The following is a 57048-nucleotide window of genomic DNA, read 5'->3' as shown; positions in this document are numbered from 1 at the left end:
CCTGGGAGCCGTCGACCACGGTGACGATGCCGTGGCGGCGCGCCTGGCGGCAGATCTCGCGCACCGGGTTGATCGTGCCCAGCACGTTGGAGACATGCGTCACCGCCAGCAGCTTCACCTGCGGGGTCATCGCCCGGTACAGGGCCTCCAGGTCGAGGCGGCCGTCGGGCAGGATCTCGGCCACGCGCACGGTCGCGCCGGTGCGCTGGGCCACCAGTTGCCAGGGAACGATGTTGGCGTGGTGCTCCATCCGCGAGACCAGGACGACGTCGCCGGGCTTCAGCCGCGGCAGCGCCCAGGAATAGGCCACCAGGTTGATGGCGAAGGTGGTGCCGCTGCACAGCACTAGCTCGTCGGCGCGCACGTTGAGGAAGCGGGCCAGCTTGTTGCGCGCGCCCTCGTAGGCCTCGGTGGCCTCGGTGCCCAGCGCGTGCACGGCGCGGCTGACGTTGGCGTTCTGGCGGCGGTAGAACGCGTCCTGCGAGGCGATCACCGGCAACGGCTTCTGCCCGGTGTTGGCATTGTCGAAGTAGACCAGCGGCTTGCCGTGGACCTCGCGCATCAGCAGCGGGAAATCGGCGCGCACCCGCGCCCAGTCGACCTCGCCGCCGTCGTGCACGGGCAGGGCGGCGTCGTGCACGGCGGTCTGCGGCATGTCGTTCACGCCGGCTCCCCGGTTCCCAGCGCCGCGGCCAGGGCCGCGTCCAGGCGCGCCAGCAGCAGCTTGCGCAGACCGTCGTCCTCCAGTACCAGCAACGGTTCGCGGCAGAAGGCCAGGGTCATCAGGCGCTGCGCCTGGGCCTCGGGGATGCCGCGCGAGCGCATGTAGAACAGGGCGTTGGCGTCGAGCTGGCCGACGGTGGCGCCGTGCGCGGCCTTGACCTCGTCGGCGTCGATCACCAGCACCGGCTGGGTATCGATCTCCGCATCGGCCGACAGCAGCAGGTTCTTGTTCGACAGTGCCGCATCGGTACCGTCGGCGCCCGCGCGGATGCCGATGCCGCCGTGGAACACCACCCGGCTGCGGCCATCCGCAATGCCGCGCCAGAGCAGTTCGCAGGCGGTGTCGCGGGCGATGTGCTCGATGCCCAGGCGGGTATCGACGTGGCGGCGGCCGTCGCCGAACAGCACGCCGTTGGCGACCAGCCGGGCACCGTCGCCCTCCAGGCGCACGTTCAACTCGTGCCGGCTCAGCGCCGCGCCCAGTTCCAGGTCGATGCGCTGGTAGCGGGCATCGCGCGCCAGCACCGCGTCGGTGCGGGCGAAGCGGGTGGCGCGCGCGGCGTCGGCCTGGATCCGGGCATGGCGGACCGCGGCGCGCTGGCCCAGGTGCAGGTGCAGCACCTCGTTGGCCAGGTGGGCGTGCTCGCCGGCGGCGAGCTGGTGCTCGACGATGTCCAGGCCCGCGTCGTTGCGCAGGTCGAGGAAGTGGCGCAGGTGCCAGGCGCGGTCGCCGGCCTGCGGCACGCCGACGAAGACCAGGTGCAGCGGTGCCGGCAGCCGCACCCCGGCCTCCAGGCGCAGGACCACGCCCTCGTCGGCCAGCGCGGCGTTGGCGCGGGCGAAGACCTCGCTGCGATGGTCGTAGCGGCGCTGCAGGAAACCGACGTCGCGCGGTTCGCCGCCGGCCAGGGTATGCGACAGCGGCTCCAGCACCGCGCCTTCGGGCAGGCCGGAAAGGTCGCTGTGCGCGGCATCGTGGCGGCCGTTGACGAACACCAGGCGCGGCGCGGGGATGCCTTCCAGCAGCGCGGGGTCGAACGCCGGCGGCGCCGGGTCGGCGGCGGCGAAGGCGCGGCGCTCCAGCATGCGCAGCGGCGTGTACTTCCACGCCTCCTCGCGCGGGCCGGGCAGGCCGTCGGCCAGCAGGGCGTCCAGCGCCTGGCGGCGGGTGTCGCCCAACTGCTGGGCGTCGGGGGCGCCCAGCGCGTCGAAGCTGGTGCGGAACGATTCGAGGAAGCGCGAGTCGCCGGGTTCGGGGCTGCGCGTGGGCGACGGTGGGCGGGCGTGCAGGTGCGGCATCAGGCCACCTTCTCCGGCACGACCCGGTCCTTGAGCCAGGCGTAGCCGTGCTTTTCCAGCTCCAGCGCCAGTTCCGGGCCGCCGGACTGGACGATGCGGCCTTCGGCCAGCACGTGGACCACGTCCGGCCGGATGTAGTCCAGCAAGCGCTGGTAGTGGGTGATGACCAGGAACGAGCGCTCCGGGCTGCGCAGCGCGTTGACGCCGTCGGCCACGGTCTTGAGCGCGTCGATGTCCAGGCCCGAGTCGGTCTCGTCCAGGATCGCCAGCCGCGGCTCCAGCACGGCGAGCTGGAAGATCTCGTTGCGCTTCTTCTCGCCGCCGGAAAAGCCCTCGTTGACGCCGCGGTGGAGCAGTTCGTCCTTCAGGTGCAGCACGGCCAGCTTCTCGCGCACCAGCTTGAGGAACTGCATCGAGTCCAGCTCGGACTGGCCGCGCGCCTTGCGCTGGGCGTTGAGCGCGCTGCGCAGGAAGTAGGTGTTGTTCACGCCCGGGATCTCGACCGGGTACTGGAAGGCCAGGAACAGGCCTTCGGCGGCGCGCTCCTCCGGCGCAAGCTCCAGCAGCGCCTTGCCGTCGAACTCGACCTTGCCGGCGGTGACCTCGTAGCCCTCGCGCCCGGCCAGCACGTTGCCCAGGGTGGACTTGCCGGCGCCGTTGGGGCCCATGAGGGCATGCACCTGGCCCGGCTTCACGTCCAGCGACAGGCCCTTGAGGATTTCGTTGCCGGCGACGCTGGCGTGGAGGTTTTCGATCTTGAGCATGGGATTGGGATTCGAAGAGGGGGGATTGGGGCGGCAGGGCGGGGCCGGCCGGAGGACTGACGCCGAAGCCGGTGGCCGGACCCGGGCCGGGGAAGGCCGGGCAGGCGTCAGCCGACCGAGCCTTCCAGCGAGACTTCCAGCAGTTTCTTGGCCTCCACCGCGAACTCCATCGGCAGCTCGCGGAAGACCTGCTTGCAGAAGCCGTCGACGATCAGCGAGACCGCGTCTTCCTGGCCGATGCCGCGGGTGCGGCAATAGAACATCTGGTCGTCGCTGATCTTGGAGGTGGTGGCCTCGTGCTCGACCGTGGCGCTGGGGTTCTTCACCTCGATGTAGGGGAAGGTGTGGGCGCCGCAGCGCTTGCCGATCAGCAGGCTGTCGCACTGGGTGTAGTTGCGCGCGCCGTCGGCGTTGCGGTCCACCTTGACCAGGCCGCGGTAGGTGTTCTGGCCGCGCCCGGCGCTGATGCCCTTGGACACGATCTTGGACTTGGTGCGCTTGCCGACGTGGATCATCTTGGTGCCGGTGTCGGCCTGCTGGCAGTGGTGGGTCAGCGCCACCGAGTGGAACTCGCCCACCGAGTCGTCGCCCAGCAGCACGCAGGAGGGGTACTTCCAGGTGATCGCCGAGCCGGTCTCCACCTGGGTCCAGGTGACCTTGCTGCGCGCGCCGCGGCACAGCGCGCGCTTGGTGACGAAGTTGTAGATGCCGCCGCGGCCTTCCTCGTCGCCCGGGTACCAGTTCTGCACGGTCGAATACTTGATCTCGGCATCGTCCAGGGTCACCAGCTCCACCACCGCGGCATGCAACTGGTTCTCGTCGCGCATCGGCGCGGTGCAGCCCTCCAGGTAGGAGACGTGGCTGCCTTCCTCGGCGATGATCAAGGTGCGCTCGAACTGGCCGGTATGGCCGGCGTTGATGCGGAAATAGGTGCTCAGCTCCATCGGGCAGCGCACGCCCCTGGGGATGAACACGAAGCTGCCGTCGGAGAACACGGCAGAGTTGAGCGCGGCGAAGTAGTTGTCGCCGTGCGGGACCACGCTGCCCAGGTACTGCTTGACCAGCTCCGGGTGCTCGCGGATGGCCTCGGACATGGAGCAGAAGACGATGCCCTTGTCGGCCAGTTCCTGGCGGAAGGTGGTGCCCACCGACACCGAGTCGAACACCGCGTCCACCGCCACGCCGGCCAGCTTGGCCCGCTCGTGCAGCGGCACGCCCAGCCGGTCGTAGGTGTCCAGCAGTTCCTGCGGCACTTCGTCCAGCGACTTGTACTTCGGCCCCTTGGGCGCGGAGTAGTAGCTGATGGCCTGGAAGTCGATCGGCGCGATCCTCAGCTTGGCCCAGTGCGGCACCGGCATGGTCAGCCAGCGGCGGTAGGCGTCCAGGCGCCAGAGCGTCATCCACTCCGGCTCCTCCTTCTTGGCCGAAAGGGCGCGGATCACGTCCTCGTCCAGGCCCGGCGGCAGCGAGTCGGACTCGATGTCGGTGATGAAGCCGGCGTCGTAGCGCCGGCCCAGCCGCTCCAGGATCTCGGCGTTCTGCGGGGGGGAGGGGGTGGTGACTTCGGTGGCCATGCGGGCTGCCTAGGGGTTCAGTTGGCGATGCGCACGGCGATCTCGCGCCGTCGCACCTGGGGGGATACGGGAGGGTGCAGCATCTGCGCCAGGGTCACCTTGCGCAGCGCATCGGCGACCACGTCGTTGATCAGGCGCCAGTTGGCGCGCACGCCGCACTGGTCGGCGATGCCGCACTGGCTGTCGTGCTGGCTGCACTCGGTCATGGCCAGCGGGCCTTCCATCGCCTCCACGACCTCGATCAGGCTGATCTCGGACGCGTCGCGGCTCAGGCGGTAGCCGCCGCGCACCCCGCGCAGGCCCTCGACCAGGCCGGCCTGGGCCAGCGGCTTGAGCAGCTTGCTGACGGTGGGCTGCTCCAGCCCGGAGTGGTCGGCCAGCTCGGCCGCGCTCAGTACCTGGCCCGGCCGCGCGGCGAGCACGGTCAGGACCACGGTTGCGTAATCGGTCAGCTTGGTGACGCGGAGCATGGCGGGCCACGGGTTAAAGCGTACCGAAATTGTACTCTTTCGATTCCGCCGGGCCAAGCGGGTAGGCATGGCCGGTTTATCTTGCGGTCGCGCCGGGAGATGGCGGGCGTCACGGCGGCGCCCGGCGCAGGGCCGGGCGCAACTCGATTCGAGCGTGAGCCGGGCCGCTGTCGAGGGGCGGCCGCCTCGCGGCAGCCGTCGCGCCGGAGCCATGGCCAGGGTCCGGGCTTGGGATGGGCGGCGGTATCGGCGAGAATCTGCCCCGTTTCCCCTCTTCGTCGGAAAGCGCATGCCCCGCAAGATCGTCGCCCGCAAGTCGCCCATCCATGGCAACGGCGTTTTCGCCGTGGCGCCGATCCGCAAGGGCGAGCGCGTCATCGAGTACAAGGGGCGCCGCCGCACCCACGAGGAGGTCGACGAGGACACCTCCGGCGACGTGGAAAGCGGGCACACCTTTCTGTTCACGCTCAACGATGACTGGGTGGTGGACGCCAACTACCGCGGGAACGACGCGCGCTGGATCAACCACAGTTGCGACCCGAACTGCGAGGCGGTGATCGTCGAGCACGAGGGCCAGGAACGGCACAAGGACCGGGTCTTCATCGAGGCGATCCGCAACGTCGCCCCCGGCGAGGAACTGACCTACAACTACGGCATCGTCCTGGCCGAGCGCCACACCCCGCGGCTGAAGAAGGTCTGGGCCTGCCTGTGCGGCTCGCCCAAGTGCACCGGGACGATGCTCCAGCCCAAGCGCTGAGCGTACGCGGCGCCGGCCGGCGCGGCATTCAGTCGAACGCGGGCTGCAGCGAGGCCGAGGTGATTTCCCAGCCGCCGCCGTCGATGCGCGCGCGCAGGCGGTAGTAGCCCCGCAGGCGCAGGCTGCCGGCGTCGTCGTCCAGGCGCAGCCGCACCGGGACCTCGTAGGCGCGCGGGGGCGACTGGCGGTCGAGCGCCTGCGGCCGGTCGTTCTCGATCCGCATGCCCCGCAGGCCGGGCATGTGGCCGCGCAGCACCGCATCGCCGGCGGGATCGCCGGGGCCGCCGCCGGACCAGTAGGCGTCCGCGCGCGGGCGGTCCGTGCCGGGCAGCGCGCCGAGATAGGCGTGCACCGTGGCGACGGCCTGCCTGCCCGCTTCGGCCGTCGCCCGGGCCGCTTCGGCAGCCGCAGCGGCGGCGGGGTCCACGGTTTCCGCGTGGAGGGCGGCGGGTTCGGGCGCGGGTTCTGGCTGGCGCTGGCAGGAACAGTGGGCCAGCGGCAGGACGAGCAGCATTGGCAGCCAATGGCGCATGCACGATTCCGCCGGAACGGGAGCGCAGCAGAATACATGCACCTTCGCGGGTGCGGCCGGCGCCGGGCGTCAGGCCGCCCGGCTGTTCGGATCGATCCGTTCCAGCAGCGCGGCCAGCGGCGCGCGCAGCTCGCGCAGCGGGTCGTCGGCCAGGTCCGGGTGCCGTCGCGCGATGCCGTCGAGCAGGCGCGCGGCGATCGCCAGCGCGGTGCGCTCGTCGCCGGACAGGCCGGGCAGGCGCTGGGTGTCCTCGACCAGCCGCATCCAGTCCTGGCGGCTGGTCTGCTCGAACTCGATGGCGCAGCGGCCGAAGCAGGGCAGGCCGCCGCTCTCGACCGGGGTCACGGTGATCCGATAGCGATGGGTGGGGGAAGTCATGGCATGGATCCGCAGGTGGGGCCGGGTTCCAAGATAGGGTGCCGCGCGCGCGCGGACGAGGCGCCGGGCCATGATGATCTGTTCCACCGGGGCCGGATCGGCGGCGGAACTCTTCAGGGAAAAGGGAATTCCCAAAAGAAACGGGGCGGCATCGCTGCCGCCCCGCCGGTAACCGATGCGAAGCATGGATCAGGAAGCGGCATCCTTGAGCTTCTTCAGCGGACGCACCTTCACCTTCACCGAGGCCGGCTTGGCGGCGAACCACTGCTCTTCCTTGGTGAACGGGTTGATGCCCTTGCGCTTGGGCTTGGCCGGCACCTTCACCGAGGTGACCTTGAACAGGCCCGGCAGGGTGAAGCTGCCCGCGCCCTTCTTGCTGATCGCGCCGGAGACGCTGTCCTCGACCGCGGCCAGCACGGCCTTGACGTCCTTGGCGACCACGCCGCTGGTCTCGGCCAGATGCTTGATCAGGGCGGACTTGCCCAGCACTTCCTTGAGGATCGGGGCGGCCTTCTTCGGCGCGGCGGCCTTCTTCACTGCGGCCTTCTTTGCCGCTTTCGGCGCGGCCTTCTTGGCGGCCGGCTTCTTGGTGGTCTTCGCCATAACTTTCCTGTTCCGTTCGGTTGGATGGTGTAGGTGACCGACGACGTCGGCAACGCGAATGTAGGCCATGCGCGGGCCGACGCCAAGAGGAAAATCGATGAAAACCGCATGAAACGCGGGTCCGGGGCGCCCGGGGCGGTCGTCGGCACGATCCGGGGGGAGACCGGCGGCCGCCGGCGGCCGCGCCCGGTTCAGTCCGCGCGGGCGAACAGCACCCCGTACGCCGGGAGGCTGGCGACGCCCCCGTCGATGGACGCCGATGCCAGGCCATGCCCCTGGGCGAGCGTCCAGCCGCCGGAAGGCAGCGGCAGCGAGGCCGCGGCGTCGGACAGGTTGAACGCGGCGAGCATGCGCTGCCCCTGGTGCTCGCGGACGAAGGCCAGCACCGGTTCGGCGGTGTCGAGGAAGGCGATGGAACCCCGGACCAGGGCCGGTTGCTCGCGGCGCCAGCGCATGAAGGCGCGGAAGGCATTGAGCGTGGACCCCGGATCGGCGTGCTGGCGCCGGGCCGCCAGCGGGCGGTGCGCCTCGGGCACCGGCAGCCAGGGCGTGGCGGCGCTGAAGCCGGCGCCGTCCGCGTCGGTCCACGGCATCGGCGTGCGGCAGCCGTCGCGGCCCTTGAAATTGGGCCAGAAGGCGATGCCGTAGGGGTCTTGCAGCGCCTCGAACGGCACGTCGGCTTCCGGCAGGCCCAGTTCCTCGCCCTGGTAGACGCACACCGAGCCGCGCAGCGAGCAGACCATCGCCGCCAGCATCCGCGCCAGCCGCGGGGACGGGCCGCCGCCGCCCCAGCGGGTCACCGCGCGGCGCACGTCGTGGTTGGACACCGCCCAGCACGGCCAGCCCTCGGTCATGGCTTCTTCCAGGCGGGAGACGGTGTCGCGGATGTAGGCCGCGCTGAAGTCGTCCACCAGCAGCTCGAAGCTGTAGCCCATGTGCAGGCGCCGGCCGGAGGTGTACTCGGCGGTGGTGGCCAGCGAGTCCTCGGACGAGATCTCGCCCAGGGTGACCGCGCCCGGATAGCGGTCCACCAGCGCGCGCAGTTCCTCCAGGAAGCCGATGTTCTCCGGGCGGGTGTTGTTGTACCAGTGGTACTGGAACGCATAGGGGTTGTCGGGGCTGAAGCCGCGGCCCACGCGCTTGTCCGCCGGCTTGGGCGGGTTGTCGCGCAGTTGCGCGTCGTTGAAGCAGAAGTTGATCGAGTCCAGGCGGAAGCCGTCCACGCCGCGATCGAGCCAGAACTTCACGTAGTCCAGCGTCGCCTGGCGCACCTGCGGGTTGTGGAAGTTCAGGTCCGGCTGCGAGGACAGGAAGTTGTGCAGGTAATACTGGCGCCGCCGCGGTTCCCAGCGCCAGGCCACGCCGCCGAACAGCGACAGCCAGTTGTTGGGCGGGGTGCCGTCCTCGCGCGCGTCGGCCCACACGTACCAGTCCGCCTTGGGGTTGTCGCGGCTGCTGCGGCTTTCGCGGAACCACTCGTGCTGGTCGGAGGTGTGGCTGAAGACCTGGTCGATCATCACCTTCAGGCCGAGCCGGTGCGCCTTGTCGAGCAGGCGGTCGAAGTCGTCCAGGGTGCCGAACAGGGGGTCGACCTGGCGCTGGTCGGCGATGTCGTAGCCGAAGTCGGCCATCGGCGACTTGAAGAACGGCGAGATCCAGATCGCGTCCACGCCCAGCGAGGCCACGTAGTCCAGCCGGTCGACGATGCCGGGCAGGTCGCCCACGCCGTCGCCGTTGGTGTCCAGGAAGCTGCGCGGATAGATCTGGTAGATGACGGCGCCGCGCCACCAGCAAGGTCGGGACATGGGAAAGGTCGTTTGGGTTCGGGCGGGACCGCGCCGCGGGAGTCACGTCCCGGGTGCGGCTGCAAGTATCGGCATGAAGAAATTGCGCGCCCTCCCCGCCGGGGGGAGGTCCGGCGGGGAGGGCGCGCCAAGTCAGAAGCGGTAGTTCAGGCCGAGCAGGTAGGTACGGCCCCACTCGATGTGCTCGAGCGGACGGTCCTTGGTGCCGGCGTAGGTGCGGTAGGACTCGTCGGTCAGGTTGCTGGCCTGCAGCAGGACGGTCAGGCCCGACAGCGCGCCGCCGCCGCCGAAGCTGTAGCTGACCTGGGCATCGGTGATGTTCTCGCCGACCACGTAGCGCAGGGTGCGGTTGCCGTCGAAGTTGCCGATCTCGCCGATGAAGTCCGAGCGCCGGCGCTGGCTGACGCGGGCCTCGAAACCGTTGCGCTCGTAGTAGGCGGTCAGGTTGAACACGCGGTCGGACAGGCCCGGCAGGCTGATCGGGTCCTCGCCCACGCTGGAGGCGCTTTCCGGGTCGCGGATCTTGATGTCGCTGTCGTTGAAGGTGGCGCTGGCGACGATGCCGAAGCCGCGCAGCGCCTCGGTCCACAGGTCCAGCGGCAGCGAAGCGCTCAGCTCCAGCCCGCGCAGCGAGCCGCCCTTGTTGTTGACCGGCTGGGTGAACCTGCCGATCGGGCTGATCGGCGGGGCGCCCGCCGGCGGCACGTAGCCGGACATCAGCGCGCTGAAGTCGTAGCCGTCGCGGGTTTCGGTGTAGATGTAGCTTTCCAGGTCCTTGTAGAAGAACGCGGCGGCGACGTAGGCGCGGGTGCCGAAGTACTTCTCCCAGGACACGTCGAAGGCATTGGCGCGCCACGGGTCCAGGTTGGGGTTGCCGCCCGAGCCCCCCACTTCCCATTCGGCCTCGTTGACGCCGAACTCCAGCGAGGAGCGCAACTGGTCCACGCGCGGGCGGGCGACCTGCTTGGCCAGGCCGAAGCGCAGGGTCTGGTCGTCGGTGAGCCGCAGCGCCAGGTTCAGGCTCGGCAGCACGTCGGTGTAGGTCTTGCCGTCGGAGAACGGCAGCGCCTCCTGGCCGGCCGGCTTGGTGTTGTCCCAGTAGCGCGACGCGGAGGACTGGTCCACGCGCTGCACCTGCACGCCGATGTTGCCGGTGACCGGCAGCGCGCCCCACTGGGTGTCGATGCTGGCGCGGATGTAGCCGGTGGTGATCTTCTCGTCCAGGGTCCAGGCCTTGGGCACCAGGTAGGACAGGTCGTCGACCGGATCGAAGGTCATGTACTGCGCCACCGCGCCGGGTACGTTCCACGCCGGGATATAGCCGATGCCGGCGAAACCCAGGTCGACGGGGCGGTACTGGTACTCCTGGCCGATGGTGGCGTCGCCCTGCGCACCGAGCAGGATGTTGCCTTCCGGCTGGCTCTTGTTCTTGTGGCGGTCGGCGCGGTTCACTCCGGCGTCGATGCCCGACAGCCACGACAGCGCCTGCGGCGCCGGGAACTCGGCGGACAGGCGGTAGGTCTTCAGCTCGTCGGAGATCGACGGCACCTTGCCGTAGCCCGAGCCGTAGATGGTGTTGGTCAGGAACAGGCTGGACGGGTCGGAATAGTCGCGGCCCGGAGCGAGCGTGGAGAAGCCGTTGCCGCGGATGTCCAGCGCCACCGAGTCGAGCTGCGGCATCGGCGCCATCTGGGTGTTGTTCTCCAGGCTCAGCTCGTCGCGGTCGGCCTTGGACCAGCCCACGTCGGCGACGATGCGCACCGAGCCGGCGTTGAACTCGTTGTTCCAGCCGGCCGCCTTGATCCTGTCCTCGCGGTGGTTGTACATGCCGCGCACCAGCGGATAGACGTTGTGCGCCACGCCGCCGTCGAAGCTGCCGTTGGCGTTGCTGGTGACGCCGGTCAGCGCCAGGCCCGGGTCGTAGCCGCCGTTGTAGCCGCCCAGGTGCACCTCGAACTGGTTGGCGGTGTCCACCTGCTCGGCCTTGGAGTAGAACAGGTCCAGGGTGCTGGTCCAGGCGTTGGACGGGCGGAACTGCAGGGTCGCCATCGCCCCGTCGCGCTTGATGTTGCCGGTGCGGCGCAGGGCCTTGATGCCGTCCGAATACCAGGTGCCGGCGGACACGCCCGGGCGCCAGTCGTCGCCGCCGAGCGATTGCCAGGGCTCGTACAGGCCGACCTGGTTCTCCTGGATCGGCGAGTCGGAATGCGAATAGCCGATCGAGAATCCGAAGCGCCGGTCCGCGCTCTGGTCGATGTAGCTGACGTTGAAGCGGCTGCCGTCGCCGTCCTGGTTGGCGGCCGAGCCCAGCGAATTGCGCTGGTAGCGGCCGCTGACGGCCACCACGCGGTCGGCGAAGTTGAGCGGGCGGGCGGTCTGCATGTCCAGGGTGCCGGACAGGCCCTGGCCGACCAGCGCCGCATCGGGGGTCTTGTACACGGTCACGCCGCTGACCAGCTCGGACGGGTACTGGTCGAACTCCACGCTGCGGTTGTCGCCGGTGGAGACCATCTCGCGGCCGTTGAGCAGGGTGGTGGAGAAGTCGGGCGACAGGCCGCGCACGCTGATCACCTGGGCACGGCCGGCCACGCGCTGGGCGGCCACGCCGGGCAGCCGCGCGATGGACTCGCCGATGCTCACGTCCGGCAGTTTGCCGATGTCCTCGGCCGAGATCGACTCGACGATGGAGCTGGACTCGCGCTTGACCGAGATCGCGCTCTCGATGCCGCGGCGGATGCCGGTGACCACCACCGTATCCAGGTCCACCGTCTCGGCGTTGGATTCGTTGTTCGGTTCGGCGGTCTGGGCGCCGGCGCCGGTTGCGGCCAGCGCGATGGCCGAGGCCAGCGCAGCGCTCAGCAGGTTGCGTTTGTGATTCGACATGTTCCCCTCTCCAAGGACGTTTTATGCAGCAGGTCGGGTTTTTCGCCAAAGGCGGTATCCCGGCTCTCGAGCGCGGGGGATGCGATCCCCGAAGCGCGAAACGATGGTAGTGGCGCGAAGTGCGCAGTGCGCTTTCCTGCATACGTATTCATTGCCGTTTCGCTGCTTTTCCCGTGCGAGGCATGCAGCCGGCGACTTCGCGCCGCGCGTGTCCGCCGCGCCTTCGCACGCGATCGACCCGGCTGCCTGCCGGATTCCGCTGGCGGCCGCGTAACGCATGCGCCGGCGGCGCCGCGGCCTGGCCGCCGCGCGTCGCATGGCCCCCTGTGCGCGTGGGAATGAATGCCTTAGTCTTCGTCTCCCCCGAGACGCGGAGCGGCCGTCCGCCGCACCGGCATGCATGGAGAGTCGAATGACCCGGAAATTCGTGATGCTTCGTTCCGCCACCGCATCCGCGGTGCTCGCCCTGACCCTTGCGTCCGCCCCGTTCCTCGTCGCGCAAGCGCAGGACGCGGGTTCCTTCGCCGGCTACTGGAGCGGCGAGGTCGGCAGCGAGCGGGAACGCGTGGCCATCGGGGTGGACTTGCAGGAAGACGGCAAGGGCGGCCTGGACGTGCGCCTGGACCTGCCGGTCGTCCATTTCGACCGGATGCACGTGGGCGCCGCGCACATCGAAGGCGGCGCCCTGGTCCATCCGACGCTCCCGATGGCGCTGCGCCTGGAGGACGGCCACCTGGTCGGCACGCTGCTGGGCGAGGACGAGCACGCACGCCTGCAGCGCGGCGCCCCGGCGCCCGTCGCCGCGCCGGTGGAGCAGGTTCCGGCACTGCCGGGGCCGCGCTGGAGCACCCGCCTGGGCGGCCTGGTGTTCGCCTCGCCGGTGGTGAGCGAGGGCATCGCCTATGTCGGCACCACCGGCGGCACGTTGAATGCGGTGGACACGAGCGACGGGCGCATCGTCTGGGCCGTCGGCCTGGGCTTCCCGATGTACGGCGCGGCCCTGGTCGAGGGCGATGCGGTGTACGTGGTCAGCGACGGCGGCTACCTGCATCGCCTGGATGGCAAGGACGGGCGCGAGGTCTGGCGCCACGCGCTGGACGATGGCCGCCGCCCGCGCGTGCTGCCGCATCCGACGGTGTTCGATTGGGATTGGGAAGCGCCACGGCCGGTGCTGGCCGATGGCGTGGTGTATGCCGGCGGCGCCGACGGCGTGCTGCACGCCGTCGATGCCGTCACCGGTGCGCCGCGTTGGAGCTTTGCCGGCGAGGGCCGCATCCGCCATGCCGTCGCCGTGGACCCGGGAAGCGTGTACGTGGCCTTCGAATCGGGCGACGTGCATGCGCTGGACCGGGCGAGCGGCCAGGAGCGCTGGCGCTACGCGCTGGGCGGGCAGGCCGCCGCCGACCTGCTGGTGCACGACGGCAAGGTCTACGCCAGCGGGCGCAACGCCTACCTGCACGCCATCGACGCGGCCAGCGGCCAGCGCGCATGGCGGCAGAACTTCTGGACGTCCTGGATCGATTCGGCGCCGGTGATTTCGGACGGCACGCTCTACATCGGCTCGTCGGACATGCGCCGGGTCAGCGCCATCGACCCGGCCAGCGGCCGCGTGCTCTGGCGCACCGACGTGCTGGGCCAGACCTGGGGCACGCCGCTGGTGCTGGGCGAGCGCGTGGTGGTCGGCGCCGCGGCGGCAGCCCCGTACTTCCTGCGGCACGAGGCCGGCCTGGCCGTGCTTGACCGTCGCAGCGGCGCACTGCTGGCGCGGCTGGCGCTGCCCGAAGGGCACGGCCACCAGTGGGGCATCGCCGGGAACGTGTCGCGCAGCGGCGACACCCTGGTCGCCGCCGACATCGAGGGCCGGCTGATGGGCTTCGACCTGCCCGAGTAGGCGGCATCCTTCGCCAGGGGGCGCGCCATCCCGTCGCGCTTCCTGGCGGCGGGAAGCAACGGCGCCGGCGCGCGCCGGCTACGGCAGCGGCACGAAACGGATCGCCACGCCGCCGCCGGCGGCCATCCGCAGCGGCATCGCATCGTCCGCCGAGACCTCGCGGGTCTGGCGGACGAAGGCGAAGGGCGCCCGTTCCCAGTGCGCATCATCGCCGTCGCGGTAGATCTCCGCCCGGTAGCGGCGGCCGGCGTCGAGGAAGCCCAGGTCCACCTCCAGCGCGCGCGGCTGCCCGCCGCCCACGCCGCCCAGGAACCATTCCCCGCCGTCGCCGCGCGCCTTGCGCGCGATCACCGCGTACTGGCCCACCTCGCCGGCCAGTACCCGGCTGTCCTCCCAGTCCACCGCCACGTCCTGGATGAACCGGAACGCCTCGGGCTGCCGCGCATAGTGCTCGGGCAGGTCGGCGACCATCTGGATCGGGCTGTACAGCACCACGTACAGCGCCAGTTGCTTGGCCAGGGTGCTGCGCAGCGGCCGGCCGTTGCGGCCCTGGAGGCTGACGATGCCGGGAGTGAAGTCCATCGGCCCGGCCAGCATGCGGGTGAACACCAGGGTGGCCTCGTGCTCCGGCGGGTTGGGCGGATCGGCCCAGGCGGCGAACTCCATGCCGCGCGCGCCTTCGCGCGAGACCCAGTTCGGCCAGGTGCGGCGCAGCCCGGTGTCCTTGATCGGCTCGTGCGCGTTGATCGCGATGCGATGCGCGGCGGCCTGCTCGACCACGCGCAGGTGGTGGTTGCTCATCCAGTGGCCCTCGTGCCACTCGCGCACGACCGGGCCGCCGGCGCGGTCCTGGCGCTGGATGTCGCCGGCGTCGCAGACGTAGCCGGTCTTGACCACGTCCACGCCGTTGCGCGCGTACAGGTCCAGCGCCGCCGGCAATTGGCGCTCGTAGTGGCTGACCGCGCAGGCGGTCTCGTGGTGGCCGATCAGGTGCACGCCCTTGCCGGCGGCGTATCGCGCCAGGCCTCGCAGGTCGAAGTCGGGCATTGCGCGGGTGAAGTCGAAGCCCCAGCCGTTGGCGAACCAGTCGCCGTCCCAGCCCGGGTTCCAGCCTTCCACCAGCACCCCGCGGAAGCCATTGGCGGCGGCGAAGTCGATGTAGCGCTTCGTGTTGGCGGTGGTGGCGCCGTGCCGGGGGCCGCTGCCCCAGGTTTCGGTCTCCAGGTGCAGCGACCACCACACGCCCACGTACTTGGCCGGGACGAACCAGCTCACGTCGCCGATGGCGTTGGGTTCGTTGAGGTTGAGGATCAGGCTGGACTCGGCCAGGTCGCCGGCGCGCGCGCCGACCTGGATCGTGCGCCAGGGCGTGGCGAAGGGCGTGGCGCGGATCACCGCCGGGCCATCGCCGCCGGGGGTGAGCGCGGCACGCAGCACGTCGCCGTCGCCGCGGGCCAGGTTCATGCCGGCATAGTCGACCAGCGCGGCCTCGTGGATGGACACGTGCAGGCCTTCCCCGGTGCGCAGGGTCAGCGGCGTCTGCGCGGTGCCGATCTCGCGCAGCGGGGTGCGGCGGTAGAGGTATTCCTCGCGGTTCCATTCGAAGGCGGGGATCCACCAGGCGGCGGTGCCGGCGGGCTCGGCGAGGGCGAACTCGGTCAGCTCGGCGCGGATGCGCACCTCGTCCATGGCCGGCTGCTCGGGAAACTCGTAGCGGAAGCCGACGCCGTCGTCGTAGACCCGGAACACCACGTCGAAGCGGCGGCCGGCGTCCTTCCCGGCCGGCGCCTTCTCGGCGAAGCGGGCGCGCAGTTCGTTGTAGCGGTTGCGGGTGAGGCGGCGCTCGCCCCAGGGCTGCTCCCAGGTCTCGTCGAAGCTGCGCTGCGTTTGGCCGACCAGCTCCAGGTTGCGCTCCAGGCGCCCGTCGCCGAGCAGGAAGCCCAGCCGCGAGGGTGCGATCACCGGCTCGCCGTTGCGCTCGACCCGGTAGGCCAGGCGGTGCTCGTGCTGCGATTCCACGATCACGCTGAGCGCGCCGCCCGGCGAGGCGACGCGGGCCAGGGTCCCGGCGGTGGCGGGCAGTGCGGTGGCCCAGGCGAGCAGGGCCGCCGTGGCCGCCAGCACCCGTGCGTGCAGGGCGGGGTCGGGCAGCGCGCGCGGCGGGGCGGAAGGGGCGTGGCGGCGTCGATGGCGCATGGCGATGTTCACTCCAGGACGTACACGAGGGCAGTGCGCGGCGGCACGGTGAAGCGGCCGCGTGCGGAATCGAAGCGGGCCTGCTCGCGCGGCCGATGGTCGGCCGCGCCGGGAGCCCGGTGTACCGGGTGCAGGACGTAGCGCTTGCCGCGTTCGGACGGCAACTCCAGCACCTGCGCCTGCGGCGCGGCGTTGATCAGGTAGAGGACCTGGCCGAAGCCGGCGCCGGGATGGCCACGGCCATCGAGGTGGCCGGCGATCGCCAGCGGGTTCTGCGCCGGCCCGCTGTTGGGGAAGACCAGCCGTGCGGACACCTCTTCGGCGCTGCGCAGGCGGAACAGCGACGAGCTGGCGCGGATCCGCAGCAGGTCGCGCAGGGCGTCGCGGGCGAAGGCGATGTCGGCCGGCGCCGGTTTGATCGAGGCGTCGGCCAGGCGCGGGGCGATCCACGGCCAGTCCTGGCCGTTGCCGCTGGCCGGCGGCAGGCCGGTACCGAAGAAGTTGTCGCGATAGGTCCAGTCCATCCGGTTGAACCAGTCGCCCGAATCGAAGCTGTTGCGGTCCATCGACTTGGAGCGCAGGGTGTCGACGCCGGCATGGAAGTAGGCCACGCCCTGGCTGAGCGCGGTGGTGGTCATGCCCAGCACCTGCACCCGCACGCGCTCGGCGGCCGGGGTGCCGGCCGGCAGGCGGTAGGCGTTGAGGTCGTACAGGGTCTCGTTGTCGTGGTTCTCGACGTAGTTGACCACTTCGCCCGGGGCGGCGGCATAGCCGGCCGGCTGGCCGTTGTAGTCGATCGCATGCAGCGGCCGTGCGGTGCCGTCGGCGGTGGCCAGCACGTAGTCGCGCAGGGTGCCGGCCAGGCCGACGCGGACCAGGTCCGCGGCGCGCAGCAGGTCGGCGCGGCCGAGCGCGGGGTCGGCCGCGTCGTTGGGTGCGTAGGCCAGCCCGTTGAGCCAGCCCTGCCGGGCGACCTTGTCGCGGCCGCGGTCGCCCGGGCCGCCGCCGCGCAGCGCGTCGCGGGCGCGGTCGCTGAACGTGCCGATGCCGCTGCCGGCCAGCGAAAGCTGCGAGGCCTGGACGAAGCGCGCCCCGTCGGCCACCTCGCCGAAGTTCCAGCCCTCGCCGATCAACTGCACGCGGCGGCCCGCGGCCGCGTCCACCCGGCGCTGCAGCGCCTCCATCGCCGCGCGCGGCTGTTGGCCCATCAGGTCGAAGCGGAACGAGTCGATCCGGTAGTGGCGGACCCACCATTCGGCCGAGTCGATCATCAGCCGCGCCATCATCGCGTGCTCGGTGGCGGTGTTCTCGCAGCAGGTGCTGCGCTCGATGTTCCCGGCCGCGTCGAGGCGGTGGTAGTAGCCGGGGACGATCCGGTCCAGCACCGAGGCCTCGTCCTGGCCGGCGGCGTAGGTGTGGTTGTAGACCACGTCCATGCCCACCCGCAGGCCCAGCGCGTGCAGGGCCATCACCATGGCCCGGAACTGGCGGATGCGCGCGGCCCCGTCGAAGGGGTCGCTGGCGTAGCTGCCTTCCGGTGCGTTGAAGTGGAAGGGGTCGTAGCCCCAGTTGAAGCAGTCGCGTGCGGCCTGGGCCATCACCGCGGCCTGCTGCGCGGGGCTGTCGGCCGCGGCCTCCGGGACCTGCGGCGTGGCGCAGGCGGCCTCGGGCACGCTGGCGAAGTCGTAGACCGGCAGCAGGTGCAGGTCGGTCAGGCCGGCGCGCGCGAGTTCGCGCAGGTGGGCCATGCCGGCGCTGCGCGCGTCGGTGAAGGCCAGGTACTTGCCGCGGTGCGCCGGCGGCACGCTGGCATCGCCGATCGAGAAGTCGCGCACGTGCAGTTCGTAGATCGACATGTCCGCCTGCGCGCGCAGCGGCGCCGGGCGCGGGGCCGCGTCCCAGCCGGGCGGCGCGAGTGCCGGATCGTCGAGGTCGGCCACGTAGCTGCGCCGCGAGTCCGCGCCCAGGCTGGCGGCGTAGGGGTCGGTCACCCGGTTGCGGACCAGGCCGACGCCGCGCACGTAGGCATCGACCAGGTAGGTGTAGTAGCGGCCGCGCAGGTCGCCGGGCAGGACCGACGTCCACAGGCCCGTGGCCGGATCCAGGCGCAGCGGTTCGCGTCGCGTCGCGGGCGAGCGATCGTCCTCGTACAGGCATACCGACACCGCCCGCGCGGTGGGCGCCCACACGCCGAAGGCGGTGCCGGCGGCGGAAGGGTGCGCGCCCAGCCCCGGCGCGTCGACGGCGCCGGCGTAGAGGTCGTCCAGCGCGCCGGCATGTTGCAGCGCAGTGGCTTCCAGCACCCGGCCGGCCGGGTCCTCGCGCACCAGCACCAGTGCCTGGCGCAGCAGCTCGCGCAGGCGTCCGTCGTCGAGCGCGTGCGACAGGATGGCGCCTTCGCCGGCATGGGCGAAGCGGCGCGCCACCGCCGCGTCCGCCGGGAACGATGCCGCGTGCAGTGCGATGGCACCCGTGGCACCGGCCACTGGCCGGCCCGGTTCGGCGCGGATGCCGCCGTGCGGGGCGTGGTACAGGCGGTAGCGATGGGCGGGGCCGTTGCCGGCGCCGGGCCATAGCAGGGTGCGCCGGTCCAGCCACAGCGCGCGCGCCTGCGCGGGTGCATGCGCATCGGCGGCCAGCACGGCCTGGAAGCCGGCATCGCAGTCGGCCAGCGGCGGTGGGGCGGCGCCCGCCATCGCCATCGCAGGCGACGACAGCAGGGCCACGAGCCCGCCGGCCCGCCAGCGTCGTCCGCCGGTTGCGGCCGTTTCGCGGCGGCGTAGGCCGCTGCCGCGCGTCACATGTCCCATGTTTCCCCTCCCGGGAATGGCGGTATGCGTCGTGCCGCACCGTGCGCGGCGCTCGCACTATTCCACGCAGCGTCCACTTGCCGGCCCGTCGCACCGATGAATACGTATGCATCGACGCCCGCCGTGGCGGACGCGCCTCTACCATGGCCCGAGGGCGCCAGGCGCCCATCGCATCCGTGATTCCCGGAGGGGGGAACTGCTCGATGGAAAGCAAACCGCGCCTGTCTTTCTGGCAGATCTGGAACATGTGCTTCGGCTTCCTGGGCATCCAGTTCGGCTTCGCCCTGCAGAACGCCAACGTGAGCCGCATCTTCCAGACCCTGGGCGCGGACATGGAGCAGGTGCCCGGCCTGTGGATCGCCGCGCCGCTGACCGGGCTGCTGGTGCAGCCGGTGGTCGGCTACTTCTCCGACCGCACCTGGACCCGGCTCGGCCGGCGCCGCCCGTACTTCCTCGCCGGCGCCATCCTGGCCACGCTGGCGCTGTTCGCGATGCCCAACTCGCCGACGCTGTGGATCGCGGCGGGCATGCTGTGGATCCTGGACGCGTCGATCAACATTTCGATGGAGCCGTTCCGCGCCTTCGTCGGCGACCAACTGCCGTCGTCGCAGCGCGCCGGCGGCTATGCGATGCAGAGTTTCTTCATCGGCGCCGGGGCCATCGTGGCCAGCCTGCTGCCCTGGCTGCTGGCCAGGGCCGGCGTGGCCAACACCGCCGCGCCGGGCGAGGTGCCGGACACGGTGCGCTACGCGTTCTACTTCGGCGGCGCGGTGCTGTTCGCCGCGATCGGCTGGACCGTGCTGCGCACCCGCGAGTACCCGCCCGAGGCGCTGGCCCGTTTCGATGGCGCGCAGCCGCCCCCCGTACGGGGGGCGGGCGGCGGCCTGCAGGCGCCGGCGGTCGCGGCGCTGCCCTGGCTGCTGGCCGGCCTGGCGCTTGCCGCGCTGATCGCCGCGCGCGGCTGGGACCGGATGCTGTACGTGCTGGCCGGCATGTCCATCGCCTACGGCGCGCTGCTGCTGGTGGCGCGCGTGCTCCCAGCCGGTGGCATGCTGCCGACGATCCTGTCCGACCTGCGGGCGATGCCGCTGGCCATGCGCCGCCTGGCGGTGGTGCAGTTCTTCTCCTGGTTCGCCCTGTTCGCCATGTGGATCTACACCACCGCGGCGGTGGCCGGGGTGCACTTCGGCAGCGACGACCCCACCTCGGTGGCCTACAACGAGGGCGCCAACTGGGTGGGCGTGCTGTTCGCCGCCTATAACGGCTTCGCCGCGCTGGCCGCCATCGCCATCCCATGGATGGCGCGCGCGCTGGGCCTGCGCGGCGCGCACCTGCTCAACCTGTGGCTGGGCGCGGCCGGCCTGCTGTCCTTCCTGCTGGTGCGCGACCCGCAATGGCTGCTGCTGCCGATGCTGGGGGTGGGCTTCGCCTGGGCCTCGATCCTGTCGCTGCCCTACGCGATGCTGTCCGACAGCCTGCCGGCGGCGAAGATGGGCGTGTACATGGGCATCTTCAATTTCTTCATCGTCATCCCGCAACTGGTCGCGGCCAGCCTGCTCGGCTTCCTGCTGAAATCGCTGTTCGGCGGGCGGCCGCTGTGGGCGCTGGCGCTGGGCGGGGCCAGCCTGGCGCTGGCGGGCCTGTGCGTGCTGCGGGTGCCGCGGCCGCCGGCGATGGAGGCCAAGGCATGATCCGCGGCCTGGCGATCGCGGCGGGGCTGGCCCTGGCCGGCGGTGCGTTCACGGCGATGGCGGCCGCGGGCGAGGACTACTACGGCACCCTGGAGCCGTTCGCGGCCGAGGCGGTGTACTTCGTCCTCACCGACCGCTTCGTCAACGGCGACACGGCCAACGACCACCGCGGGCAGGGCGGCCCGCACCGCACCTTCGACATCCCGCTGCCGCCATGCGACGGGCAGGTCGGCAACATCGGCTACCTGGGCGGCGACTTCCGCGGCCTGCTCGACAACGCCGGCTACATCCGCGACCTGGGCTTCACCGCGGTGTGGATCACGCCGATCGTCGACAACCCGGACCAGGCCTTCACCGGTGGCGATCCGGTCACCTGCGACGGCTTCCTCACCGACCGCGGCAAGACCGGCTACCACGGCTACTGGGGCGTGAACTTCCACAGGCTGGACGAGCACCTGCCCAGCGCGGGCCTGGACTTCGCCGGCCTGACCGCCGGCCTGCGCGCGCACGGCTTGAAGACCGTGCTGGACATCGTCGCCAACCATGGCTCGCCGGCCTGGACCATGCCGGTGGCGCAGCCACAGTACGGCCAGTTGTTCGACGCGCAGGGGGAACTGGTGGCCGACCACCAGAACCTGCCGCCGGAGAAGCTGGACCCGGCCAGCGAACCGCTGCACGCCTTCTACAACGCCAGGCCCGACCTGGCCCAACTGGGCGACCTGAACGCGGACAACCCGGCGGTGATGGACTACCTGGCCAGCGCCTACCTGCACTGGATCGGGCAGGGCGTGGACGCGCTGCGGATCGACACCATCCGCCACCAGCCGCTGCCGTTCTGGAAGGCCTTCGCCGACCGCATCCGCGCCGAGCACCCGGGCATGTACATGTTCGGCGAGGCCTTCGACTACGACGCGGCCGGCATCGCTCCGTTCACCCTGCCCGAGAACGGCGGCATCAGCGTGCTCGACTTCCCGATGAAGCAGGCCATGGACGAGGCGTTCGGGCGCAAGCGCGCCGGCTTCGAGCGGCTGCTGCCGGCGCTGCATCTGCAAGGCGGGCCCTACGCCAACCCCTACGACCTGGCCACCTTCTACGACAACCACGACATGCGCCGGCTGGATGCGGACGACGCCGGCTTCATCGACGCGCACAACTGGCTGTTCACCGCGCGCGGCATCCCGGTGGTCTACTACGGCTCGGAGACCGGCTTCATGCGCGGCCAGGCCGAGCACGGCGGCAACCGCGCCTACTTCGGCCAGGAGCGGATCGACGCGGCGCACAAAAGCCCGATCTTCCAGTCGCTGCAGCGTATCGCCACCCTGCGCCGGGCGTCGCCGGCCCTGCAGCGCGGCTTGCAGCTCAACCTGCGCCTGTCCGGCGACACCGCCGCGTTCTACCGTGTCTACCAGCACGGCGATACCGCGCAGACCGCGCTGGTGCTTCTGAACAAGGGCGACCGGGCGCGGACGATGAGCGTGGCCGGCCACCTGCAGCCCGGCGCGTGGCGCGATGGCTTCAGCGGGGAAGCGCTGCAGGTCGGCAGGCGCCTGCGCGTCGAGGTGCCGGCGCATGGCGTGCGCGTGTTCTTCTTCGATGCGCCGCTGACCCGTGCCGACCTGCGCGCACGCCTGGCGGAATCGATGCCGGCGCACTGAGGCGGCTTTCCGCCGCCTCTGCCGCCGGCCGCCGGCGCGTGCCGCGGCGTTCAACCGGTGGCGGTGGAGCCGCGCAGCACCAGCTTCACCGGCAGGTTGCGGCTTTCCACCGGCTCGCGCAGGATCAGCCGGATCAGGCTGTCCACCAGCACTTCGCCGGCCTGCTTGGTGTCCTGCTGCACCGTCGACAACCCCGGCTGGGTGAGGCCGGCCATGGCGATGTCGTCGAAGCCGGCCACCGCCACGTCCTCGGGAATCCGCCGCCCGTGCTCGCGCAGCGCCTTCATCGCGCCCAGGGCGATCAGGTCGCTGGCCGCGAACAACGCATCGAACGGCCTGCCGGCCGCCAGCAGGGCGCAGGTGGCCTGGTAGCCGGATTGCTCGGTGGTGATGGCGTCGGCCTGCAGGGCCGGGTCCGGCTTCAGCCGCGCCTTGCGCAGCGCTCCGGCGTAGCCGCGGTACCGCTCGAAGAACTCGGGATAGTGGTCGGAGGCATGGCCGAGGAAGGCGATCCTGCACCGGCCGCGGTTCAGCAGGTGTGCGGTGATGTCGTGCCCGCCCTGGAAATTGTCGCAGCCGATCGACACCCCAGGCTCGTCCGGCAGGGCCGCGCCCCAGCGCACGAAGTGCGTGCCCTGGGCGACCAGCCGCTGCAGCTTGGATTCCGACTCCAGGTAGTCGCCGTAGCCGAGCAGGATGATCCCGTCGGCCTTGTGGGTGTCCCCGAAGTCGGCGTGCCAGTTGGTCGACAACTGCTGGAAGGACACCAGCAGGTCGTAGCCGCGCCTGGCGCAGGCGCGGGTGATCGAGCCGAGCATCGAGTGGAAGAATGGGTTGATCAGGGAGTCGTCCGGGGTCGGGTCCTCGAAGAACAGCAGGGCCAGGGTGCCGGATTGCTGGGCACGCAGGTTGGAGGCGTTCTTGTCGACCTTGTAGTTCAGCTCGCGGGCGATGGCCATGATCCGGCGCCGGGTCTCCGGATTGACCGACGGGCTGCCGCGCAGGGCGCGCGACACCGTCGGCTGGGAAACGCCGGCCAGGTGCGCGATGTCCAGCGAGGTGGCCTTGCCCTTGATGATCATGCCGGTCTCCTCTCCCCCTTCGAGCCGGATCCTGCGGTGCAGCAGGCATCATGCCATGGCCGCGCGGCCGGTTCGCCCGGCGTCGGGCAGGCTGGGCTAGAATCGGCGCATTGCCGCCGGCACGGTGCCGGTGCGCCAGAACCGCAGGGTGGCCCGCGGCAACGCCGGCCGAGCGTGCGACATGAGCACTACCACCGCCCACCGCTGAATGCCGCCGGGGCCCCGCCGATCCGCAGGCGCCCTCGAGGGCGTTTTTTTACGCCCGTCCAAGGGCCATGTGCCCGCGCACCCGCGTGCGGGCCCTCCAATGCAACAGCGTCGGCCCCGGGCCGGCGCACCGAACAGTTGAAGCTCCCATGATCACGATCACGCTCCCCGACGGCAGCCACCGCCAGTTCGACGCCCCCGTTTCCGTGCTGCAGGTGGCCCAGTCCATCGGCGCCGGCCTGGCCAAGGCCACCGTCGCCGGCCAGGTCGACGGCCGCCTGGTCGATGCCGGCGACCTCATCGACCACGACGCGACGCTGCGCATCATCACGCCCAGGGACGAGGAGGGCGTGGAGATCATCCGCCACTCCTGCGCGCACCTGGTCGGCCACGCGGTCAAGCAGTTGTACCCGGACGCGAAGATGGTGATCGGCCCGGTGATCGCCGAGGGCTTCTATTACGACATCCACAGCGAGCGCCCGTTCACCCCCGAGGACCTGGCCGCGATCGAGGCGCGCATGCGCGAGCTGATCGCCCAGGACTACGACGTGGTCAAGAAGATGACCCCGCGCGCCGAGGCGGTGGAGGTGTTCAGGGCACGCGGCGAGGACTACAAGCTGCGCCTGATCGAGGACATGGGCCCGGAGGTCACGGCCATGGGCCTGTACCACCACCAGGAATACGTGGACATGTGCCGCGGCCCGCACGTGCCCAACACCCGCTTCCTCAAGGCGTTCAGGCTCACCCGCATCTCCGGCGCCTACTGGCGCGGCGACGCCAAGAACGAGCAGCTCCAGCGCATCTACGGCACCGCCTGGGCCGACGACAAGCAGCTCAAGGCCTACATCCAGCGGATCGAGGAGGCCGAGAAGCGCGACCACCGCCGCATCGGCAAGCAGCAGAACCTGTTCCACCTGCAGGAGGAGGCGCCGGGCCTGGTGTTCTGGCACCCCAAGGGCTGGTCGGTGTGGCAGGTGGTGGAGCAGTACATGCGCCGGGTCTACCGCGACACCGGCTACGGCGAGGTGCGCTGCCCGCAGGTCCTGGACGTGTCGCTGTGGCAGAAGTCCGGCCACTGGGACAACTACAAGGACAACATGTTCTTCACCGAGTCGGAGAAGCGCACCTATGCGATCAAACCGATGAACTGCCCCGGCCACGTCCAGGTGTTCAACCAGGGCCTGCACAGCTACCGCGATCTGCCGATCCGCTACGGCGAGTTCGGCGCCTGCCACCGCGACGAGCCTTCCGGCGCGCTGCACGGCATCCTGCGCGTGCGCGGCTTCACCCAGGACGACGGCCACGTGTTCTGCACCGAGGGCCAGATCGAGGCCGAGGTCCGCGCCTTCCACGAGCAAGCGCTGAAGGTCTACGCCGACTTCGGCTTCGAAGACATCCAGATCAAGATCGCCCTGCGCCCGGACGCGCGCCTGGGCGACGACGCCACCTGGGACAAGGCCGAGGACGCCCTGCGCTCGGCCCTGCGCGCCTCGGGCGTGGAATGGCAGGAACTGCCGGGCGAGGGCGCCTTCTACGGTCCCAAGATCGAGTACCACCTCAAGGACGCCATCGGCCGCACCTGGCAACTGGGCACCATGCAGGTGGACTTCATGATGCCCCAGCGCCTGGGCGCCGAGTACGTGGACGAGCACAGCCAGCGCCGGCACCCGGTCATGCTGCACCGCGCGATCGTCGGCTCCATGGAGCGGTTCATCGGCATCCTGATCGAGCACCATGCCGGGTCCTTCCCAGCCTGGCTGGCCCCGGTCCAGGCGGTGGTCATGAACATCACCGACGCCCAGGCTGAATACGTGGCCGAGGTCCGGAAAACCCTTGCGGATCAAGGCTTCCGGGTGGAGGCGGATTTGCGCAACGAAAAGATCGGCTTTAAGATCCGCGAGCACACGCTGCAGCGCGTGCCGTACCTGCTGGTGGTCGGGGACCGCGAGAAGGAGAACGGCGCGCTGGCGGTGCGTACGCGTTCGGGGGAAGATTTGGGCACAATGTCGGTGTCCGCGTTCGCCCAGACCCTGCGTTCGCAACAGATGGCGTAAGACCTAAGGGCGCACCGGCAAAGGCCGCTGCGCCGCACAGCCCACCCCTGGAGACTGCAATATCAGTACCCCCGAGAAGCAAAACCGGAAGAATCAGGAGATCCGTGTCCCGCGCGTGCGCGTGATCGGGTCCGATGGCGAGATGATCGGCGTCCTGTCGCGCGACGAAGCGCTGCGCATGGCCGAGGAAGAGGGCCTCGACCTGGTCGAGATCCAGCCCAATGCGGACCCGCCGGTCTGCAAGGTCATGGATTTCGGCAAGTTCCGCTTCGAGGCGCAGAAGAAGGCCAACGAGGCCAAGAAGAAATCCAAGCAGGTCGAGATCAAGGAACTCAAGTTCCGTCCGGTGACCGACGAGGGCGACTACCAGATCAAGCTGCGCAACATGCGCCGCTTCCTGGAGGAGGGCGACAAGGTCAAGGTCAACATCCGCTTCCGCGGCCGCGAGATGAGCCACCAGGAACTGGGCCGGCAGATGGCGTCCCGGATCGAGGCCGACCTGGGCGAGGACATCGTGATCGAGTCGCGCCCGCGCCTGGAAGGCCGGCAGATGGTGATGATGATTGCGCCGAAGAAGAAGTAGGGCCGTCCCGGCGGCCGAACGGGTCCGTCCACGTGGACGGGTCCCCCCAGCGAGGGGCGTCGATGGCGCCCTTCCGCTTTTCCGGACACCCCCCTCGCCGCCGCACTTCCGCCCCTGTCGCGCCTTCCCCTGTGTAGGGGCCGACTTGTCCTGTCCCCGTTTCCGTTGTGGGAACCGACCCTTCCGAAGGGGCATTCGGCAACCGCAACCGCGGCGGGTTGCGTCGGCTTCGGAAGGAGTCCGCCGCCGCCTGGGGGATGGCGGACCCCTCGGGACGACCTCCTGTCTTTACTCGGGGCCGTGGCACATCCATTTGCCACTTGCCCCCCGGGGGCGACGGCGGACTGCTTCCGAAGCCTGCACATCCCCGATGCTCTTGACCCTTCCCGCCATCTTCGTACTCCCTCCGCCAGCCCCCGGCGACGCTTCCCCCGGAACCCGCTGATTTGCAAGGCAAACGGCCGCCGGGCATAATGCGCGGCTCCGGTTCGCCGGACGGGCTGGCGACAGCCCCAGGACCCGCCGTAGTTTCCTTCGCGAATTCAACGGCTTACCGACCGGTGTGGGCAAGGATGGAAAGCGTGGCTGCGCGTGAGCTTGGCGACCTGGTCGCGAAGATCGTGCAAGGCCGCCGCCCGCGCCAGTGACAGTTCCCATCAAGGACATTCGCAATGCCCAAGATCAAGACCAACCGGGCGGCGGCCAAGCGATTCCGCAAGACCGCCTCCGGCAAGTACAAGGCCGGCCACGCCAACCGTAGCCACATCCTCACCAAGAAAGCGACCAAGCGGAAGCGCAACCTGCGGCAGACGAACCACGTTCGTGCCGAGGACGCGGGCCGTCTGGACCGCATGCTGCCGTATCTCTGAGGAGGACTAGGAAATGGCACGAGTCAAGCGTGGCGTCCAGGCGCGCCGCCGTCACAAGAAGGTCCTCAACCTCGCCAAGGGCTACTACAACGCCCGCCGCAAGGTCTTCCGCGTCGCCAAGCAGGCGGTCATCAAGGCGCAGCAGTACGCCTACATCGGCCGCAAGCAGAAGAAGCGCAACTTCCGTTCGCTGTGGATCACCCGCATCAACGCCGCGGCCCGCCTCAACGGCCTGAGCTACAGCCGTTTCATGAACGGCCTGCTCAAGGCCGGCATCACCCTGGACCGCAAGGTGCTGGCGGACATCGCCGTGCACGATGCGGCCGGGTTTACGGCGCTAGCCGAGAAGGCGAAGGGCGCCCTGGCGGCATAAGTTGCGATTCCCTCGCAAGGGCCCGCGCATCCGCGTGCGGGCCTCCTGCGAAGAAAACCGCATGCATGCATGGGGAAGGGCGCGAGTCCTTCCCCATTTGTTTTTCCGAAGGGCCAAGGAGCCATGAGCGAAATCGAATCCCTGTCTGCGCGCGCGCTGGCCGACATCGCCGCGGCGAACGACCCCGAAGCGCTCGAGGCGCTGCGGGTGGGCCTGCTGGGCAAGCAGGGCAGCATCACCGGCCAGCTCAAGCGGCTCGGCGCCCTGCCGGCCGAAGAGCGCAAGGCGGCGGGCGAGGCGATCAACCGGGTGCGCGACGCCGTCGGGCAGGCGCTGGCCGAGCGCCGCTCGCTGCTGGAGGCCGCCGCGCTCGACGCGCGCCTGGCCGGCGAGGCCATCGATACGACCCTTCCGGGCCGCCAGGCGCATCGCGGCGGCATCCATCCGGTCTCGCGCACGCTTGAACGCATCGCCGAGATCTTCGGCCGGCTGGGCTACGAGCTGGCCGACGGCCCGGAGATCGAGGACGACTGGCACAACTTCGAGGCGCTGAACTTCCCGCCGCACCATCCGGCGCGCGCCATGCACGACACCTTCTACCTGCCGCCCGATGCCGCCGGCGTGGCGCGCCTGCTGCGCACCCATACCTCCGGCGTGCAGGTGCGCTACATGGCGGACCTGGTCGCAGCGGGCCGTACGCCGCCGCTGCGGATGATCGCCGCCGGCAAGGTCTACCGCAGCGACAGCGACCAGACCCATTCGCCGATGTTCCACCAGGTGGAGGGCCTGCTGGTCGACGAGCACGCCACCTTCGCCGACCTCAAGGGCACCCTGGCCGAGTTCGTGCGCGCCTTCTTCGGCCGCGATTTCCAGATGCGCTTCCGTCCCAGCTACTTCCCGTTCGTGGAGCCGGGCGCGGAAGTGGACATCGCCTGGCAGCAGCCGGACGGCGGCACGCGCTGGCTGGAGGTGCTGGGCTGCGGCATGGTCCACCCCAACGTGCTGCGCAACTGCGGCATCGACCCGGAGCGCTACACAGGTTTCGCCTTCGGCCTGGGCGTGGAGCGCTTCGCCATGCTGCGCTACGGGGTCAACGACCTGCGCGCCTTCTTCGAGAACGACGTGCGCTTCCTGCGCCAGTTCGCCTGAGGCCGCCGCACCTTCGTCATTCACGGCGGGCCGCGGCCCGCCCCATGGACCACGATCACGATGAAATTCTCCGAGAACTGGCTGCGCAGCCATGTCCCCACTTCGGCCAGCCGCGACCAACTGGCCGCGACGCTGACCGCGATCGGCCTGGAGGTGGAGGAGGTCGACGAGCTGGGCGATGGACTGGCCGGCGTGGTGGTGGTGCGCATCGTCGAGGCGGTGAAGCACCCGGAGGCCGACCGCCTGCAGGTGTGCAAGGTGGACGCCGGCGCCGGCCAGACGCTGCAGATCGTCTGCGGCGCGCCCAACGCGCGCGCCGGCCTGGTCGCGCCGCTGGCCACGGTGGGCGCGACCGTGGGTGGGATCGCGATCAAGGCCGCCAGGCTGCGCGGGGTGGAATCCAACGGCATGCTCTGCTCGGCCAAGGAGCTGGGCCTGGATGCCGATGCTTCCGGCCTGCTCGAACTGCCCGACGACGCTCCGCCCGGCATGCCGCTGGCCGACTACCTCGGCCTGCCCGACGCCAGCATCGAGATCAAGCTCACTCCCAACCGCGCCGACTGCTTCAGCGTGCGCGGCATCGCCTACGACGTGGCCGCGGCCTGCGCCAGCGAAGTCGCCGCGCTGGACGTGGCCGCGGTGCCGGCGGCCGGCACGCGCGAACTGGCGGTGGAACTGCAGGCCGGCGCCGATGCGCCGCGCTACTGCGGCCGCGCGATCGAAGGCGTGGCCACGGGCGTGCGCACACCCATCTGGATGGCCGAGCGCCTGCGCCGCAGCGGCGTGCGCCCGCTGTCGCTGCTGGTGGACATCACCCAGTACGTGATGCTGGAGCTGGGCCAGCCGATGCATGCCTTCGACCTGGACACCCTGCGGGGGCCGGTTGGCGTACGCCTCGCCCGTGGCGGCGAGCGGCTGGTGCTGCTGGACGGGCGCGAGGTCGAACTGGACGAGTATTTCCTGGCCGTCACCGATGCCGACCGCCCGGTCGCGCTGGCCGGCGTGATGGGCGGCATGGACACCCGCGTCACCGACGCCACGGTCAATGTGTTCCTGGAAGCCGCGCACTTCGCCCCTGCGGCGATCATGGGCCGCGGCCGCCGCCTGGGCCTGCATACCGATGCCGGCCACCGCTTCGAGCGAGGGGTGGACCCGGAACTGCCGCGCACGGCCATCGAGCTGGCGACGAAGCTAGTGCTGGAACTGGCCGGCGGCACGCCCGGCCCGGTGAGCGAGGCGGTGCTGGAAGACCACCTGCCCCGGCCGGTCGCCATCGCCCTGCGCCGCGCCCGCATCGCCCGGGTGCTGGGCATCGAGATCGCCGATGCCGAGGTCGAGCGCATCCTGCGCGCGCTGGGCATGCAGGTGGCCGCCACGGCGGAAGGCTGGCAGGTGACCGCGCCCAGCCGCCGCTTCGACATCGCCATCGAGGAAGACCTGATCGAGGAACTGGCGCGCATCCACGGCTACGACCGCATTCCGACCACCATGCCCAGCGGTCCGGCGCGGATCGCCGCACCCAGCGAGACCCGCGCGGCCGAGGCCGACCTGCGCCGGCAGATGGTCGCGCGCGACTACCTGGAGGCGGTCAGCTTCGCCTTCGTCGATGCCGCGCTGCTGGACCAATGGCACAGCGCCGCGGCCGTGCCGCTGGCCAACCCGCTCAGCGCCGAGCTGGCGGTGATGCGGCCGCGGCTGCTGCCGGGGCTGGTGGATGCGCTGGCCCGCAACGCCTCCCGCCAGGCCGGGCGGGTGCGCCTGTTCGAGCTGGGCCGCACCTTCGCCGCCGCGGAATCCCCGGAAGCCGCGCCACGGGAGACCCGGCGGATCGCCGCAGTGGTGTGCGGCGGCGCCCACGCCGAGCAGTGGAGCGGCAAGGCGCGCGCGGTGGACTTCCACGACCTCAAGGGCGACCTGGAGTCGCTGGCCGCCGTGGCCGGCGGCTCGCTGGAATTCCGCTCCGCACCGGCCGAGGCCTTCGGCCATCCGGGCCGCAGCGCCGAGGTGTGGCGTGCCGACCTGGAGGGCGGCGCGGTGCGCATCGGCTGGATCGGCCAGTTGCACCCGCGCCTGCTCAAGGCGCTGGACGTGGACACGGAAGTGCTGGGTTTCGAGCTGGACCTGGAGCCGCTGGAGCGGCGGGCCCTGCCGCGGGCCCAGGCGCTGTCGCGCTTCCCGGCCGTGCGCCGCGACCTGGCCTTCGTGGTGGCCGAGGACGTGGCCTGGGCGGCGCTGGCCGCCAGCGTCCGCAGTGCGGCCGGCCCGGTGCTGCGCGACCTGCAATTGTTCGATCTGTACCACGGCACGGGGGTCGAACCGGGGTGCAAGAGTCTGGCTATGGGCTTGATTTTGCAGGACAACACGCGCACTCTCACCGATCACGATGCCGATGCCGTGGTGGAGCGCGTGGTCCTCGCATTGGGCGATGGACACGGCGCCCGGATCCGCGGCTGATGCAGGGGAATTGAATGGCACTGACCAAGGCGGAGATGGCCGAGCGTCTTTTCGACGAAGTCGGCCTGAACAAGCGCGAGGCGAAAGAATTCGTCGACGCCTTCTTCGAGGTGCTGCGCGAGGCGCTGCAGGGCGGCCGCCAGGTGAAGCTGTCCGGTTTCGGCAACTTCGACCTGCGCCGCAAGAACCAGCGCCCCGGACGCAACCCCAAGACCGGCGAGGAGATCCCGATCTCCGCTCGCACCGTGGTCACCTTCCGCCCCGGGCAGAAGCTGAAGGAGCGCGTCGAGGCCTACGCCGGAGCCGCGCCGAATGCTTGATCCCGGCAGCAACCGCGAACTCCCGCCGATCCCGGCCAAGCGCTACTTCACCATCGGCGAGGTCAGCGAGCTGTGCGACGTCAAGCCGCACGTGCTGCGCTACTGGGAGACCGAATTCCCCAGCCTGAGCCCGGTCAAGCGCCGCGGCAACCGCCGCTACTACCAGCGCCACGACGTGCTGATGGTGCGCCAGATCCGCGGCCTGCTGTACGAGCAGGGCTACACCATCGGCGGCGCGCGGCTGCGCCTGGAAGGCGAGGGCGCCAGGCAGGAGTCGGCGCTGAGCAGCCAGATCGTGCGCCAGGTGCGCATGGAGCTGGAGGAAGTGCTGCAATTGCTGCGGCGCTGACCGGCGCCATGCCGGCCTCGCCCAGCGCCCGGCCGAAGCGGTATAATCGCGGCCCGCCTCGGCGGCGAAGTTCTTCGGGGTATAGCGCAGCCTGGTAGCGCACTTGTCTGGGGGACAAGTGGTCGTCGGTTCAAATCCGGCTACCCCGACCATTTAACCGTCCAAAGACGGCCAAGAAAGACCAAAAACCCTTGAGAAATCAGGGGTTTTTTGTTGTCTGGTGTCCGGTGGCGTCCAATGGCGTCCCTTGCAATGTGCCCCCAGCCGGGGGCATATATGGGGGCATGGCGGCGGGGAAATGCCCCGATGCCCCCAGAGAGGATGCCCCGATGCCCCTATCCGACGTTGCCATCCGCAAGGCCAAGCCGGCCGCCAAGCCTGTACGCCTGTTTGACGGCGGCGGCCTGTACCTGGAGGTATCCCCAGCCGGCGGCAAGCTGTGGCGCTGGAAGTATCGGCACGCCGGCAAGGAAAAGCGGCTGGCGCTGGGCACCTATCCCGAAGTCACGCTAGCTGATGCCCGGGAACGCCATGCGGCAGGCCGGAAGCTGCTGGCGGCGGGCTATGACCCCGGAGAGCAGCGGAAGGCGGAACGGGCCGCGATGCTGGACAAAGCCGGTAACAGCTTCGACGCCGTGGCCGATGAACTGCTGGCAATTCGGGCAAAGACGCTGGCCCCGGGTTCCGCCGTGCGGGAACGGCGGCTGCTGGAAAAGGACTTGTCCCCGTACCTTGGCAGTCGGCCCGTGGCGGACGTGACGGCCCCGGAGCTGCTGGCGGCGCTGCGAAAGGTGGAAGCACGCGGTGCTGTGGAGACGGCGCACCGGGCAAAGATGCTGGCGGGGCAGGTGTTCCGGTATGCCATCGCCACGGGCCGGGCTGAGCGTAACCCCGTGCCCGACTTGAAGGGCGCGCTGTCGCAGCCGGAGGGCCGGCATTTTGCCAGCGTGACCGACCCGGCGGCCGTCGGCCCGATGCTGCGCGCGCTGTATGGCTACCCCGGAACCCCGGCGGTGGCGGCGGCCTTGAAGCTGGCCCCGCTGGTGTTTGTCCGGCCCGGCGAGCTACGCCATGCCCAATGGGCGGATATCGACCTAGGCACGGCGGAGTGGCGCTTCACGGCGAGCAAAACGAAACAGCCGCATATCGTGCCGCTGTCGGTGCAGGCGGTGGAAATCCTGCGCGAGCTTCACCCCATCACGGGCCGGGGCGACTACGTGTTCCCCAGCGCGCGTGGCAAGGGCCGGCCAATGAGTGAGGCGGCGGTAATCGCTGCAATGCGCCGTATGGGTTTGGATGGCGACACCATGACCGGCCACGGGTTCCGGGCGATGGCGCGGACAATTCTTGATGAGGTGCTGGGCTTCCGACCCGACTACATCGAACACCAGTTGGCGCACGCGGTACGCGACCCGAATGGCCGCGCCTATAACCGCACCGCGCACCTGCCCGAACGCCGGAAGATGATGCAGGCATGGGCCGACTACTTGGACAACCTGCGCGAAGGCGGGAACGTCATACCGCTGCGCGCGAAGGCGGGCTGACGCGCAATGGCACGACGGGGCTGGTTGGATCGGAGCGAGAAACAGCGCGCGCGCGATGATGCGAAGCACGAAACAGCCCGTAGCCGGCGGACAACGCCGCTAGTTGCGTTCCATGGCTGGACACACGGCGACTTGTGGCACGTCTTGGGGAGGCTTGTAGCAGTGAGGCGAGGATCGACCTTAAGGCAACAAGACATTGCCGAGCGCATGGGCGTATCCCGGCAATTCGTGTCCCGCCTTGAAGGCATGTTTTCCGAACCTGTGGACAGCCCGGCCTACCGTGAGCTGACTCTGGGAGTTGTGCAGCGATACGCGGCAGCGGTTGGCTATGACGTGCGCATTGCCGTGCTAGATCCTCAAGGGAGACCCGCGCCGCCGTGATGCAACCGATTGGTTGCATCTACCGTTGAAGCCTCCTCCAAAGTGAATCTAATAGGTATCGCCCGGCCCATTGGTGGCCGTCACAAGGCGATACCATGCACCGCGATTCCCTCCCGTCTACTGGCTTCCTGCGACTCCCGCAAATTGTCGGCACCCCGGCCGACTCAAAGCGCAACATTCCCGCTGTGCCGGGCTTGATCCCGGTGAGCAAATCGACCTGGTGGGCTGGCGTGCGCGCTGGCCGCTACCCGCAGCCGGTCAAGATTGGCGAGCGCTGTACCGCGTGGCGTGCCGAGGATATCCGCGCGTTGATTGAAAGCGCCGCTGGTGCAAAGGCGGCGGCATGAATCAAGAAAAGCGAAGCCCGCGCGAGGCGGGCATCGGGCGCAAGCTGGCTGGCTGGGCGCACCGCAATTCTACCCTGCTGCACTGGCTGCCGATGCTGGGGCCGCTGGCCTTTGTGGCGGCGCTTGTCGCCCATGCGATTTGGGAGGGTGCTCGATGAAGGCATCCCTACCGATGAACACCCGGCAGGCCGTGGCATCCATGCGTGGCCTGTACGGCAAGCCCCGGCGATTGCCCGAGCATTGGCGCGACCGCCTGCCCGACCCGGACGCCTACTACCGCGCGCGCATCCCGAGTCTGGGCAAGGCGCACGGCAACGGATGGGCGCAGGGCCGATGCCCGTTCCATGACGACGGCACCGCGTCGCTGAGCGTGAACCTGGCGCATGGCGGCTGGAAGTGCTTTGCCGGCTGCGGCGGCGGCGACCTTGTGGGCTTCCATGTTCGCGTGTCCGGCCTGCCGTTCACCGATGCCGTGCGCGACCTGCTGGGGGTGCGGGCATGAACGCCGTCCCCAAGATGGAAACCCCGCAAGCCGGCGCGCGGCGGCTGTTTGCCCGAGACATTGCCGAAGGCTTCGCGCCCGTGGCGTTGCATTGCTACGCCGATGCCGACGGCCAGCCGTTGTTCTACCGGCCCCGCCTGAAGCATCCCGACGGAAGGAAGGTAATCAAGCCAATGCGCTTGGACGGCCTGCGCTACGCCATGGGAGAGCCGCCAGCGCCGAAGGAAGGCAAGCCGCTGTATCGCCTGCCCGAGCTGCTGGCCGACACCGCCGCGCCTGTCTGGATTGTCGAGGGTGAGAGCTGCGCCGATGCGCTGGCGAAGGCCGGCAATGTGGCGACCACAAGCGGCGGCGCATCTAGCGCCGACGGTATGGACTGGACACCGCTACGCGGCCGCAGCGTCATTCTGTGGCCCGACCACGACGGCCCCGGCGCGGAGTATGCCGACAAGGTGGCCGGCCGCCTGCGCGCGCTGGGCTGCGACGTGCGCCGTATCGACGTTGCCGCGCTGAACCTGCCCGATGGCGGTGACGTGGTGGATTGGCTGGCGGCGAACCCCGGCGGCGACTTGGACACGCTGCCGATGCTGGCCGCCCCTGCTGTGAGGGTTGAAGGCTTCGCGCCCGAGCCGCTGCGCCGTCCCGTGCCACCGCCGGAGCCGTACCCGCTGGCGGAGCTTGGCCCCGTCCTGCAACCGGCAGCGGAGAGCCTGCGGCGCGTCATCCAAGCGCCGGACGCGGTATGCGGGGCATCCGTTCTGGCAGCGGCATCGCTGGCGGCGCAGGCGCTGGCGGACGTGGAAATAGACGGCCGCACCGTGCCCCTGTCGCTTTGGATGCTGACTGTCGCCGAGAGCGGCGAGCGGAAAAGCGCGGTAGACGCCGAAGCCATGCGGGCAGCGCGCGACCATGAAAAGGCGTTGGCGAAGTCGCACGAAGTCGAGCTTGAAGCCCACGCGGCCGAACTTGCCGAATGGGAAGCCCGCTGCACCGATGCGAAGACCAAGGCCAAGAAATCGCAGGGCGCAGGGTTGGCGCGGGCATTGCAGGACATCGGCCCGGCACCGCCTGCCCCGCTGCTGCCGCGCGTCACCGTGGCCGACTTCACCGCCGAAGGGCTGGCAAAGCTGCTGGCCGCCGGCTGGCCGACCGTCGGGGCGTTCACGGATGAAGCCGCGCTGGTGTTTGGCGGTCATGGCATGACGAAGGAAACCGTGACGCGCACCGCCGGGACGCTTTGCAAGCTATGGGACAGCGGGACGCTGGATCGGGTGCGCGCGATGGATGGGGCGACGAAGCTACACGGCCGGCGGATGGCCCTGCACCTGCTGGCGCAGCCCGTCATTGCCGAACGCGCACTGTCGGATGACGTGCTGAGCGGGCAAGGGTTCCTGGCCCGTTGCCTGCTGGCTTGGCCGCAATCGACGGCGGGCACGCGGCCGTACAAGGCCGAAAGCCTGCGCCATGATGCGGCGCTGGGGCGGATGGCGCACCGGCTTGGCGAATTGCACCGGGAGCCGCTGCCGCTGGCCGAAGGCGAACGGCAGGAATTGCAGCCCCGGCCGCTGCACCTGAGCGCGAAGGCGAAGGCCGCATGGGTGCAGCTTCACGACGCCGTGGAAGCGGGCATGACGCCCGGCGGGCAATTCGCCACCGTGAAGCCGTGGGCAAGCAAAACGCCGGAGCAGGTGCTGAGGATTGCCGGCGTCCTGTCCCTGCTGGAATCGACCGGGGCGCAGGAAATCGACGCGGCCACCATCGGGCGAGCGGCTGAGCTGGCACTGTGGCACTTGAACGAAGCCGCAAGGCTGGCCGGCACGGCGGAGCTGTCGCCCGAGGTGCGCGACGCGGAAGCCCTGCTGGGCTGGTGCCACGACACCGGCCGGACGCTGCTGTATTCCCGCGACGCCCTGCGGCTAGGCCCGGGCCGCATCCGCGAGCGGGAAACCTTCACGCGGGCAATGGGCGAGCTTGAACGGGCCGGATGGGCTGAGCCTGTCGAGGGCGGCGCGGTGTTGGATGGCCGCCACCGTCGCCACGTCTGGCGCATTGCACCGGCACCGGAGGGTGGCTGACATGGGCCGGCTGCTGGCGAGCCTGCTGGCGAATGCGGAAAGCGCACCCGCTGCGACTCCCGCGACTCTTGCGACTTTTCAGCCCCCGCACCCGGAAAAGTCGCAGAGTCGCAAGAGTCGCACGGGGTTGGAGTGCGAAAACACGCCCCGAATAGTCGCAGAGTCGCAAGAGTCGCAAGGGGGCGACGCTGAGAAAGCGAAGGCGCAGCGCGCGCGGCTGCTGGTGCTGGCCGAAGGCGAAGGGCTGCCGGCCGGGCTGGTGCATGGCCTGGCCGATGCCGATGCGGCCGCCTGCGATGGAATGCCGGATGACGTGTTGAGGGCGTACCTGCGCGCGCTGGAAGCCCGGCAGCGCATGGACGCGGGGCAGGTGCCGCCGGGCTGGGGCGAGGCCGTGGCGCGCACCTGCGAAGGCTGCGGCCCTGTCCTGCTGTGGCCGACGTGCCCGGCCGTGGTGAAGGCGTGCCCGTGGTGTTTCCGTCGCAAGGCCGGGAAGGCGATCCCGCGCCCGCCGGTGGCCTGCGGCGACTGTCGGCACTACCTGCCCGACACCGTGAATCCCGAGGCCGGCATGGGCGGATGCCAGCTTGGCCCCGGCCGCGCCCATTGGCCGATGAAGCGCCACCGCTGCGCGGATTGGAGGAATCATGATTGATGCCCTGCTGTCTGGCCGGCTGGCCGCCGACCCCAAGCCCGGCACAAGCCGCAACGGCAGCGCCTACGCCACCGCGCGCGTGCTGGTGACAACCGGGGCTGAGGATCGCCTGAGCGTGTCCGTGATCGCCTTCGACGCCGGCACCGTGGCCGGGCTGCTGGCACTGACTGCCGGCGACCCCGTGACGCTGGCGGGCGAGCTGACCCCGAAGGTATGGACGGACAAGGAAGGCAGCGCGCGACCGTCGGCCGACATGAAGGCCCACGCCCTGCTGACCCCGTACCACGTCACCCGCAAGCGCCGGGCGATGGAGGGCGAGCTGTGACCGACGGATACCTGAGCTGCGACAAAGCGCACCTGGCCGAACTGCAACGCAAGCGCCGCGCCCGCATGGTGCGGATCGACTACATGCCGAGCCGGGAGGCGCTGGCGGCAATCGAGGGCAAGCGGGAGAAAGTGAGGCCGGGCAGCGTGGCCGCGACAAATAGCGCCATCATTGACGCCATCGTGACTGAGTGGGTGGCACTGGCCGGAATAGGGTGCAGGGAAGTAGAGCGGCCCAAGAGTCCGGACGACGGGCCGGAATTTGCAACCAAGTACGCGCAGGCGCGTATGACTTCGGATGCCGAGCGTTCCGCGCGCGCGCAAGAGTCCGGCGGCCTGCCCGGAATTACGTCAGGCATCGCGGGCGCGCGCACGGGCGCGTATGAGTCCGGTTCGCAGGCAACCCGGCGCGTCATCTGCGGAGCCAAGCGCCACCGGGACGGCCAGCCCTGCCAAGCCAAGAGCGAGCCGGGCAAGCGCCGCTGCCGCTTCCACGGCGGCCGCAGTACCGGCCCCACGACGCCGGAAGGCAAGGCCCGCGCGCTGGCGAACCTGCGCCAATATCGGGCGCTGTAGCCGGGGACACCACGGGGACTTTACGGGTATGTCCGGGGGGGGCATCGCCAAGCCCCGAGTCATTGGGGCGGACACCGGCCCCGCCCCGTCACACCGCTAAACCGCAACAATCTAGGCCGCACGCGCCCGGAGTTTCTGGAGTCCCTAAACGCGCGCGCGACCTGAGAGCCGTTAGGAAACCCCAAGATCACCGCAAGCCGGAAGTTTCCCCAAGCCATCGCGCGCGCGACCTGCGATCAGGCCGGAACAGGCCCAAGCGGCGAAAGGCTGGGGGCATTTGTGGGGGCATCGCGGGGTGTCGAAGATCAGAACCCCGCGCAAATGCTGGCCTGCGGGCCTTTATTTGGTAGAGGCTACCGGAACATCCCGGACAGTCCAGGAAGCCCCGGCACCGCCGGGACTTCCTGCGGCATCCGGTGCCGGCGCTGCGGCCGGCAGGTGGCCGCACATCCCAGGTGACCGCGCGCGGCTCGATTTCCGGGCCGGTGGCGATTCTGCGCGTCCCCCGACCCGGCCCTAAAGTTTGAGACGCTCGTCCCGATATGTATGTGAGGGAAGGACCGGACGTAGTGGGACCTTGCCCTTGATTGGGGCGGAGCGCAGGCACTCCGTCCAGGGAGTCCGGGGTAGCCGGACGTGTGTCCGATCGTTGACGTCCGGGGGAGGCATTGACACTGGCATTGGCATTGCATCGGCACTGGCGGGACCGAAGGACGGCTTCGCCGGTGGCCGTGCGCACGCGTGATCGGCAGGGGGAGCAGGAATCATCGGGTCCGGCACGGAGTCCGCCGGCTGGACCTGCCCGTAGCGGAAATCGCCGCCGCCGGAGCGGCCATGGGGAATCTTCGAATGAATAAAACGCGTTTCATGGCTTTCCTTGGGTTGGCCTCGTTGCAGTCGATCCTGAACCTGGCCCAGGCGCAGACCGTGCCCCCGGATGCCGGACAGTTGCTCAACGAGCAACGGCGATCCCTGCCGCCCGCCACGCCCGAGAGAAAGGAGCGGTTGGTCGACGCGCCTTTGCCGGAGGCGCAGGACGAGGTTGGATTCCGCGCGCGCATCGAGCGGGTGCGTTTCAGCGGTGCGCAGGGCCTGGTCGAGGACGAGGCGCTGCAGGCGCTCGTCGCCGACGCCAAGGGACGCGAGTTGAGCCATGCGCAAATGCGCGCGCTGGCGCAGCGGGTCGGCGCCGCGCTGCAGTCGCGCGGCTACCTGCTGGCGCGAGCCTATCTGCCCAGCCAGGACTTGAGCGACGGCGAACTGGAGATCGCGATCCTGGCCGGACGCCTGCAGAGCTCGCCGGGCCGGGTACAGGTCCTGACGAGCGATCCGGCACTGGGACGGCGCCTGGGTGCCATCGCCGATGCCGCGCTTCCCGAAGGCCCGGTACGCAACGACCAGTTGGAACGTGCGCTGCTGCTGATCAACGACGTCCCCGGCGTCCAGGCCCGGGCCACGCTGGAAAAGGGCGCCGAACCCGGAACCAGCCGCATGCTGGTGCGCGCCGAGCGCGCGCGCGACTGGGCGGCGGGCGCGGCCGTGGACAATTTCTCCAACCGCTATACCGGACAGTGGCGCCGCAGCGCCTGGGCCTCACTCAACCGTCCGCTGGACCGCGAGGACCTGCTGGGCGTCAACGTCAGCCACAGCGACGGCAGCCGCCTGCTGGGCCTGAACTACTCGCTGGGCCTGAGCCCGAAGGGCTGGCGCGCCAACATGGCCGCTTCCTGGATGGATTACGAGGTGGGCGGCGAATTCAAGCCGCTGGACCTGACCGGCAGCGCCCGCACCTTCAGCGCCGGCCTGAGCTATCCCCTGCTGCGCAGCCGCGAGCGCAACCTGTGGTTCAGCGTCGACGCCGAACACAGGCAGCTCACCGACAAGGCCCTGGGGCAGACCCTGCGCGACCGCAGGGTGGACAAGTTCACCACCATGCTCAGCGGCAACGCCTGGGACCAATGGCTGGGCGGCGGCTACAACGGCATGAACGTGGGCCTGGTGGCCGGCCGGCTGGACCTGGACAACGAGATCGATCGCCAGGTCGACGCGGCCAGCGCACGCACCGCCGGAAGCTTCGCCAAGCTGCTGTGGCGCGTGGAGCGCAGCCAGAGCCTGCCGAACCTGCACGACTGGGGCGTGTACCTGGCCGCCAGCGGGCAGATCGGCAGCAAGAACCTGGATTCGTCGGAGAAGTTCCTGCTCGGCGGGCCGGCCGGCGTGCGTGGCCACACGGTGGGCGAGGCCAGCGGCGACACCGGCTGGCTGCTCAATGCCGAGCTGCGGCGCGACTTCCGCATCGCCGACGGCCTGCGCGGCCAGGCGCTGGCGTTCGCCGACCACGGCCACGTGCGTCAGCACATCGACCCGTGGGTGGGTTCGTCCACGCCATGGGCCGGAAACGAATACGGCCTGTCCGGCGCCGGCCTGGGCCTGAACCTGCATAGCGAGCGCTGGTCGCTGCGCAGTGCCTGGGCGCATCGCCTGGGCGACAACCCCGGACGCAGCGCCACGGGCACGAACGCCGATGGCCGCAAGCGCGACCAGTACCTGTGGCTGCAGCTCAGCGTGCGCATCTGACGCCGCTCCAAGACAACCAAGAGGACAACCCGTGAATCACACCTATCGCCTGATTTGGGATGAAGTACGCGGCGCCTACGTGGTCGTGGCCGAGATCGCCAGCAGCCGTGGCAAGCGCGCCAGCGCGGCGGTGCTGGCCGCCGCGATGCTCGTCGTCGCGCCGCTGTGCGCCCATGCGCAGAACGCCGGCACCCTGCCTACCGACGGCCGGGTCGTGGCCGGCCAGGCCCAGTTGGACCAGCACGGTTCCAGGCTGACGGTGCGGCAGGGCAGCCAGCGGCTGATCATGAACTGGGCCGGCTTCGACATCGGCGGCGACGCCGGCGTGCGCTTCGAGCAGCCCAACAGCGGCGCCATCGCCCTCAACCGCGTGCTGGGCAATGCGCCCAGCCTGATAGCGGGCGAACTGAGCGCCAACGGCCAGGTCTGGCTGGTCAACCCCAACGGCGCGGTCTTCGGCAAGGGGGCGCAGGTCGACGTGGGCGGACTGGTGGTCAGTTCGCTGTCCATCAGCGACGAGGACTTCCTCGCCGGCCGTGCGCGCTTCGCCGCGACGGGTGCGGCGGGTGCGGTGCGCAACGAGGGCAGCCTCCGTGCCGGGGACGGCGTGGTGGCGCTGCTGGCGCCGTCCGTCGCCAATACCGGGCAGATCAGCGCCGGCCAGGTGGGCCTGGGCGCGGGCGACCGGGTGGCCCTGGACTTCGCGGCCGATGGCCTGCTTTCGCTGCAGGTGGAGCGGGCGGCGCTGGAGGCGGAACTGAGCCACAGCGGCCTGATCCAGGGCAACAACGTGATCCTCAGCGCCAGCAGCGCCAGTGCGCTGCGGTCGAGCGTGATCAACCTGGATGGTGTGGTCGAGGCCACGGGCCTGAGCGAGCGTGGCGGCCGCATCGTGCTGGACGGCGGCGAGGTGGGCGAGGTTCGCGTCGGCGGCCGCCTGGACGCCAGCTCGCAGGGCGCCGGAGGCGGGCGGATCGAGGTTCTGGGCCAGCACCTGGTGCTGGACGACAACACGCGGCTGGATGCCAGCGGCGCAAGCGGTGGTGGCGACATCCATGTGGGCGGCGGCTGGCAGGGCAACGCCCCCGCGCTGCGCAACGCCACAAGCGTGGAAGTTGCGGCGGGTGCCGTGGCCAAGGCCAACGCGACGGGTACCGGCCAGGGGGGCGAGGTGGTGTTCTGGTCCGATGACAGCATGCGTTTCGCCGGCAACATCGAGGTGCGCGGCGGCGAGCAGGGCGGCGACGGCGGCCGCGCCGAGGTCTCGGGCAAGCGGACGCTGAGCTACAGCGGCCGTACCGACGCACGCGCCACGCATGGGCGTACCGGCGACCTGCTGCTGGATCCGGCCGCGGTTACGATCCGGGGCGGTGGCAGTGGCTCGGGCGCGGTCGACGGCTCCCTCGTCTTCGAAAGGGACCTGGAGGCGCAGAACGCCAACGTGCTGCTCCAGGCCACCGAAAGCATCACCTTCGAGGACCTCAACAACAACGGCGGCGACGGCCGCCTGAGCATGGGCAACAACATCAGCCTGCGCGTCGAGGTGACGCCGCCGTCGGGGGATAACGGCAACCGCACCATAACCTTCGCCAACAGCAGCAACGTCATCGAGGTCTTCGGCACCGGCAGCATCTACATGCAGGCCGGCAGCAACAGGACCGGTGCGCTGGTCAATGTGGCCAATCTCATCGCCCACGGCGCGGGCAGCAATCCAGGCACGCTGCCGAGCCATACCGTGACGACGGTGGGGAGCGGTACGCCCGCCGCCGGGTCGATCACCCTGTATGGCGCCGACGGCATCACCCTCGGCGGCGCGATCGCCACCAACGGTGGTTACGTCCGCATCTGGGCCGACTCGGACAATGCAGGCGGTGGCGGCATGACCGTGGGCAACCCCATCTCTACCGGCGGCGGCAACCTCTACATCTCGGCGGGAAACTCCAGCAATCAGATCGATCTCAACTCCAACATGACCTTGGGGACCGGCCGTCTTTTCTTCCATCAGGATGGGACCCAGTCCGCTGCCTCGGTAACTCTGAACGGCCTGCTCAGTGCCTCGGGCAACGTGGATATCACCACGCCGTTCACCTTCGGCGGCAATGCCAGCATCCACACCGATGGCGCCATCAACTTCGGCAACGTCGCGGTCAACCTCAATACCGGTGCCGGCGTGCTCACCCTGCGTGCCAACAGCATCAACTGGGGCACGGCGACGCTGAACAACCTGAGCACCGCCTCCATGCGGCTGGAGCCCTACGCCGCGTCCACCAACATGGTGCTGGGCGCCGCCAGCGGCTTCGCTTCGGCTGCGACGCTGAACAAGCTGCCCGGCATCCGCAATCTCACCATCGGCCGCGAGGACGGCACCGGCACCATCAGCGTGTCGGGCAACTACAACTTCAATGCCAGCGGCAGCTTCGAGGTGGTCAACCGGACGCTGGACTTCACTGCAGGCGGCCTGTCCAACACCACCGGCAACGTCATCCTCACCGGCGACAACATCAACATCGGCCAGGCCGTCACCGCCAATGGCGGCACCGGCAAGGTCGTCATCCGGCAGGCGACCGCGGCCAACGAGCTGCGCCTGGGCAGCGGCCTGGACAATGCCTCCATCGGGCAGGTCAATGCCGCCACCCTCGAGGTGGGCCGCAGCGACGGCGGCGACCTGGTGTTCGACAGCGACATCAGCACCAGTGCCGGCAGCGTGCACCTGAAGAGCGGCGGGCGCGTGGTCGGCGTGGATGGCGGTGTGTCCGCCAGCAACCTGGCGATCACCGCCGGCGGCGGCGCCGAGATCACCGACGACACCTTCGATTTCACCACCCTTGCCCTGAACACCGGTGGGAACAGCAAAATCACCAGCTCCGCCCCGAACTGGGGACTGGGCACGGTGGATGGGCTCAATGGCCTGAGCATCCAGACCGGGCGCAACGTCGATGTGACGCTGAACGCCCAGGGCACCCTGGGCCTGAACTCGGCCATCGCATTCGCCAATACGGCCAGTACCTTGTACGCGCTGGCCGGCAGCGGTTTTTCGACGGGGTCCGCGACACTCAGCGGGCAGTCGCAGGCGACCGTCGAATTCGGCCTCGAGGGTGCCGGCCGGTCGTTCGAGCTCGGTGGCAGCGGCAGCACGCTGAGCGGCGCGGGCATGGCCAGGTTCAATGGCGTAAAGACGCTGCGCGTGGCGGCGGCCGACGACGATGTGACCGTCGGCGCTTTCAGCGTCAACGTCGGCGATCGGGTGGAAATCGTCGCCGACCATCTGGCCCAGCAAGGCGCCATGGCGGTAGGCAGCACCGGCAGCCTGTACCTGGACGTGGCACAGGGCGGCCTGCAACTGGATCATGCCATCGGTACGAACACCGGCATCGTGTCGCTGCACGACCGGGCCGGCGCCGGTATCCGGGGCAGCGGCGTGATCACCACGCCTGGCCTGGCTCTGCGCAGCGCCGGTGGGGTGGCGCTGTCCGGCGTGCAGCAAGTGAACCAACTGGCGGCCGAGGTCGGCAGCCTGAGCCTGCGCAATGGCCGCAGCCTCGCCGTGGGCACGGTCGATGGCCTGAGCGGTGTCGACGCCACCGATGTGGTCGACCTGCGCCTCCAGGGTGCGACGTCCGACCTGGTGCTCGGCCAGGCGGTGCACGCCGGCAACAGCAGCGGCGCGGACACGGCCGTGCTGCTGGCCGCCGGACGCAACTTCATCAACAACGCCGGCGCGTCCGCGATCACGACGGACGACGGCCGCTGGCTGGTGCAATCCACCAGCCCGCTCGCCGACACCCGCGGCGGCCTGGCGTCGGACTTCAAGCAATACGACGCCAGCTCGGCCGGCACCGTGCTGGGCAGCGACAACGGCTTCCTCTACACCGTGGCCCCGCAGCTCACCCTCGCCCTGACCGGCAGCGTCAGCAAGACCTACGACGGCAATACCGCCGCCAGCGTCGATCCTGCCACCCAGGTGTCGGTCAGCGGCGCCATCGACGGGGATACGGTCGTCCTGGACATCGCCGGCCCGTCCACCTACGCCGACAAGAACGTCGGAACCGGCAAAGCCGTGAGCGTGGCTGGCATCACCCTGGATGGCGCCAGCAACGGTACGGTGCAGGTCTACGGTTACGGCATGGCCGCCAGCAGCGCCAGCGGCAACATCGGCACCATCACGGCCAAGCAGATCCAGCTCGCGGCCGGCGTGGTGCAGGACAAGACCTACGACGGCACCACGGCCGCGACCCTGCGCGCACTGAACCTGGACGGCGTGGTCACCGGCGACAACGTGTCGGCCGGCGGCACGGTCACCGCCCAGTTCGCCGACCGCAACGCCGGCACCAACAAGCAGGTCAACCTGACCGGATTGACCCTCGGCGGCACCGACGCGGGCAACTACCAGGTCAGCAACATCACCCAGGCCAGCATCGCGCGCAAGATGCTGCAGGCGATAGTGCATGTCGACGACAAGGTGTACGACGGAAATACCGGCGCGCACGTCTCCAGCCAGGCGCTGGACGCGGTGGTCACCGGCGACGATGTGGTCCTGGACATCACCGGCAGCACGTTCTCGGACAAGAACGTCGGCATCAAGGTCGTGGCCCTGAACGGTGGCCTGGTCGGCACCGATGCCGGCAACTACGAGCTGCGGCCGGGCACGATGAGCGCAGTCGCCAGCATCACCCCCAAGACGATCGGCGAGGGCACGCTGAGCGTGGCGAGCAAGGTCTACGACGGTACCCGCGACGCGCAGGTGGGCACCAGTGGCCTGGTCGGCGCGGTTGCCGGCGACGACCTGGATCTGGGCCTGCAAGGGCTGTTTGCCGACAAGAACGCCGGCACCGGCAAGGCGGTGAACGTGCAGCTTGCGCTGAACGGCGCCGACGCGGGGAACTACCGGCTGGCGCACAACTCGGTGCGAACGAGCGGCGACATCACCCAGAAGACGCTCGACGCCGGCGCGCTGGACGTGGTCACCAAGGTCTACGACGGCACCCGCGATGTGCAGATCAGCAGCGCCACGCCCAGCGGCGTGGTGGCCGGCGACAACCTGCTGGTGGACGTGCGCGGCCAGTTCGACGACAAGAACGCCGGCACCGGCAAGGCGGTGGACGTACAACTGGCGCTGCGCGGCACCGATGCGGGCAACTACCGCCTCACCCACGATGCGGTGCGCACGGTGGGCGACATCGTGCCCCGGACCGTGGACGCGGGGCAGTTGACCGTGGCGACCAAGGTCTACGACGGCACCCGCGACGCCCAGGTCGGCAGCAGCGGGCTGGGAGACGTGGTGTCCGGCGACGACCTCACCCTGGGATTGCAGGGCCTGTTCGTCGACAAGAACGCCGGCACCGGCAAGACGGTGGACGTGCAACTGGCGCTGGGCGGTGCCGACGCGGCCAACTACCGCCTGGCCAGCGGCCACGCGCAGGCGACCGGCGACATCGTGCCCAAGACCGTGGTGGCGACGGGCGGGTGGGACGTGGCGCCGAAGGTCTACGACGGCAGCCGCGATGCCCAGGTCAGCGGCGGCACCATCGACGGCGTGGTGTCCGGCGACGACCTGGACCTGGAACTGGAAGGCCAGTTCAACGACAAGAATGCCGGCACCGGCAAGGCGGTCGACGTGCGGCTGTCGCTGGGCGGCACCGACGCGGGCAACTACCAACTGGCGGAGAGTTCCGCGCGCGCCACGGGCGATGTTTCGCCCCGCGACGTGGAGGCCGGCCCGGTCGGCGTGGCGGACAAGGCGTTCGACGGCACCCGCAATGCCGGGTTGATCCTGCCGCCGCTGCAGGGGCTGGTCGACGGCGACCAGGTGCTGCTGCGAGGGCAGGGGCTGTTCGACGACTCCACGCCCGCCGCCGACAAGACGGTGTGGATCGACCTGTCGCTGGGCGGAGCGGACGGAGGCAACTATCGCCTGCTCGATGCACGCCAGCAGGCCACCGCGGCCATCTCCAATCCGCCCAACCTCAATGCGGTGGATGCGCTGTCGTCGCCGCCGCCGGGGGGCAACGGCACCCAGTCGGGCATGGACAATGGCGGTGGTGGCCTGGGAGCGGCCACCGCCGCCGCGAACGCGCAGGCGGGGATGGCGGGTTCGGCCCAGCCCCAGTTGCCCCCCAGCGCATTCGATGCGCCCGGCAGTATCGGGGCAGGCGGCGCGGGCCAGGCCGGCGCAGGCCAGGCCGGCGCAGGTGCCAGCGGAGCCGGTACGGGTGCGGCTGGAACGGGTACGAGCGGTACGGGTGCAGCCGGCTCGGGTTCGGCCGGTACGGCCACCGCCGGTGCCGATGCGGCGGGATCGGGCGCGACCCAGGGTCCGGATACCCAGCACCGCGACGGGACCGGCACGGGCTCGTCCACCCTGGTGATGGAGCAGGTGTTGCGCAACGGCGACGGCCTGAGCGTATCGCTGGGCGGCGAGCCGCTGGCGGAGCCGCAGGTCAGCGTGCTGCCGGTGTTCCTGGAGGAACAGGGCCAGTTCGTGGGGCAGTTCAGGGTGGACGACACGGGCGACAGCCTGGCGCTGCATCCCTTGCAGGGCAGCAGCGTCGCCGCGCCGCGACTGGACCAGCCCGTGCGCGCCAGCTACGAGGTCCAGGTGCAACTGGACGACGAGCAGGTCGTCTGGCTGCGCCTGGAACTGCTGGAGGACGGTACCTTGCGCATCGTGGCGCCGCAGGCGGCCTCGCAGCTTGGCCAGGACGTCCTGGGCGCCTATGGCCTGAGCGCCCTCAAGCGCCTGGGCAACGTGGCGCCGCAGCAGGTGCGCATGCTGGTACTGCGTTTCGAGAACTGACTCCGGCCAGGCGAGGGAAGGAGCGCGGTTTCCGGCGCTCCTTCCCGGTGCGGACCGATATTCATCACGCCGGCGCCAGGCCGGGCCGGCAGGGATGCGGAAGGTGCGGTGCGGGCACGCACTGCCGTTCGCCATCGAGCCAGGCGGATAGTGCCGCTGCGGGCCGCCGCCGGATTCAGGCGCCGGCGGCGCGGGGCAGGTCGCTGTCGATCAAGGCCAGGCGCGGCCACCGATGGAGGACCGCGGCCTGGATGCCGGCCGCGTCGATGCCGGCTTCGGCCAGCAGGTCCTCGCGGCTGGCATGGTGCTGGAAGGCGTCGGGCAGGCCCAGGTGCAGCATTGGCAGCAGCACGCCTTCGGCATCCAGCAGCTCGGATACCGCCGAGCCGGCACCGCCGGCGACCACGTTGTCCTCGACGGTGACGAAGCCCTCGTGGTTCCTCGCCAGCTCCAGCAGCAGGGTGCGGTCCAGCGGCTTGACGAAGCGCATGTTGACCACGGTCAGGCCCAGTTCGGCGCCTGCCTGTTCGGCCGCGGCCACGGTGGCGCCGAAGGCGAGCAGGGCCAGCGGGCCGCCGCTGCGGCGCAACTGCGCCTTGCCGACGGGCAGCGTGTCCAGCGTGGCCTCCACCGCGACGCCCGGGCCGGTGCCGCGCGGGTAGCGCACCGCGGCCGGGCCTTCGTGGCGCAGGCCGGTACTGAGCATCCGCCGGCACTCGTCCTCGTCGGCCGGGGCCATCACCACCATGTTCGGCACGCAGCGCAGGTAGCTCAGGTCCAGGTTGCCGGCGTGGGTGGCGCCGTCCGGGCCGACCACGCCGCCGCGGTCGATGGCGAACAGCACGTCCAGCTTCTGCGTGGCCACGTCGTGCACGAGCTGGTCGTAGCCGCGCTGCAGGAAGGTGGAGTAGATCGCCACCACGGGCTTGGCGCCCTGGGTGGCCATGCCCGCGGCCAGGGTCACCGCGTGCTGCTCGGCGATGGCCACGTCGAAGTAGCGGTCGGGGTATTCCTTCGAGAAACGCACCAGGCCCGAGCCCTCGCGCATCGCCGGGGTGATGCCCAGCAGGCGCGGCTCGGCGGCGGCCGCATCGCACAGCCAGTCGCCGAAGACGTCGGTGTAGGTGGGTTTCTTCGCGCCGGACTTGGCGACCAGCCCCTTGGCCGGGTCGAACGGGCCGACCGCGTGGTAGCCGATCTGGTCGCCCTCGGCCAGGTCGTAGCCCTTGCCCTTGGTGGTGATCACGTGCAGCAGTTGCGGGCCCTTGAGGGTCTTGAGCGTCTTCAGCGCACCCAGCAGCGCCGGCAGGTCGTGGCCATCGATCGGGCCGGTGTAGTGGAAACCCATCTGCTCGAACAGGGTGGAGGGCACGAACATGCCCTTCCAGTGCTCCTCCCAGCGGCGCACGAAGCGCGCGGGCCGCTTGTTCTTGTCGCCCAGCAGCTTCTTGCCGCCCTCGCGCAGCTTGTTGAAGGTGGCGCTGCCGCTCATGCGGCCGAGCATCTTGGTCAGCCCGCCCACCGCCTCGGAGATCGACATGCGGTTGTCGTTGAGGACCACCAGCAGGTCGGGCTCGGGGTCCATGCCGCCGGCGTGGTTGAGGGCCTCGTAGGCCATGCCCGCGGTCATCGCGCCGTCGCCGATCACCGCGACCACCTTGGGAGGCGCGGCATCGTCCTGGCCGCCGCCCTTGAGCCGCGCGGCGATGGCCATGCCCAGCGCCGCGGAGATCGACGTCGACGAATGGCCGACCCCGAAGGTGTCGTACTCGCTTTCCTCGCGCTTCGGGAACGGCGCCACGCCGCCCTTCTGCTTGACCGTGTGGATGCGGTCGCGGCGGCCGGTGAGGATCTTGTGCGGGTAGGTCTGGTGGCCCACGTCCCACACCAACTGGTCGGCCGGGGTCTCGTAGAGCCAGTGCAGGGCCACGGTCAGCTCCACCACGCCGAGCCCGGCGCCGAAGTGGCCGCCGCTGCGGCCGACCGACTCGATCAGGTAGGTCCGCAATTCGTCCGCCACCGCTGGCAGTTCGGCCTCGTCGAACTGGCGCAGGTCGGCGGGCGAATCGATGCGCGACAGACGCGGGTAGCGGGCGGGATCGATCATTTTGCTGCGGGCACCATACGGGCCGCCATTGTCCTCCCCGGGGGCGTGACGGGGCAAGCAAGGCCGTTCAGGGGCGCCGTTCCCCGGCGGCGGTCGCCGGCGAGATCCGGCTCCCGCGCAAAGGGCGGGTGCGTAGCCGCCCCTGCCGGCGGGAATCGGCTTCAGCCTGCGAAGGGTCCGGGGCCGGGGGCCGGCATCGCGGCCGCAAGCGGGATCGCCGATGCGCCGGCCGTCATGCCGACAGCTTGGAGCGCTTGGGCAGTTGCGACTTCAGGAAGGCCATCTGGTCGGCCAGGATGTTGCGGTTGGAGAGGATCAGGTGCTCGATCCAGCTCGGCCGGTAGGGCACGGCCAGCAGCGGCATGTGCGCCTGCTGCGGCGTGCGGTCGCTCTTGCGCGAGTTGCAGTGGAAGCAGGCGGTGACCACGTTCTCCCACGCGTCGCGGCCACCCTTGGACAGCGGCACCACGTGGTCGCGGGTGAGGTGCGGGCGGCCGAACTGCCGGCCGCAATACAGGCACAGGTGCGCGTCGCGCGCGAACAGCGCGGTGTTGGACAGCGCGGGGGTGGGGTCCAGCGCGCGCGGATGGACCTGGCCGCGGGTGGCGACGATGGGGTGCAGGTCGATGAAGCTGCGGTCGCCGGTGTTGCGGGCGATGCCGCCGTGCACGCGCAGGCAGGGCACGCCCAGGGTCCAGGCGACGGCGTCGCGGGCGTAGAGGCAGGTCGCGTCCTGCCAGTGGATCCAGTCCATCGCCCGGCCGTGGGCATCGAGCGAAAGAACGCGCAGTGCCGGTGCGAAGGTCCGCACCGGAGGCGGGGGCGCGGCCGGTGCGTTCGCACCGGCGCGGATCGGGCCTGGCGTCGCTGTGTCCGTCTCCATCGAGAACACAGCTTATACCTCATCGATGACGGTTGGGCACGCGCGCCGCCGCGCTCAGCGCAATACCCCGTCCAGCCCCGGCGCCGGATTGACCGAGCTGCGGTAGTCGATCTCGAATTCACGCGGCTTCCTCGCCTCGTCCGGCGTGGCCGATACCTTGCCTTCCAGCCGGTAGGCGAGCGAACGCCTGCCGGCGAGCGCGTCGGCCACGGCGATCCGGGCCATGCCATCCGGCTTGAACGTGGCCTTGACCACGTCGGCCGAGGTCGGGCCGATCGACATGCCCGGCGCGGCCCGCAGGGTGCCGGCGGCGTGCTCGTCCACGCTCACCGCAAGCTCCAGGGTATGGAATTGCATGGAGACGCTGCTGAAGTTGTGCACGCGCACGTCCACCACCCAGTTGCCATTGGCCTGCACCGCCAACTGCTGGATCGAAACCGAGGGCGGCGATACGCGCCGCGTGTTCTTGCCGCACCCGGCAAGCACGGCCAGGGCCAGGGCCAACGCGAACAGTTGCAGGAAACGCTTCATGCCGCCTCCGGATCGATGAGGACGGCAGGATACTACGGCGTGGCCGGCGCCTCGCGCAGCGGCGCGGCGATCACCAGCGGCGACAGGTCGTAGCCCATCGCCTCGGCGCGCGCGCGCAGCCGATCGAACAGCCCGCGGTCCATCGACGGCTCGCGCGACAGGATCCACAGGTACTTGCGTCCCGGTTCGCCGACCATCGTCCACTGGTAGTCCGGATCGAGCTCCAGCACCCAGTAGTCGGCCCACACCAGCGGCAGCCAGGACAGCCAGTCGGGGACGAAGCGCACCTGCAGCCGGCCCGGATGGCCTTCCACCGTGCGCGCCACGCCCTGCGCCTCCTCCAGTCCGTCGTCGCGGGTGCGGCAGGCGTTGCGCACCCCGATCGAGCCGTCGCGGCGCAGGCTGTAGGTGGCGGTGATCTCGCGCACGCACTTGCGCTGGAACGACACCGGCAGGTGCGCGATCTCGTACCACTGGCCCGCGTAGCGCGACAGTTCCAGCTCCGGCACCGAGGCGACCGGTTCGTCGGCGTGGACGGCCAGGGGCGACATCGCCAGGCAGAGCACAAGCAGCATCGGAAAGGCGCGCATGGAGCCTCCGGGGATGGCGTCGGGCGGATGCTAGCACCCGCTCCGATGCGTTCCGTTACGGAATCGTCGATCCCTCCCGAGGCCGCGTGGCCCGGCCCGGAAACGGCGAGCGGCCAGGCGAAACGAAGAAAGCCCGCAACCAGTGCGGGCTTCCTAACGTCTTGAAATTCATGGTGGCCGGGGAGGGAATCGAACCCCCGACACGGGGATTTTCAATCCCCTGCTCTACCAACTGAGCTACCCGGCCACGTGCCGCGGCTTGGCCGCTGCAAGGGGCGGCATGATAACGGGGCCGGTGGAATACGACAAGCAGGACGGGGGCTGAACATGCGGGGACGGGAGCCGTTGGCCGCGGGCGCGGAAGGGGGATCATCGGAAGCCTCCCATCCAGAAGGTCGTGGACATGAAGAAGATGCTTGCGGTCCTCGCGCTGGCGGTGGCGGCCGGTTGTTCGAGCGCGCCGCGCCTGAGCGATGCCGAGCGGCTGGCGATGTACCAGGCGCACGCCGGCGAACCGGTGCGCGGTTTCTCGCTGTTCGGCGGGTTGCAGGGCTGGTCGCCGCTGGGCAACCGCGCGATGGTGGTGTGGACCCGGCCGAACCAGGCGTGGCTGCTGGAACTGGTCGGTCCCTGCCACGACCTGGACTACGCCACGGCGATCTCGGTCACCAGCTTCGGCGGGCAGGTGCAGGCGCGCTCGGACAGCGTGATGCCGCTTGGGCCGATGGTCGGGCAGGTGGGGCGCGTTCCCTGCAGGATCGACGCGATCCGGCCGGTCGATGCCAAGGGCGTGAAGCGGTCCGAGCAGGAACTGCGGCAGGCCAGCACGCAGCCGCGCGAAGCGGCCGATCCGGCGGAACAGCCTTGAGGGCGGCGCGGCGCGCGTCTTCGCCCGCCCCTCGGCGCGGCGTTGCCGTGTGCCGTCAGCCCTCGCCGGCGGGCGGCACGTAGCCGGCCGGCTTCTCCGCCCCGCCGCCGAACAGGAACTTCTCCATCTCGTCCTCGAGGAAGGCGCGGTGCTTGGGGTCGCGCGGGGAGAGCCGGTTCTCGTTGATCAGCATGGTCTGGTGCGCCAGCCAGGCGGACCAGGCGGGCTTGCCGATGTGGGCGTGGATGCGCTGGCCCAGCGGGCCGGGCCAGGGGACGAAGTCCAGCCCTTCGGCGTCGCGTTGCTGGTACTGGCAGAAAACGGTGCGGGACATGATCGGGCAGCCGGTCAGAGGGAGTCGAGCAGCTTGCGGATCGGCGCCGGCAGGCCCAGGGCGGCCAGTTCGGTACGCGTCACCCAGCGCAGGTCCTCATTGTCGCCCACCCCCGGCCGGGGCGCGACCTTGCGCAGGCGCCGCGGCTGCAGGCGCAGGCGGTAATGGCTGAAGGTGTGGACGATGAGGGGCAGTTCCTCGGCCGCGTCGTAGTCGCCGTCCGCCTCGCGTGCGAACCATCGGCGCATCAGCGCGTCGGTGTCGGCCTGCGGCAGGGTCCACAGCGAGGCCCAGATGCCGGTGGGCGGGCGCCGCTGCAGCAGCAGTTCGCCGCGCGCGTTCTCCAGCAGCAGGGCCACCGCCTCGCGTTCCGGCAGCGGCTTGCCGGGACGCGGCGTGGGCAGGGCGTCCACGCGCCCTTCGTGCAGCGCGCTGCAGCCTTCGCGCACGGGGCACGGCAGGCAGGCGGGATTGGCGCGGGTGCACAGGGTGGCGCCGAAATCCATCTGCGCCTGGGTGTAGTCGGCCATGCGCCCGTCGGGGACGTGTTCGACATGGGCTTCGGCCAGCGCCCACAGCCGCTTCTCCACCGCGGGCGCGCCCGGCCATCCTTCCACGCCATGCCAGCGCGCCAGCACCCGCTTGACGTTGCCGTCGAGGATGGCGCGGCGCCCGCCCCAGGCCTGGGCCAGGATCGCGCCGGCGGTGCTGCGGCCGATGCCGGGCAGGGCGTGGAGGGCATCGAAGTCCTGCGGCAGTTCGCCGCCGTGGCGCTCCACGCACCGCTTCGCGGCCGCGTGCAGGTTGCGGGCGCGGGCGTAGTAGCCCAGGCCGGCCCAGTGCGCCATCACCTCGTCGGTGGAGGCGGCGGCCAGGCCGGGCAGGGTGGGGAAGCGTTCGACGAAGCGCAGGAAGTACGGGACGACCGTGGCCACCTGGGTCTGCTGCAGCATGATCTCCGACAGCCACACCCGGTAGGGCGTGCGCGGATGCTGCCAGGGCAGGCCATGGCGGCCGTGGCGGTCGAACCAGCGCAACAGGCGCGGGGCGAAATCGCCGCTCGCCGGGTCGCCGATCATGGCGTCCCCGCAGGTGGAACGGCCGCGTGCGGGGTACGGCGCAGGAGGCATCCTTCGCCCGGCCGCGGCGAATGCATCATGGCCCGCCGATGCGAGCGGATCGTGTCGCCCATGGGCATGGCGCGGTCAGGCGCCCAGTGCCTCGGGCAGCAGCGCGTCGACGAAGGCCCGCGGGTCGAACACGCGCAGGTCCTCGGGCCGTTCGCCGATGCCGGCGTAGCGGATCGGGATGCCGAACTCGCGGGCCAGGGCGAACACCACGCCGCCCTTGGCGGTGCCGTCCAGCTTGGTCACCACCAGCCCGGTGATGCCGACGGCGGCATGGAACTGGCGCAACTGGCTGAGCGCGTTCTGGCCGGTGGTGCCGTCGATGACCATCAGCACCTCGTGCGGCGCGGCCGGGTCCAGCTTCTGCAGCACGCGCTTGATCTTGCCCAGTTCGTTCATGAGGCCCACCTGGGTATGCAGGCGGCCGGCGGTGTCGGCGATCAGCACGTCGGCGCCGCGGGCCTTGGCCGCCTGCAGCGCGTCGTAGGCCACCGAGGCGGCATCCGCGTCCTGGCCCTGGGCGATCACGGCCACGCCGTTGCGCTCGCCCCAGGCCTGCAACTGGGCCACGGCCGCGGCGCGGAAGGTGTCGCCGGCGGCCAGCATCAGGTTGCGGCCCTCGTCCTTGTAGCGGCGCGCCAGCTTGCCGATGGTGGTGGTCTTGCCGACGCCGTTGACGCCCACGGTCAGCAGCACGAAGGGCTTGATGCCGCGGTCGATGGCCAGCGGCTGCGCCACCGGCTGCAGCATCGCGACCAGGTCGGCGCGCAAGGCCGCCAGCAGGGCGCCGGCGTCGGCGAATTCGCGCGCGTTCATCCGCTTGCGCAGGCCCTCGACCAGCGCGGTGGTGGCGGCGACGCCGACGTCGGCGGTGAGCAGGGCGGTCTCCACCTCGTCCAGCAGGTCGTCGTCCAGGCGCGGGTTGCCGGAAAACAGGCCGCCGAAGCTGCGGGCGAAGGCGCTGTTGCGCAGCCGCTCGCGCCAGCCGGACTTGCCGGGCGCGGCCGCCGGCTGGATCGGCTGGCCGGGGCCGACCACCGTGCCGGGATCGATGTCGATGACGGCCTCGGTGGCGCTTTCGACGCCTTCCTGCACGATCACCGCCGGCTCCACGCGCACCGCGCCGGCCGCCGGGTCGATGGCGCCGTCTTCGCCGCTGGCGCCTTCGGCGGGATTGGGCGCCTGCGGGAACGCGGCGGCCAGTTCCTCGGCGCTCAGGCGCCCGCCGGGGCGTGCGGCGGGGCCGGATTCGGGCTTCTTGCGGCGGAAAAAACTGACCATTGCGCGTGGATGTCGGAGAATGCGCACATGCTAGCACCGCGTTCCCGTACGGCCCTTGCACGCGCGCATGCGCGGGGAACACCGCGCCGGTGCCCGGCCGCATGAGCCGGCGCGCGCCGGCGCGTGGCGGGGCCGCGGCGCATGCGCCGGGCAGCGTGCGCATCATCGGCGGGCGCTGGCGCGGCACGCGGCTGCCGGTGCCCGGGAGGCCCGGCCTGCGCCCCACCTCCGACCGGGTCCGCGAGACCTTGTTCAACTGGCTGATGCCGGCGCTGCCCGGCGCGCGCGTGCTGGACCTGTTCGCCGGCAGCGGCGCGCTGGGGCTGGAGGCGGTGTCGCGCGGCGCGGCGCAGGCCACCCTGGTGGAACGCGACCCGGCCCTGGCCGCGGCGCTGGACGCGCACGTCCAGCGGCTGGGCGCGCGGGAGCGGGTGCGGGTGGTCAACGAGGACGCGCTGCGCTGGCTGGACGCGCCGCCCGACGGGCTGGCCACCATCGCCTTCGTCGACCCGCCGTTTGCCGCCGGGCTGTGGGAGGTGGTGCTGCCCGCGCTGGTCCCGCGTTTGGAGGCCGATGCCTGGGTCTACGTGGAGTCGCCGGCCGCCGCGCCGCCGCCGCCGCTTCCGGCCGGCTGGCGGCTGCACCGCGAATTGCGTACCGCGCAGTCGCGGGCGGCGCTCTATCGTGGCCCGGGGATGGGGCGCACTGATACACTCGATGGTACCCGTCCGGCACCTTAGAGCGTCCGAGTGGTCAATCGCCGCACCGCTGTCTACCCCGGCACCTTCGATCCGATCACCAACGGCCACATCGACCTGGTCGCGCGCGCCGCGCCGTTGTTCGAGAAGGTGATCGTCGGCGTGGCCGCCAGCCAGGTCAAGGGGCCGACACTGCCGCTGGAGCTGCGCGTGCGCCTGGCCCGCGAAGCGCTGGCCGAGCATGCGCACGTGGAGGTGCGCGGCTTCGACTCGCTGCTGGCCCACTTCGTCCGCGACGTCGGCGCCGGCGTGCTGCTGCGCGGCCTGCGCGCGGTGTCGGACTTCGAGTACGAGTTCCAGATGGCGAGCATGAACCGCCACCTGATCCCGGAGGTCGAGACCCTGTTCCTGACCCCGGCCGAGAAGTACAGCTTCATCTCATCCTCGCTGGTGCGCGAGATCGCCCGATTGGGAGGCGATGTCTCGGGCTTCGTGACACCGGCGGTGGCCGCGGCCCTGCGCGATGCCAGGCGGGGCGATGCAGTTTCCGAATCACACTTGAGAACTACGGGAGGTTCCAGATGAACAAGACCACGCGTGCCATCGTGCTCGCCTGCATGCTGATTTCGCCGCTGCTGCTGACCGCCTGCAAGGACGAGGCGGCCGTGGCCAACGCGGCGTCCGAGAAGAAGGCGCTGGCCGCGCCGGCCAAGGACGACGACGCGGGCTGGAAGGCCTACCTGCCGGCGGTGGTGCAGGAGAACATGGGCGCCATCACCAACAACCCGTTCCTGTACTACCTGCCGCCGGAGTCGGACCCGGAGTTCGAGGCCAAGTACCAGCGCCAGGTCGAGGCGGCCACCACCGCCATGGCCCGCGGCATCCAGAAGGGCAACCTGCTGGCCTTCGGCTCGCCGGCCTCGGCCAAGATGGCCGACCTGATCGAGGTCGCGTTCAAGGACGTGCCCGCCGATACGCTCAAGGGCGTGCGCATCCTGTTCATCGGCGAGGCGGCCGACAACGACCGCGTGCAGGCGGTGCTGGCCCCCACCGGCGCCGAGTACGTCTTCGTCGAAGCCAAGTGACCGTCCTCCAGCGCCCGGCCGCCCAGGCGGCCGGGTCCTTGCGGGGCGGTCGTCCCCTCAAGGGCGGGATCGCGCGTCCCGCCGCTTCCGCTTTCACGGCCGCGGGCCGCGTGTTGCGCGAAAGTCATCGGGTTCCCGCCCGTGCGGGAACGACGGGCCAGGGGGCGACCGAGCCATCAAGCCCCACCTCCACCGGAGCGATATCCGCGGTACCGGCGCCGTGATTCGAACCGCAAGCCGATGTCCCTGAAGATCAACGAACTCTGCGTCAACTGCGACGTCTGCGAGCCGGCCTGTCC

At 70.4% G+C, this 57048-nt stretch carries 47 protein-coding genes and 2 tRNA genes (2 of these 49 only partly in view); 28 read left to right on the top strand and 21 right to left on the bottom strand.

All coding sequences use genetic code 11. The features are described 5' to 3' along the window. From HNR76_RS08945 to HNR76_RS08925, 5 genes are all read right to left on the bottom strand, one after another. On the bottom strand, positions 1-655 hold the 5' portion of the coding sequence (locus HNR76_RS08945) for a cysteine desulfurase (RefSeq protein WP_162309786.1). The gene continues 611 nt to the left of window position 1, outside the view; 655 of the gene's 1266 nt are visible here — the first part of the coding sequence; the start codon lies at positions 653-655; its stop codon lies off the left edge, out of view. A gap of 5 nt (positions 656-660) precedes the next feature. After that, entirely contained in the window at positions 661-2022 is a 1362-nt protein-coding gene (sufD, locus tag HNR76_RS08940) for a Fe-S cluster assembly protein SufD (protein ID WP_162309746.1), read from the bottom strand. After that, the gene (gene sufC / locus HNR76_RS08935) at positions 2022-2786 is read right to left on the bottom strand and encodes a Fe-S cluster assembly ATPase SufC (RefSeq protein WP_162309745.1); all 765 of its coding nucleotides are present in this window, start codon (positions 2784-2786) and stop codon (positions 2022-2024) included. The genes sufD and sufC overlap by 1 nt, the downstream gene beginning before the upstream one ends. 107 nt (positions 2787-2893) lie before the next feature. Continuing rightward, positions 2894-4360, bottom strand: coding sequence for a Fe-S cluster assembly protein SufB (gene sufB, locus HNR76_RS08930; protein ID WP_162309744.1), 1467 nt, complete (start codon positions 4358-4360; stop codon positions 2894-2896). Positions 4361-4377: 17 nt separating this feature from the next. After that, positions 4378-4830 carry an SUF system Fe-S cluster assembly regulator gene (locus HNR76_RS08925; protein WP_162309743.1) on the bottom strand — a complete coding sequence of 151 codons (453 nt, stop codon included), beginning with the start codon at positions 4828-4830 and terminating at the stop codon, positions 4378-4380. Between the two features lie 289 nt (positions 4831-5119). On the opposite strand from HNR76_RS08925, the gene HNR76_RS08920 reads away from it, so the two are divergent. Further along, positions 5120-5587 carry an SET domain-containing protein gene (locus HNR76_RS08920; RefSeq protein ID WP_162309742.1) on the top strand — a complete coding sequence of 156 codons (468 nt, stop codon included), beginning with the start codon at positions 5120-5122 and terminating at the stop codon, positions 5585-5587. 28 nt (positions 5588-5615) lie between these two features. Here the strand turns inward: HNR76_RS08920 and HNR76_RS15420 are convergent, their stop codons facing one another. The 5 genes from HNR76_RS15420 to HNR76_RS08895 all read right to left on the bottom strand — a co-directional run bounded on the left by HNR76_RS15420 (position 5616) and on the right by HNR76_RS08895 (position 11788). Continuing rightward, entirely contained in the window at positions 5616-6119 is a 504-nt protein-coding gene (locus HNR76_RS15420) for a hypothetical protein (RefSeq protein WP_246429064.1), read from the bottom strand. A gap of 69 nt (positions 6120-6188) precedes the next feature. After that, complete coding sequence (locus tag HNR76_RS08910) at positions 6189-6497, bottom strand: DUF3861 family protein (protein WP_162309741.1); 309 nt, start codon at positions 6495-6497, stop codon at positions 6189-6191. Between the two features lie 189 nt (positions 6498-6686). Continuing rightward, a complete protein-coding gene (locus tag HNR76_RS08905) occupies positions 6687-7100 on the bottom strand; it encodes an HU family DNA-binding protein (protein WP_162309740.1) in 414 nt (137 codons plus the stop codon). 191 nt (positions 7101-7291) lie between these two features. Continuing rightward, a complete protein-coding gene (locus tag HNR76_RS08900; protein WP_162309739.1) occupies positions 7292-8905 on the bottom strand; it encodes an alpha-glucosidase family protein in 1614 nt (537 codons plus the stop codon). A 132-nt stretch (positions 8906-9037) separates the two neighbouring features. After that, positions 9038-11788, bottom strand: coding sequence for a TonB-dependent receptor (locus HNR76_RS08895; protein WP_162309738.1), 2751 nt, complete (start codon positions 11786-11788; stop codon positions 9038-9040). 412 nt (positions 11789-12200) lie between these two features. On the opposite strand from HNR76_RS08895, the gene HNR76_RS08890 reads away from it, so the two are divergent. Then, entirely contained in the window at positions 12201-13679 is a 1479-nt protein-coding gene (locus HNR76_RS08890; RefSeq protein ID WP_183982194.1) for an outer membrane protein assembly factor BamB family protein, read from the top strand. Between the two features lie 78 nt (positions 13680-13757). On the opposite strand, the gene HNR76_RS08885 is transcribed toward HNR76_RS08890, so the two are convergent. Together HNR76_RS08885 and pulA are read right to left on the bottom strand one after the other, a co-directional pair. Further along, a complete protein-coding gene (locus tag HNR76_RS08885; protein ID WP_425501754.1) occupies positions 13758-15830 on the bottom strand; it encodes a glycoside hydrolase family 97 protein in 2073 nt (690 codons plus the stop codon). A 53-nt stretch (positions 15831-15883) separates the two neighbouring features. Beyond that, positions 15884-18601: a pullulanase-type alpha-1,6-glucosidase gene (pulA, locus tag HNR76_RS08880; RefSeq protein WP_249065570.1), complete on the bottom strand. Its 2718-nt coding sequence runs from the start codon at positions 18599-18601 to the stop codon at positions 15884-15886. 287 nt (positions 18602-18888) lie between these two features. Between pulA and HNR76_RS08875 the strand changes: the two genes are divergently transcribed. Continuing rightward, positions 18889-20376 (top strand): MFS transporter, encoded by a 1488-nt coding sequence (locus HNR76_RS08875; protein WP_162309735.1) that lies wholly within the window; start codon positions 18889-18891, stop codon positions 20374-20376. Further along, positions 20373-22031 carry an alpha-amylase family glycosyl hydrolase gene (locus tag HNR76_RS08870; protein WP_162309734.1) on the top strand — a complete coding sequence of 553 codons (1659 nt, stop codon included), beginning with the start codon at positions 20373-20375 and terminating at the stop codon, positions 22029-22031. The genes HNR76_RS08875 and HNR76_RS08870 overlap by 4 nt, the downstream gene beginning before the upstream one ends. Positions 22032-22081: 50 nt before the next feature. On the opposite strand, the gene HNR76_RS08865 is transcribed toward HNR76_RS08870, so the two are convergent. Further along, positions 22082-23113 (bottom strand): LacI family DNA-binding transcriptional regulator, encoded by a 1032-nt coding sequence (locus HNR76_RS08865; RefSeq protein ID WP_162309733.1) that lies wholly within the window; start codon positions 23111-23113, stop codon positions 22082-22084. 356 nt (positions 23114-23469) lie between these two features. On the opposite strand from HNR76_RS08865, the gene thrS reads away from it, so the two are divergent. From thrS to HNR76_RS08770, 19 genes are all read left to right on the top strand, one after another. Then, positions 23470-25374, top strand: coding sequence for a threonine--tRNA ligase (gene thrS / locus HNR76_RS08860; protein WP_162309732.1), 1905 nt, complete (start codon positions 23470-23472; stop codon positions 25372-25374). Between the two features lie 61 nt (positions 25375-25435). Continuing rightward, positions 25436-25957 (top strand): translation initiation factor IF-3, encoded by a 522-nt coding sequence (infC, locus tag HNR76_RS08855; RefSeq protein WP_162309783.1) that lies wholly within the window; start codon positions 25436-25438, stop codon positions 25955-25957. 671 nt (positions 25958-26628) lie between these two features. Beyond that, positions 26629-26826: a 50S ribosomal protein L35 gene (gene rpmI, locus HNR76_RS08850; protein ID WP_010342861.1), complete on the top strand. Its 198-nt coding sequence runs from the start codon at positions 26629-26631 to the stop codon at positions 26824-26826. Between the two features lie 13 nt (positions 26827-26839). Beyond that, entirely contained in the window at positions 26840-27199 is a 360-nt protein-coding gene (gene rplT / locus HNR76_RS08845) for a 50S ribosomal protein L20 (protein WP_162309731.1), read from the top strand. Positions 27200-27322: 123 nt separating this feature from the next. Continuing rightward, complete coding sequence (gene pheS / locus HNR76_RS08840) at positions 27323-28348, top strand: phenylalanine--tRNA ligase subunit alpha (protein WP_162309730.1); 1026 nt, start codon at positions 27323-27325, stop codon at positions 28346-28348. 60 nt (positions 28349-28408) lie between these two features. After that, positions 28409-30802: a phenylalanine--tRNA ligase subunit beta gene (gene pheT / locus HNR76_RS08835; protein ID WP_162309729.1), complete on the top strand. Its 2394-nt coding sequence runs from the start codon at positions 28409-28411 to the stop codon at positions 30800-30802. A gap of 14 nt (positions 30803-30816) precedes the next feature. Beyond that, positions 30817-31122, top strand: a complete 306-nt coding sequence (locus HNR76_RS08830) for an integration host factor subunit alpha (RefSeq protein WP_162309728.1) — start codon at positions 30817-30819, stop codon at positions 31120-31122. Next, positions 31115-31471, top strand: a complete 357-nt coding sequence (locus tag HNR76_RS08825; protein ID WP_024868248.1) for a MerR family transcriptional regulator — start codon at positions 31115-31117, stop codon at positions 31469-31471. Before HNR76_RS08830 ends, HNR76_RS08825 begins: the two co-directional genes overlap by 8 nt. 75 nt (positions 31472-31546) lie before the next feature. Then, positions 31547-31623: transfer RNA gene (locus HNR76_RS08820), tRNA-Pro, on the top strand. 177 nt (positions 31624-31800) lie between these two features. Then, on the top strand, positions 31801-33015 hold the full coding sequence (locus tag HNR76_RS08815) for a tyrosine-type recombinase/integrase (RefSeq protein WP_162309727.1): 1215 nt from the start codon (positions 31801-31803) through the stop codon (positions 33013-33015). A 476-nt stretch (positions 33016-33491) separates the two neighbouring features. Further along, positions 33492-33743 (top strand): helix-turn-helix transcriptional regulator, encoded by a 252-nt coding sequence (locus tag HNR76_RS08810; protein WP_162309726.1) that lies wholly within the window; start codon positions 33492-33494, stop codon positions 33741-33743. Then, positions 33740-33901 carry a hypothetical protein gene (locus HNR76_RS08805; protein ID WP_162309725.1) on the top strand — a complete coding sequence of 54 codons (162 nt, stop codon included), beginning with the start codon at positions 33740-33742 and terminating at the stop codon, positions 33899-33901. The genes HNR76_RS08810 and HNR76_RS08805 overlap by 4 nt, the downstream gene beginning before the upstream one ends. Further along, positions 33898-34245, top strand: coding sequence for a CHC2 zinc finger domain-containing protein (locus HNR76_RS08800; protein WP_162309724.1), 348 nt, complete (start codon positions 33898-33900; stop codon positions 34243-34245). Before HNR76_RS08805 ends, HNR76_RS08800 begins: the two co-directional genes overlap by 4 nt. Further along, on the top strand, positions 34242-36320 hold the full coding sequence (locus HNR76_RS08795; RefSeq protein WP_162309723.1) for a YfjI family protein: 2079 nt from the start codon (positions 34242-34244) through the stop codon (positions 36318-36320). Before HNR76_RS08800 ends, HNR76_RS08795 begins: the two co-directional genes overlap by 4 nt. A 1-nt stretch (position 36321) precedes the next feature. Next, positions 36322-36975 (top strand): hypothetical protein, encoded by a 654-nt coding sequence (locus tag HNR76_RS08790; protein WP_162309722.1) that lies wholly within the window; start codon positions 36322-36324, stop codon positions 36973-36975. Next, positions 36968-37300 carry a single-stranded DNA-binding protein gene (locus HNR76_RS08785; RefSeq protein ID WP_162309721.1) on the top strand — a complete coding sequence of 111 codons (333 nt, stop codon included), beginning with the start codon at positions 36968-36970 and terminating at the stop codon, positions 37298-37300. Before HNR76_RS08790 ends, HNR76_RS08785 begins: the two co-directional genes overlap by 8 nt. Next, on the top strand, positions 37297-37875 hold the full coding sequence (locus tag HNR76_RS15680) for an HGGxSTG domain-containing protein (RefSeq protein WP_211373154.1): 579 nt from the start codon (positions 37297-37299) through the stop codon (positions 37873-37875). The genes HNR76_RS08785 and HNR76_RS15680 overlap by 4 nt, the downstream gene beginning before the upstream one ends. Before the next feature lie 849 nt (positions 37876-38724). Beyond that, complete coding sequence (locus tag HNR76_RS08775; RefSeq protein WP_246429063.1) at positions 38725-40452, top strand: ShlB/FhaC/HecB family hemolysin secretion/activation protein; 1728 nt, start codon at positions 38725-38727, stop codon at positions 40450-40452. A 31-nt stretch (positions 40453-40483) separates the two neighbouring features. After that, the gene (locus HNR76_RS08770) at positions 40484-47245 is read left to right on the top strand and encodes a YDG domain-containing protein (RefSeq protein WP_162309720.1); all 6762 of its coding nucleotides are present in this window, start codon (positions 40484-40486) and stop codon (positions 47243-47245) included. A gap of 175 nt (positions 47246-47420) precedes the next feature. Here HNR76_RS08770 and dxs read toward each other — a convergent pair whose 3' ends face one another. The 5 genes from dxs to HNR76_RS08745 all read right to left on the bottom strand — a co-directional run bounded on the left by dxs (position 47421) and on the right by HNR76_RS08745 (position 51603). After that, positions 47421-49352, bottom strand: coding sequence for a 1-deoxy-D-xylulose-5-phosphate synthase (gene dxs / locus HNR76_RS08765; RefSeq protein WP_162309719.1), 1932 nt, complete (start codon positions 49350-49352; stop codon positions 47421-47423). A gap of 232 nt (positions 49353-49584) precedes the next feature. Continuing rightward, positions 49585-50235 (bottom strand): HNH endonuclease, encoded by a 651-nt coding sequence (locus HNR76_RS08760; RefSeq protein ID WP_162309718.1) that lies wholly within the window; start codon positions 50233-50235, stop codon positions 49585-49587. A 54-nt stretch (positions 50236-50289) separates the two neighbouring features. Then, complete coding sequence (locus tag HNR76_RS08755; protein ID WP_162309717.1) at positions 50290-50766, bottom strand: LEA type 2 family protein; 477 nt, start codon at positions 50764-50766, stop codon at positions 50290-50292. Positions 50767-50798: 32 nt separating this feature from the next. Next, the gene (locus HNR76_RS08750; RefSeq protein ID WP_162309716.1) at positions 50799-51356 is read right to left on the bottom strand and encodes a lipocalin family protein; all 558 of its coding nucleotides are present in this window, start codon (positions 51354-51356) and stop codon (positions 50799-50801) included. Between the two features lie 171 nt (positions 51357-51527). Next, a tRNA-Phe gene (locus HNR76_RS08745) sits at positions 51528-51603 on the bottom strand. A 156-nt stretch (positions 51604-51759) separates the two neighbouring features. Between HNR76_RS08745 and HNR76_RS08740 the strand changes: the two genes are divergently transcribed. Continuing rightward, complete coding sequence (locus tag HNR76_RS08740; RefSeq protein WP_162309715.1) at positions 51760-52224, top strand: DUF6491 family protein; 465 nt, start codon at positions 51760-51762, stop codon at positions 52222-52224. A 55-nt stretch (positions 52225-52279) separates the two neighbouring features. Here the strand turns inward: HNR76_RS08740 and HNR76_RS08735 are convergent, their stop codons facing one another. The 3 genes from HNR76_RS08735 to ftsY all read right to left on the bottom strand — a co-directional run bounded on the left by HNR76_RS08735 (position 52280) and on the right by ftsY (position 54966). Continuing rightward, on the bottom strand, positions 52280-52558 hold the full coding sequence (locus tag HNR76_RS08735; protein ID WP_162309714.1) for an oxidative damage protection protein: 279 nt from the start codon (positions 52556-52558) through the stop codon (positions 52280-52282). Between the two features lie 14 nt (positions 52559-52572). Beyond that, positions 52573-53637 carry an A/G-specific adenine glycosylase gene (gene mutY / locus HNR76_RS08730; protein ID WP_162309713.1) on the bottom strand — a complete coding sequence of 355 codons (1065 nt, stop codon included), beginning with the start codon at positions 53635-53637 and terminating at the stop codon, positions 52573-52575. Between the two features lie 126 nt (positions 53638-53763). Further along, on the bottom strand, positions 53764-54966 hold the full coding sequence (gene ftsY, locus HNR76_RS08725) for a signal recognition particle-docking protein FtsY (RefSeq protein ID WP_162309712.1): 1203 nt from the start codon (positions 54964-54966) through the stop codon (positions 53764-53766). Between the two features lie 101 nt (positions 54967-55067). On the opposite strand from ftsY, the gene rsmD reads away from it, so the two are divergent. The 4 genes from rsmD to HNR76_RS08705 form a co-directional block, all read left to right on the top strand. Next, positions 55068-55706, top strand: coding sequence for a 16S rRNA (guanine(966)-N(2))-methyltransferase RsmD (gene rsmD, locus HNR76_RS08720; protein ID WP_162309711.1), 639 nt, complete (start codon positions 55068-55070; stop codon positions 55704-55706). Between the two features lie 9 nt (positions 55707-55715). Continuing rightward, positions 55716-56249 (top strand): pantetheine-phosphate adenylyltransferase, encoded by a 534-nt coding sequence (gene coaD / locus HNR76_RS08715; protein ID WP_162309710.1) that lies wholly within the window; start codon positions 55716-55718, stop codon positions 56247-56249. Further along, entirely contained in the window at positions 56246-56749 is a 504-nt protein-coding gene (locus tag HNR76_RS08710) for a hypothetical protein (protein WP_162309709.1), read from the top strand. Before coaD ends, HNR76_RS08710 begins: the two co-directional genes overlap by 4 nt. A 240-nt stretch (positions 56750-56989) precedes the next feature. Further along, on the top strand, positions 56990-57048 hold the beginning of the coding sequence (locus HNR76_RS08705) for a YfhL family 4Fe-4S dicluster ferredoxin (protein ID WP_162309708.1). The gene runs 223 nt beyond the window's last position; 59 of the gene's 282 nt are visible here — the first part of the coding sequence; its start codon is at positions 56990-56992; its stop codon lies beyond the right edge, outside the window.

It is taken from the genome of Pseudoxanthomonas broegbernensis (genome assembly GCF_014202435.1).
Classification (GTDB): Bacteria; Pseudomonadota; Gammaproteobacteria; order Xanthomonadales; family Xanthomonadaceae; genus Pseudoxanthomonas; species Pseudoxanthomonas broegbernensis.
This window is presented reverse-complemented; position numbering and strand designations above follow the sequence as displayed.

What these genes read in the sequence shown, in the direction of transcription:
- sufD (WP_162309746.1), bottom strand. Translation starts at nt 2,022, where the DNA reads ATGCCGCACCTGCACGCCCGCCCACCGTCGCCCACGCGCAGCCCCGAA.
- sufC (WP_162309745.1), bottom strand. Translation starts at nt 2,786, where the DNA reads ATGCTCAAGATCGAAAACCTCCACGCCAGCGTCGCCGGCAACGAAATC.
- sufB (WP_162309744.1), bottom strand. Translation starts at nt 4,360, where the DNA reads ATGGCCACCGAAGTCACCACCCCCTCCCCCCCGCAGAACGCCGAGATC.
- HNR76_RS08925 (WP_162309743.1), bottom strand. Translation starts at nt 4,830, where the DNA reads ATGCTCCGCGTCACCAAGCTGACCGATTACGCAACCGTGGTCCTGACC.
- HNR76_RS08920 (WP_162309742.1), top strand. Translation starts at nt 5,120, where the DNA reads ATGCCCCGCAAGATCGTCGCCCGCAAGTCGCCCATCCATGGCAACGGC.
- HNR76_RS15420 (WP_246429064.1), bottom strand. Translation starts at nt 6,119, where the DNA reads ATGCGCCATTGGCTGCCAATGCTGCTCGTCCTGCCGCTGGCCCACTGT.
- HNR76_RS08910 (WP_162309741.1), bottom strand. Translation starts at nt 6,497, where the DNA reads ATGACTTCCCCCACCCATCGCTATCGGATCACCGTGACCCCGGTCGAG.
- HNR76_RS08905 (WP_162309740.1), bottom strand. Translation starts at nt 7,100, where the DNA reads ATGGCGAAGACCACCAAGAAGCCGGCCGCCAAGAAGGCCGCGCCGAAA.
- HNR76_RS08900 (WP_162309739.1), bottom strand. Translation starts at nt 8,905, where the DNA reads ATGTCCCGACCTTGCTGGTGGCGCGGCGCCGTCATCTACCAGATCTAT.
- HNR76_RS08895 (WP_162309738.1), bottom strand. Translation starts at nt 11,788, where the DNA reads ATGTCGAATCACAAACGCAACCTGCTGAGCGCTGCGCTGGCCTCGGCC.
- HNR76_RS08890 (WP_183982194.1), top strand. Translation starts at nt 12,201, where the DNA reads ATGACCCGGAAATTCGTGATGCTTCGTTCCGCCACCGCATCCGCGGTG.
- HNR76_RS08875 (WP_162309735.1), top strand. Translation starts at nt 18,889, where the DNA reads ATGGAAAGCAAACCGCGCCTGTCTTTCTGGCAGATCTGGAACATGTGC.
- HNR76_RS08870 (WP_162309734.1), top strand. Translation starts at nt 20,373, where the DNA reads ATGATCCGCGGCCTGGCGATCGCGGCGGGGCTGGCCCTGGCCGGCGGT.
- HNR76_RS08865 (WP_162309733.1), bottom strand. Translation starts at nt 23,113, where the DNA reads ATGATCATCAAGGGCAAGGCCACCTCGCTGGACATCGCGCACCTGGCC.
- thrS (WP_162309732.1), top strand. Translation starts at nt 23,470, where the DNA reads ATGATCACGATCACGCTCCCCGACGGCAGCCACCGCCAGTTCGACGCC.
- rpmI (WP_010342861.1), top strand. Translation starts at nt 26,629, where the DNA reads ATGCCCAAGATCAAGACCAACCGGGCGGCGGCCAAGCGATTCCGCAAG.
- rplT (WP_162309731.1), top strand. Translation starts at nt 26,840, where the DNA reads ATGGCACGAGTCAAGCGTGGCGTCCAGGCGCGCCGCCGTCACAAGAAG.
- pheS (WP_162309730.1), top strand. Translation starts at nt 27,323, where the DNA reads ATGAGCGAAATCGAATCCCTGTCTGCGCGCGCGCTGGCCGACATCGCC.
- pheT (WP_162309729.1), top strand. Translation starts at nt 28,409, where the DNA reads ATGAAATTCTCCGAGAACTGGCTGCGCAGCCATGTCCCCACTTCGGCC.
- HNR76_RS08830 (WP_162309728.1), top strand. Translation starts at nt 30,817, where the DNA reads ATGGCACTGACCAAGGCGGAGATGGCCGAGCGTCTTTTCGACGAAGTC.
- HNR76_RS08825 (WP_024868248.1), top strand. Translation starts at nt 31,115, where the DNA reads ATGCTTGATCCCGGCAGCAACCGCGAACTCCCGCCGATCCCGGCCAAG.
- HNR76_RS08815 (WP_162309727.1), top strand. Translation starts at nt 31,801, where the DNA reads ATGCCCCTATCCGACGTTGCCATCCGCAAGGCCAAGCCGGCCGCCAAG.
- HNR76_RS08810 (WP_162309726.1), top strand. Translation starts at nt 33,492, where the DNA reads ATGCACCGCGATTCCCTCCCGTCTACTGGCTTCCTGCGACTCCCGCAA.
- HNR76_RS08805 (WP_162309725.1), top strand. Translation starts at nt 33,740, where the DNA reads ATGAATCAAGAAAAGCGAAGCCCGCGCGAGGCGGGCATCGGGCGCAAG.
- HNR76_RS08800 (WP_162309724.1), top strand. Translation starts at nt 33,898, where the DNA reads ATGAAGGCATCCCTACCGATGAACACCCGGCAGGCCGTGGCATCCATG.
- HNR76_RS08795 (WP_162309723.1), top strand. Translation starts at nt 34,242, where the DNA reads ATGAACGCCGTCCCCAAGATGGAAACCCCGCAAGCCGGCGCGCGGCGG.
- HNR76_RS08790 (WP_162309722.1), top strand. Translation starts at nt 36,322, where the DNA reads ATGGGCCGGCTGCTGGCGAGCCTGCTGGCGAATGCGGAAAGCGCACCC.
- HNR76_RS08785 (WP_162309721.1), top strand. Translation starts at nt 36,968, where the DNA reads ATGATTGATGCCCTGCTGTCTGGCCGGCTGGCCGCCGACCCCAAGCCC.
- HNR76_RS08775 (WP_246429063.1), top strand. Translation starts at nt 38,725, where the DNA reads ATGAATAAAACGCGTTTCATGGCTTTCCTTGGGTTGGCCTCGTTGCAG.
- dxs (WP_162309719.1), bottom strand. Translation starts at nt 49,352, where the DNA reads ATGATCGATCCCGCCCGCTACCCGCGTCTGTCGCGCATCGATTCGCCC.
- HNR76_RS08760 (WP_162309718.1), bottom strand. Translation starts at nt 50,235, where the DNA reads ATGGAGACGGACACAGCGACGCCAGGCCCGATCCGCGCCGGTGCGAAC.
- HNR76_RS08755 (WP_162309717.1), bottom strand. Translation starts at nt 50,766, where the DNA reads ATGAAGCGTTTCCTGCAACTGTTCGCGTTGGCCCTGGCCCTGGCCGTG.
- HNR76_RS08750 (WP_162309716.1), bottom strand. Translation starts at nt 51,356, where the DNA reads ATGCGCGCCTTTCCGATGCTGCTTGTGCTCTGCCTGGCGATGTCGCCC.
- HNR76_RS08740 (WP_162309715.1), top strand. Translation starts at nt 51,760, where the DNA reads ATGAAGAAGATGCTTGCGGTCCTCGCGCTGGCGGTGGCGGCCGGTTGT.
- HNR76_RS08735 (WP_162309714.1), bottom strand. Translation starts at nt 52,558, where the DNA reads ATGTCCCGCACCGTTTTCTGCCAGTACCAGCAACGCGACGCCGAAGGG.
- mutY (WP_162309713.1), bottom strand. Translation starts at nt 53,637, where the DNA reads ATGATCGGCGACCCGGCGAGCGGCGATTTCGCCCCGCGCCTGTTGCGC.
- ftsY (WP_162309712.1), bottom strand. Translation starts at nt 54,966, where the DNA reads ATGGTCAGTTTTTTCCGCCGCAAGAAGCCCGAATCCGGCCCCGCCGCA.
- rsmD (WP_162309711.1), top strand. Translation starts at nt 55,068, where the DNA reads ATGAGCCGGCGCGCGCCGGCGCGTGGCGGGGCCGCGGCGCATGCGCCG.
- HNR76_RS08710 (WP_162309709.1), top strand. Translation starts at nt 56,246, where the DNA reads ATGAACAAGACCACGCGTGCCATCGTGCTCGCCTGCATGCTGATTTCG.